Source organism: Bartonella sp. CM86QHHN (assembly GCF_042194695.1).
Taxonomy (GTDB): Bacteria; Pseudomonadota; Alphaproteobacteria; order Rhizobiales; family Rhizobiaceae; genus Bartonella.
Map to the genome: position 1 here is coordinate 1 of NZ_JBHIND010000006.1, position 51,229 is coordinate 51,229.

The 51,229-nt window shown below is 39.4% G+C and carries 52 protein-coding genes and 2 pseudogenes; 28 read left to right on the forward strand and 26 right to left on the reverse strand.

Features of this window, described 5'->3' with window-relative positions:
• Positions 1-524 precede the first annotated feature (524 nt).
• Both ACFIKX_RS00375 and ACFIKX_RS00380 read left to right on the forward strand, forming a co-directional pair.
• Positions 525-713: an antitoxin gene (locus ACFIKX_RS00375; RefSeq protein WP_375627982.1), complete on the forward strand. Its 189-nt coding sequence runs from the start codon at positions 525-527 to the stop codon at positions 711-713.
• A complete protein-coding gene (locus ACFIKX_RS00380; protein ID WP_375627984.1) occupies positions 691-999 on the forward strand; it encodes a type II toxin-antitoxin system RelE/ParE family toxin in 309 nt (102 codons plus the stop codon). The genes ACFIKX_RS00375 and ACFIKX_RS00380 overlap by 23 nt, the downstream gene beginning before the upstream one ends.
• A 282-nt stretch (positions 1,000-1,281) precedes the next feature.
• Here the strand turns inward: ACFIKX_RS00380 and ACFIKX_RS00385 are convergent, their stop codons facing one another.
• Both ACFIKX_RS00385 and ACFIKX_RS00390 read right to left on the reverse strand, forming a co-directional pair.
• The gene (locus tag ACFIKX_RS00385) at positions 1,282-2,022 is read right to left on the reverse strand and encodes a TIR domain-containing protein (RefSeq protein WP_375627986.1); all 741 of its coding nucleotides are present in this window, start codon (positions 2,020-2,022) and stop codon (positions 1,282-1,284) included.
• Between the two features lie 308 nt (positions 2,023-2,330).
• Positions 2,331-2,993: a thiamine phosphate synthase gene (locus ACFIKX_RS00390; RefSeq protein ID WP_375627988.1), complete on the reverse strand. Its 663-nt coding sequence runs from the start codon at positions 2,991-2,993 to the stop codon at positions 2,331-2,333.
• 365 nt (positions 2,994-3,358) lie between these two features.
• Here ACFIKX_RS00390 and ACFIKX_RS00395 point away from each other — a divergent pair, with 365 nt between their 5' ends.
• The 11 genes from ACFIKX_RS00395 to tolB all read left to right on the forward strand — a co-directional run bounded on the left by ACFIKX_RS00395 (position 3,359) and on the right by tolB (position 15,490).
• Positions 3,359-4,501 (forward strand): OpgC family protein, encoded by a 1,143-nt coding sequence (locus tag ACFIKX_RS00395; protein ID WP_375627990.1) that lies wholly within the window; start codon positions 3,359-3,361, stop codon positions 4,499-4,501.
• A 180-nt stretch (positions 4,502-4,681) separates the two neighbouring features.
• Positions 4,682-5,200 (forward strand): DUF1465 family protein, encoded by a 519-nt coding sequence (locus tag ACFIKX_RS00400; protein ID WP_375627992.1) that lies wholly within the window; start codon positions 4,682-4,684, stop codon positions 5,198-5,200.
• A 475-nt stretch (positions 5,201-5,675) separates the two neighbouring features.
• Complete coding sequence (locus tag ACFIKX_RS00405; protein WP_375627994.1) at positions 5,676-5,798, forward strand: hypothetical protein; 123 nt, start codon at positions 5,676-5,678, stop codon at positions 5,796-5,798.
• Between the two features lie 991 nt (positions 5,799-6,789).
• Positions 6,790-7,305, forward strand: a complete 516-nt coding sequence (gene ruvC / locus ACFIKX_RS00410) for a crossover junction endodeoxyribonuclease RuvC (RefSeq protein ID WP_375627995.1) — start codon at positions 6,790-6,792, stop codon at positions 7,303-7,305.
• A gap of 13 nt (positions 7,306-7,318) precedes the next feature.
• Positions 7,319-7,933 (forward strand): Holliday junction branch migration protein RuvA, encoded by a 615-nt coding sequence (ruvA, locus tag ACFIKX_RS00415; RefSeq protein WP_375611757.1) that lies wholly within the window; start codon positions 7,319-7,321, stop codon positions 7,931-7,933.
• Between the two features lie 13 nt (positions 7,934-7,946).
• Positions 7,947-9,041: a Holliday junction branch migration DNA helicase RuvB gene (gene ruvB, locus ACFIKX_RS00420; RefSeq protein WP_375613207.1), complete on the forward strand. Its 1,095-nt coding sequence runs from the start codon at positions 7,947-7,949 to the stop codon at positions 9,039-9,041.
• A gap of 217 nt (positions 9,042-9,258) precedes the next feature.
• Positions 9,259-9,699 (forward strand): tol-pal system-associated acyl-CoA thioesterase, encoded by a 441-nt coding sequence (ybgC, locus tag ACFIKX_RS00425; protein WP_375611759.1) that lies wholly within the window; start codon positions 9,259-9,261, stop codon positions 9,697-9,699.
• A gap of 1,710 nt (positions 9,700-11,409) precedes the next feature.
• On the forward strand, positions 11,410-12,123 hold the full coding sequence (tolQ, locus tag ACFIKX_RS00430; protein WP_375606538.1) for a protein TolQ: 714 nt from the start codon (positions 11,410-11,412) through the stop codon (positions 12,121-12,123).
• 15 nt (positions 12,124-12,138) lie between these two features.
• Complete coding sequence (gene tolR / locus ACFIKX_RS00435) at positions 12,139-12,591, forward strand: protein TolR (protein WP_375627998.1); 453 nt, start codon at positions 12,139-12,141, stop codon at positions 12,589-12,591.
• 107 nt (positions 12,592-12,698) lie between these two features.
• Positions 12,699-14,126, forward strand: coding sequence for a cell envelope biogenesis protein TolA (locus ACFIKX_RS00440; RefSeq protein ID WP_375628000.1), 1,428 nt, complete (start codon positions 12,699-12,701; stop codon positions 14,124-14,126).
• A gap of 38 nt (positions 14,127-14,164) precedes the next feature.
• Positions 14,165-15,490: a Tol-Pal system beta propeller repeat protein TolB gene (gene tolB, locus ACFIKX_RS00445; protein WP_375628002.1), complete on the forward strand. Its 1,326-nt coding sequence runs from the start codon at positions 14,165-14,167 to the stop codon at positions 15,488-15,490.
• A 1,054-nt stretch (positions 15,491-16,544) separates the two neighbouring features.
• Here tolB and ACFIKX_RS00450 read toward each other — a convergent pair.
• Entirely contained in the window at positions 16,545-17,291 is a 747-nt protein-coding gene (locus ACFIKX_RS00450; protein WP_254492472.1) for a YebC/PmpR family DNA-binding transcriptional regulator, read from the reverse strand.
• Positions 17,292-17,659: 368 nt separating this feature from the next.
• On the opposite strand from ACFIKX_RS00450, the gene ACFIKX_RS00455 reads away from it, so the two are divergent.
• The 11 genes and pseudogenes from ACFIKX_RS00455 to ACFIKX_RS00505 all read left to right on the forward strand — a co-directional run bounded on the left by ACFIKX_RS00455 (position 17,660) and on the right by ACFIKX_RS00505 (position 31,132).
• Positions 17,660-18,355 carry a DUF1013 domain-containing protein gene (locus ACFIKX_RS00455; RefSeq protein ID WP_375617877.1) on the forward strand — a complete coding sequence of 232 codons (696 nt, stop codon included), beginning with the start codon at positions 17,660-17,662 and terminating at the stop codon, positions 18,353-18,355.
• 202 nt (positions 18,356-18,557) lie between these two features.
• Entirely contained in the window at positions 18,558-19,079 is a 522-nt protein-coding gene (pal, locus tag ACFIKX_RS00460) for a peptidoglycan-associated lipoprotein Pal (RefSeq protein WP_375628006.1), read from the forward strand.
• A 52-nt stretch (positions 19,080-19,131) separates the two neighbouring features.
• On the forward strand, positions 19,132-21,363 hold the full coding sequence (locus ACFIKX_RS00465; protein WP_375661185.1) for a tol-pal system protein: 2,232 nt from the start codon (positions 19,132-19,134) through the stop codon (positions 21,361-21,363).
• A gap of 18 nt (positions 21,364-21,381) precedes the next feature.
• Positions 21,382-22,869 carry a tRNA lysidine(34) synthetase TilS gene (gene tilS, locus ACFIKX_RS00470; protein WP_375628010.1) on the forward strand — a complete coding sequence of 496 codons (1,488 nt, stop codon included), beginning with the start codon at positions 21,382-21,384 and terminating at the stop codon, positions 22,867-22,869.
• 114 nt (positions 22,870-22,983) lie between these two features.
• A complete protein-coding gene (gene ftsH / locus ACFIKX_RS00475) occupies positions 22,984-25,146 on the forward strand; it encodes an ATP-dependent zinc metalloprotease FtsH (RefSeq protein ID WP_375628012.1) in 2,163 nt (720 codons plus the stop codon).
• Positions 25,147-25,699: 553 nt separating this feature from the next.
• Positions 25,700-27,073 carry a phosphoglucosamine mutase gene (gene glmM / locus ACFIKX_RS00480; RefSeq protein WP_375628014.1) on the forward strand — a complete coding sequence of 458 codons (1,374 nt, stop codon included), beginning with the start codon at positions 25,700-25,702 and terminating at the stop codon, positions 27,071-27,073.
• Positions 27,074-27,984: 911 nt separating this feature from the next.
• Positions 27,985-28,230 (forward strand): annotated as a pseudogene (locus ACFIKX_RS00485) (HigA family addiction module antitoxin).
• A gap of 200 nt (positions 28,231-28,430) precedes the next feature.
• The gene (locus tag ACFIKX_RS00490; protein WP_375628016.1) at positions 28,431-28,616 is read left to right on the forward strand and encodes an antitoxin VbhA family protein; all 186 of its coding nucleotides are present in this window, start codon (positions 28,431-28,433) and stop codon (positions 28,614-28,616) included.
• Positions 28,603-30,120 (forward strand): type II toxin-antitoxin system protein adenylyltransferase VbhT, encoded by a 1,518-nt coding sequence (gene vbhT / locus ACFIKX_RS00495; protein ID WP_375628017.1) that lies wholly within the window; start codon positions 28,603-28,605, stop codon positions 30,118-30,120. The genes ACFIKX_RS00490 and vbhT overlap by 14 nt, the downstream gene beginning before the upstream one ends.
• Before the next feature lie 168 nt (positions 30,121-30,288).
• Complete coding sequence (locus tag ACFIKX_RS00500) at positions 30,289-30,408, forward strand: type II toxin-antitoxin system RelB/DinJ family antitoxin (RefSeq protein WP_375628019.1); 120 nt, start codon at positions 30,289-30,291, stop codon at positions 30,406-30,408.
• Positions 30,409-30,988: 580 nt separating this feature from the next.
• Positions 30,989-31,132 (forward strand): hypothetical protein, encoded by a 144-nt coding sequence (locus tag ACFIKX_RS00505; protein WP_375628021.1) that lies wholly within the window; start codon positions 30,989-30,991, stop codon positions 31,130-31,132.
• A 176-nt stretch (positions 31,133-31,308) separates the two neighbouring features.
• Here ACFIKX_RS00505 and virB11 read toward each other — a convergent pair whose 3' ends face one another.
• The 20 genes and pseudogenes from virB11 to ACFIKX_RS00605 form a co-directional block, all read right to left on the reverse strand.
• Entirely contained in the window at positions 31,309-32,361 is a 1,053-nt protein-coding gene (gene virB11, locus ACFIKX_RS00510; RefSeq protein ID WP_375622633.1) for a P-type DNA transfer ATPase VirB11, read from the reverse strand.
• A gap of 17 nt (positions 32,362-32,378) precedes the next feature.
• A complete protein-coding gene (gene virB10 / locus ACFIKX_RS00515; protein ID WP_375628024.1) occupies positions 32,379-33,551 on the reverse strand; it encodes a type IV secretion system protein VirB10 in 1,173 nt (390 codons plus the stop codon).
• 27 nt (positions 33,552-33,578) lie between these two features.
• A complete protein-coding gene (gene virB9, locus ACFIKX_RS00520; RefSeq protein WP_375628026.1) occupies positions 33,579-34,430 on the reverse strand; it encodes a P-type conjugative transfer protein VirB9 in 852 nt (283 codons plus the stop codon).
• A 2-nt stretch (positions 34,431-34,432) separates the two neighbouring features.
• A complete protein-coding gene (locus ACFIKX_RS00525) occupies positions 34,433-35,104 on the reverse strand; it encodes a virB8 family protein (protein ID WP_375628027.1) in 672 nt (223 codons plus the stop codon).
• Positions 35,101-35,385 carry a type IV secretion protein VblB7 gene (locus ACFIKX_RS00530; RefSeq protein WP_375628062.1) on the reverse strand — a complete coding sequence of 95 codons (285 nt, stop codon included), beginning with the start codon at positions 35,383-35,385 and terminating at the stop codon, positions 35,101-35,103. Before ACFIKX_RS00530 ends, ACFIKX_RS00525 begins: the two co-directional genes overlap by 4 nt.
• Positions 35,386-35,392: 7 nt before the next feature.
• Positions 35,393-36,316: a type IV secretion system protein gene (locus ACFIKX_RS00535; RefSeq protein ID WP_375628029.1), complete on the reverse strand. Its 924-nt coding sequence runs from the start codon at positions 36,314-36,316 to the stop codon at positions 35,393-35,395.
• Positions 36,317-36,342: 26 nt separating this feature from the next.
• The gene (locus ACFIKX_RS00540) at positions 36,343-36,744 is read right to left on the reverse strand and encodes an EexN family lipoprotein (protein WP_375628031.1); all 402 of its coding nucleotides are present in this window, start codon (positions 36,742-36,744) and stop codon (positions 36,343-36,345) included.
• Between the two features lie 305 nt (positions 36,745-37,049).
• Positions 37,050-37,436 carry an EexN family lipoprotein gene (locus ACFIKX_RS00545; RefSeq protein ID WP_375628033.1) on the reverse strand — a complete coding sequence of 129 codons (387 nt, stop codon included), beginning with the start codon at positions 37,434-37,436 and terminating at the stop codon, positions 37,050-37,052.
• 285 nt (positions 37,437-37,721) lie between these two features.
• Positions 37,722-38,123 carry an EexN family lipoprotein gene (locus tag ACFIKX_RS00550; protein WP_375628034.1) on the reverse strand — a complete coding sequence of 134 codons (402 nt, stop codon included), beginning with the start codon at positions 38,121-38,123 and terminating at the stop codon, positions 37,722-37,724.
• A gap of 27 nt (positions 38,124-38,150) precedes the next feature.
• Entirely contained in the window at positions 38,151-38,393 is a 243-nt protein-coding gene (locus ACFIKX_RS00555; RefSeq protein ID WP_375628036.1) for a hypothetical protein, read from the reverse strand.
• Positions 38,394-38,428: 35 nt separating this feature from the next.
• On the reverse strand, positions 38,429-38,845 hold the full coding sequence (locus ACFIKX_RS00560; protein WP_375628038.1) for an EexN family lipoprotein: 417 nt from the start codon (positions 38,843-38,845) through the stop codon (positions 38,429-38,431).
• Between the two features lie 48 nt (positions 38,846-38,893).
• On the reverse strand, positions 38,894-39,112 hold the full coding sequence (locus ACFIKX_RS00565; protein ID WP_375628039.1) for a hypothetical protein: 219 nt from the start codon (positions 39,110-39,112) through the stop codon (positions 38,894-38,896).
• Positions 39,113-39,148: 36 nt separating this feature from the next.
• Positions 39,149-39,511 (reverse strand): EexN family lipoprotein, encoded by a 363-nt coding sequence (locus tag ACFIKX_RS00570; RefSeq protein WP_375628040.1) that lies wholly within the window; start codon positions 39,509-39,511, stop codon positions 39,149-39,151.
• Positions 39,512-39,513: 2 nt separating this feature from the next.
• Positions 39,514-39,888 (reverse strand): EexN family lipoprotein, encoded by a 375-nt coding sequence (locus ACFIKX_RS00575; RefSeq protein ID WP_375628042.1) that lies wholly within the window; start codon positions 39,886-39,888, stop codon positions 39,514-39,516.
• A gap of 137 nt (positions 39,889-40,025) precedes the next feature.
• Positions 40,026-40,337 (reverse strand): annotated as a pseudogene (locus ACFIKX_RS00580) (EexN family lipoprotein); the annotation flags it as partial.
• A complete protein-coding gene (locus tag ACFIKX_RS00585; protein WP_375628044.1) occupies positions 40,337-40,609 on the reverse strand; it encodes an EexN family lipoprotein in 273 nt (90 codons plus the stop codon). The pseudogene ACFIKX_RS00580 and the gene ACFIKX_RS00585, both read right to left, overlap by 1 nt.
• A gap of 24 nt (positions 40,610-40,633) precedes the next feature.
• A complete protein-coding gene (locus ACFIKX_RS00590; protein WP_375628046.1) occupies positions 40,634-41,410 on the reverse strand; it encodes a type IV secretion system protein in 777 nt (258 codons plus the stop codon).
• On the reverse strand, positions 41,407-43,767 hold the full coding sequence (locus tag ACFIKX_RS00595) for a VirB4 family type IV secretion/conjugal transfer ATPase (protein WP_375628048.1): 2,361 nt from the start codon (positions 43,765-43,767) through the stop codon (positions 41,407-41,409). Before ACFIKX_RS00595 ends, ACFIKX_RS00590 begins: the two co-directional genes overlap by 4 nt.
• Positions 43,767-44,090, reverse strand: a complete 324-nt coding sequence (locus ACFIKX_RS00600) for a type IV secretion system protein VirB3 (RefSeq protein ID WP_375628050.1) — start codon at positions 44,088-44,090, stop codon at positions 43,767-43,769. The genes ACFIKX_RS00595 and ACFIKX_RS00600 overlap by 1 nt, the downstream gene beginning before the upstream one ends.
• Positions 44,091-44,117: 27 nt before the next feature.
• A complete protein-coding gene (locus ACFIKX_RS00605; RefSeq protein WP_375612518.1) occupies positions 44,118-44,468 on the reverse strand; it encodes a TrbC/VirB2 family protein in 351 nt (116 codons plus the stop codon).
• Between the two features lie 159 nt (positions 44,469-44,627).
• Between ACFIKX_RS00605 and ACFIKX_RS00610 the strand changes: the two genes are divergently transcribed.
• Positions 44,628-45,371, forward strand: a complete 744-nt coding sequence (locus tag ACFIKX_RS00610) for a nuclease (protein WP_375628052.1) — start codon at positions 44,628-44,630, stop codon at positions 45,369-45,371.
• 733 nt (positions 45,372-46,104) lie between these two features.
• On the opposite strand, the gene ACFIKX_RS00615 is transcribed toward ACFIKX_RS00610, so the two are convergent.
• On the reverse strand, positions 46,105-46,269 hold the full coding sequence (locus tag ACFIKX_RS00615; RefSeq protein WP_375628054.1) for a hypothetical protein: 165 nt from the start codon (positions 46,267-46,269) through the stop codon (positions 46,105-46,107).
• A gap of 1,024 nt (positions 46,270-47,293) precedes the next feature.
• Between ACFIKX_RS00615 and ACFIKX_RS00620 the strand changes: the two genes are divergently transcribed.
• The gene (locus ACFIKX_RS00620) at positions 47,294-47,488 is read left to right on the forward strand and encodes a hypothetical protein (protein ID WP_375612520.1); all 195 of its coding nucleotides are present in this window, start codon (positions 47,294-47,296) and stop codon (positions 47,486-47,488) included.
• Positions 47,489-47,608: 120 nt separating this feature from the next.
• Here the strand turns inward: ACFIKX_RS00620 and ACFIKX_RS00625 are convergent, their stop codons facing one another.
• On the reverse strand, positions 47,609-48,052 hold the full coding sequence (locus ACFIKX_RS00625; protein ID WP_375628056.1) for a hypothetical protein: 444 nt from the start codon (positions 48,050-48,052) through the stop codon (positions 47,609-47,611).
• 3 nt (positions 48,053-48,055) lie between these two features.
• A complete protein-coding gene (locus tag ACFIKX_RS00630; protein WP_375628058.1) occupies positions 48,056-48,394 on the reverse strand; it encodes a YqjD family protein in 339 nt (112 codons plus the stop codon).
• A gap of 1,004 nt (positions 48,395-49,398) precedes the next feature.
• Between ACFIKX_RS00630 and ACFIKX_RS00635 the strand changes: the two genes are divergently transcribed.
• Both ACFIKX_RS00635 and ACFIKX_RS00640 read left to right on the forward strand, forming a co-directional pair.
• Positions 49,399-50,301, forward strand: coding sequence for a MotA/TolQ/ExbB proton channel family protein (locus tag ACFIKX_RS00635; protein WP_375628059.1), 903 nt, complete (start codon positions 49,399-49,401; stop codon positions 50,299-50,301).
• Positions 50,298-50,879, forward strand: a complete 582-nt coding sequence (locus tag ACFIKX_RS00640) for a biopolymer transporter ExbD (RefSeq protein ID WP_375628060.1) — start codon at positions 50,298-50,300, stop codon at positions 50,877-50,879. Before ACFIKX_RS00635 ends, ACFIKX_RS00640 begins: the two co-directional genes overlap by 4 nt.
• Positions 50,880-51,229: the final 350 nt, after the last annotated feature.

Genomic DNA, 51,229 nt, shown 5'->3' on the forward strand with positions numbered 1-51,229 from the left:
GATCAATATTAAGATTTTGAGATTGCATTTTTCCCCGCCGGTTGCGAGCGCCCTCGCATGAGTATTCCGGGAGCTTGAAAACACTGAATCCGAGTCAGCCTTTTTGCTTTTAGTGCTTAAAGCACCTGGACATAGCAAAAACTCCCGGAATTCCGGGATACCCACAAAGTGGGTTCATTTTTACGCTCGGATCTAGGGTTTTCAAGGCCCCTTTTGGTCGTTGCGTATGCGACCAAAACATCCTTTAATTCATAAAGTAATTTTAGGAAATTTACAATAAAAATAGTTTTTTACTTACAAAATTTGTTTTTTAATGAGAGGCTATCTGCCTCTTAAACCTCTCTGGAACGATTACCAAAATCATGATATCAGATCCGTGTTTTTTGAGAGGGTTAAAAAGCCTTAAGTTTTAAGATCAAAAGAACTTTGGACGCTTAAAAGTTAAACATTTTCAATTCGCTAATATTGACAACATAACCAATAGTAATTATCTTCAATATTCAGGAATAGAAAGGACATATATTATGAAGACCACCCTTTCTCCGCTAATTTCAGAGTTCGAAACCGTTGAACAGGAAAGCAGCTACACTGCATGGCTGCGCGATAAGGTAGCGAGAAGTTTTGCAAATCCATATCCTCCTATTCCGCATGATGAGGTTATGGCTGAAATGGAAGTTATAATCAGTCAGCTTGAAGCTGAACAGGACAAGTGATGCTTCCGGTTGTTTGGTTGTCTTCGGCGCGCGACAATTTGCGTCAGATGTTACCTATATTGCTCGCGAAAATCCATCTGCTGCGCGCCGAATGAAAAGGTTTTTGGAAGCATCCGTACTGCCATTGGCTGAACATCCATATTTATACAGACAGAGTGAGAAGGTATTAGGATTACGAGAAATTGTAGCGCATCCAAATTACCTTATATTGTATCGAGTAGCTGCAAATCAAATCGAAATTGTAGCTGTAGTACATGCCCGACGTGAATTTCCTATTTTTCTTTAATCTAATCAGAGGCTATCTGCCTCTTAAACCTTTCTGGAACGATTACCAAAATCATGACAACATCCCCGTGTTTATTAAAGGGACTAAAATGATTTCTTTCACGGTAATGAATACACACGCGGTCTCTTCACTAAAATTTGCACAATCGCTTGCTGTTTGAAGAAGGGTGGGGGGGTGATTGTTTCTTTGAGCCTATAGGATGTGTGTGTCTGTGGAATGTGGTGGGGTGCCTTGTGGTTTTGGGCGTGCGCTTTAAAAAATAAACATAAGCATTATTCAAATTTAACGTGTTGCTGTAGCAAATTTTTTTGCATCTAAATTGTAGCCAACTTCACATAGTCGATCAAAAAGATCCGGAAGTGTTTCTTTTACGTGTTCATTAAAAGGAATGTATTTAAGCCCACCAAAATCTGAAGGGAGTTCAAGGTCTTGTTTTTTTAGAATAGCGACATTTTTGCGAGAAAGTGCAGCGGTTAACATGCCCATTTCGAAAATAACGTTTTGTCGTGCACGAAATTGTTCTTTTTTTTCTCTGTCAGATCTAGCATAGCCTATATCATCGGGAGTAAATAGTACAATACCAAATCCTATAGAATCTTTACAAGCTTCTTTTTCCAAAATTTCAATGAGGGTTAAACCATTACCACCAGTATTTTTTAAGATGTATGGTTCGAGACCAAGCCTGCGAAGAATAAGTTCAAGTTGCTCTAGAGCAATATGGTCATGGCCATGAACGATAAAGATTTTTTTATTTGAAGGATTGGAAGCAGTTTTTGAGGAAGGAATCGTTGATGTTTCTTCTAGATGCTTTGCTAAATCTTCTGTTAGCTTTTGTTTTATGTTTGCGCTGCCTTGAACTTGAAGTTTTCCTGTGCTTTTAAACCAATTAGTAGTGCCTCCTTCGGAGGTTTTGATCTGATATCCTTCAGGGGATGGATGTGATAGAGGTTTAGTTTCTTTGATTTGATATCCAGCTTTGCGAATTATGTTTTTAAGATCTTCAAGTGTTCCGCTATATTGCATTTTTATGTCCCCTGCATATTTGTATCGTCAGCTATTGGTATTCAGTACCAATATTGAAAATGACCATTTTCCCCAATCACAATGCTTTGTCTTTATAAGACATTGAACGAGAAAGTTTCTATGATCCTTTTTTCTATATATTATATGAAAAAAGACGCTAGTTTTTTATCAATTTGATTGAATTATTAAGCAATTTTATTGAGTTTCGAGGTATTCTCTTTATCTGTTATTGTGTGTTCTATATAAGTAATATAGTGGTGAGTATTTGGATTTTTATTAACACTTTATTTATAAATTCTCCTCCTATATTACAAGGGGGTTTTCTCACATTTTTCTTGCATTGTTTTAAGCAGTATTAAGGGGTTGTCGTTCCCAAAAATCACTTCTTCTACAGCAATGAATTCACATCCAGTCTTTAAGACTTCATCAAAGGTTGAAAAATCGCTTCCTGCTTGGATAATGGCGGGGGTTTGCATAATTTCTGCCCACCATGTTGCTAACTGGAGATTGCGGGGGTGCGCTTGGGGTTTTTTATCAGCCCCGAGTTTTCCAAAGAACAGGTAATCAACACCTGTTTCCGCTGCAAGCATAGCACTATGGCGATTGCGTAAATTGCCAAATCCTATAATTTTTTGTTCCTTTTGCTGATTTTTGAAGCTTTCAAGAGCGTTAAGATCATCTTCTATGTGCAATCCATCAGCCTTTATGCGCCCAGCAATGCGGCTGTCATCAGCGATGAGAAGGGTTGCGTCATGATGTTGAATATCTTCTGCGTAGGTTTGCGCTTGTTGTTGTAAAAAAGAGCTATCATCTTTCAACTTTTCAGAATCATAGAGGATGACGCATGCAAAAGACTTTGTTTGCAAAATTTGCTGCAAAAATGTGTGTGGGGTGTTGCGCCGAACATCAAGTGTTAAAATCAACTGAGGGAAAAGAGGTGGATCAATTGGTTTATTTTTTTGTTCTGTCATGTCAAATCCCTGTTTCTTAGAAAAAATAACGCTTAAAAATTAAAGTTTCATTCTATTATGCTTATTTGCGATGAAAGTGACTACCATTTTCACCTAATTTAAAGGATTTGTGGGTGTGTGGAAGCCTGTTTATGAGAAATGAAAGTGTTTTTAAGCATAATATGTCGCCTTTTTGTTGTGATACACGTATGGACGCTTTTCGTTCTTTTGCCTTTAAAAAACTTTTGCTTTTAAAAAAATAAACGCTTAAAATGAAACTTGACACTTAAAAATTAAAATTTCATCCTGTTCATGCTTGTTGGCAATAAGGGTAAGCACCATTTTTATGGGACTTCAAGGGGGGTGTGACGTGTGGGAGTCCACTGATGAAATACCAAGGTATTCGTGAGCATAATACTCAATCTTTTCGCCGTGATACACGTATTGATGTTTTTCGTTCTTTAGCCTTATTGACGATTTTCATCAACCATATTCCCAGAACGATCTATGAGTCTTTTACTCATAGAAATTTCGGTTTTTCTGATTGTGCAGAAGTGTTTGTTTTGCTTTCAGGGATTGCTCTTGGGTTAAGCTTTCATGGACGGTTACAGCAAAAATCCTTTGCTTTTATTATCCGAAAACTTTGGTACAGAGCTCTGCAGCTCTATGGGGCATATCTTTTTACGACTTTTGTCACGTTAAGTCTTTTTTTTGCTGCCTTTTTATTATGGCGAACAGAAAAACTTTTATCGATGAACAATGTGGGACTCTTTTTTAAAGAGCCTGGTATCGCATTTTTGAGTACCTTAAGCTTTGGGCATCAATTGGGATATAATAATATTCTTCCTCTTTATATCGTTTTGATGTTTTTTGCGCCTTTTATCCTTTATTTGAGTTGTAAGCAGACAAAATGGCTGCTTTTGGGCTCCTTTACACTGTATCTTATCTGCGGATTTTATAAAATTGCTCCTCCTTCTTATCCTTTAAAGGGAAAGTGGTTTTTAAATCCTTTGTCTTGGCAATTCTTATTCGTCATAGGATTGACCAGTACTTTAGCGCTTAAACAAGAAAAAAAAATCGCTTTTCAGTCTTTTTGGATTGTTTGTGCGGCAGCGTATCTCTTGTTGGCGCTGTTATGGGTTCGCTTAAACTGGTGGGGCATTTTGGGGTGGCTTGGCTGGTCTTCCCCATTGTTGAACTTTAATAAAACCTTTTTAAGCTTGCCACGTTTACTCCATGTTCTTGCATTAGCCTTTCTCATTCTTTCTTTGCCGCGCATCAATAAATGGTTTTATGTCTCTCAGAAACATCCTTTAGCAATTTTAGGAAAACATAGTTTACCGGTCTTTGTAACGGGAACCATTTTTGCGATGTTTGGACAAATTATAAAAACAGTGATGACAGAAACGTTTTTTTCCGATACCTTCTTAATAATAACGGGTATTGCTTTGCAATTTGGAGTCGCTTATTATTGTGAAAAACGGCAATCTTGGCAGTGGTCGTTTTCAAGGAAAATGATCCGTTTATAAAAAACATTCCTATAGTGTTTGTTGGGTACGTTAACCTTAGTATAAAAAGTGCGTTGCGCAAAAAAAATAAAAGAGGTAGCAGTTTTAAAAAAAAGCGTTCTATACAGCAACAAAAGAAACTTTTTAATACTCTATTCGTTAAGGGGTATGATTTTGTGCTGATACTTGGAGTATAAAAGCGTGAGTGTACATAAACGTCCATATGATGAACCTATTATCATGATTGAGCATAATGCTTTTGAAAATGCTTTTAATCGTCTCTATGAAGAAACAATGGCGCTGATTGAAAAAACCGCAGCGTATATTGACTCAGAAGGGAAATTAGTGGCACGCTCTCTTTCGGCAGAGGTTTCTGCAGTCTATGCGAAAGAGGCTATGTATTTAAGTACACGACTTATGCAAATCGCTTCTCAACTCCTTCTTCTTCGCGCAGAGCGTGAAGGGGAAATGTCATCAGAACAAATAAAAAAAGAAATTGTAAAAGTGTCACTTCATACACCGACATTGGAACTTGAAACCCCGCATTGGCATGAATTGCCAGAAGTTTTTCGCCAATTTGTTTCTCATTCATTGCGTTTAGAAGCGCGCATAACCTATATGCGTGCTGGGTGGGAAACTGCGGCCTCCTGTGCTCTAGAAGATGATAATCCAGTGGGAAAACAAATCGAATTGCTCAAAACAGCCTTTGGGCGTTCTTAGAGGTACTCCCTTGCTTTGTGCGAAGGGGAAATGTCATCGTAACAAATAAAAAGAAATTGTAAAAGTGTCACTTCATACACCAATATTGGAAAATTTCCCTTTTATTGGCATGAATTGCCAGAAAATTTCCGTCAATTTGTTCTCATTCATTACGTTTAGAAGCGTGCATTTTGTTTCATTTAGAGATGCGGCTGTAGTTTAAGCGCTTTGGTCAATAAGCGGCGGCTGTACGTTTAAGCGATGATAATCCAGTGGGAAAATAAATTGAATTACTGAAAACAGCTTTTGGGCGTTCTGAGAATAATAGCTCCTGCTTCTTTCTTACGATATTTAGAGCAGTATACCCATTTTTTTTTACAACCGAAATTTCACAACTAAAACTAATCTAGAGTGCTTTTTTCTGCCTAATTTCTATTTGGCGTAGGAAATATCTTGAGTTTATAGCTGAGAGAGGGATAGGTATTGATTTCGAATTATGGCATGGAATAGGGTATGGTTGGTCTTTGTGGGAAATCGACTTTGGTTGATTGCAGCTGGAACACTTTCTGTTGATCTATCGTGTGATTTTGTTTTGGCTCTGATAATGATCTGGCTCTAAGATAGAGTGGGGGCTTGTACATCAATTTATTTATGCTCTATAATTTATGCCTATAAAGCTGCTGTAAAGTGTGTGTTAATGAGGATGATACACATTGTTGCAGTTTTGGGGCTTCTTTTGTTTTGAATGGAAGTTATTTTCCCTCGCGTAAAATAAAATATCCAAAATAAAGTGCCATATAATGAATGTCCTATAGGCTCTCTGTGCCCCTATGCAATGTCCCCCTCTATGCAATGTTATTGTGGTGTGATGAGTATATTCAAAAATATCTCTCAGTTCTTATTCACATCCGTTGAGCCTCTCTCATTTTTACGCTTGCAACAGAGCAAGCCGGCACTATCATCATCTTTGCTAGTTCTCAATGTTGCAACAGCCTTTGGAACTTGAGACAATTCATTAGAGGCATTTTTAGTCCTTTCTTGTACAGTTTCACTCTATACGGCAATCCCACGTTTCATATGTAAGCGAATGGTTTTGATTGATTCAAGATAAACAGATTTGTAATGAGAAAATCTTAGGATATTCGAGATTCTTATGCAACATACAAAATAATTAATTATCTTTGTAAATCAATGTGTTGAGTTATTGTGGTAGCGTCATGCTATAATGTAAAAAGTTTCCGTAAAGTGTATACTATCCATTGCATAGCCTCTTTATACTTATGAATGTGCAATCCAGCACTGATCTATTTTCTCGTTTGCGATGTTTAACCGTTATGGCATTGGAAATGATACAGAAAGGGAATTTTTATGCTTTAGAGGGTGCTTGATAAGGTGCTTGCTTGTGATGTGTGAATGGTTTTGATTGATTTCAGTTATGCTTCATAAAGTGTGTTCCATAAAGATGCTGTTCGTTGTGTGTTATAATTGTATAAATTTGGGGGATATGATTATCTTTTTACTGGTTTTGTCTTGTACTGCTGTTTTCTTTGTGGTCTTGTCTTTATTCACATCTTTATTCACAGGGGGGAAAAGTGTATAGACTGTAGTTTATGGCAGAGACGATTCGTATTATAGGCATTGATCCCGGATTACGGCGTACAGGGTGGGGCGTTATCGATGTTGCGGGTAATCGTCTTCAGTTTATTGCAGCAGGGACGGTTTCTTCTGATGTACAGTGTGAGCTGGCTTCCAGACTATGTCAGATCCACAAAGGTCTTTCAGAGGTTGTGCATCAATTTATGCCCCATGAAGCTGCTGTAGAACATGTATTTGTCAACAAAGATGCTACAGCAACTTTAAAACTTGGCCAAGCGCGTGCAATTGCACTACTGGTTCCTGCGCAAGCAAATCTTCCTGTTTTTGAATATGCGCCCAACAAAGTGAAAAAATCAGTTATTGGGGTTGGACATGGGGCTAAAGAACAAATCCATATGATGGTCAAAGTTCTCCTCCCACGGGCTGAATTTGATAGCAGTGATGCGGCTGATGCTCTTGCTCTTGCTCTTTGTCATAGTATGCACCGTAACAGTGTTGACCGGTCTTATCAGGCAAGGATGGCGATATGAGTGGGGTGGAAGCATGATTGGCAAATTAAAGGGCACTCTTGAACATATCTTTGATGATCATATCCTTCTTGATGTTCACGGTGTGGGGTATGTTGTTTTTGTGTCAAATCGGCTGCGTCCTTCTTTACCCTCGGTTGGGGAGGCGTTAAGCCTTTTTATTGAAACGCATGTTCGGGAAGACGCAATCCGCCTTTTTGGTTTTGCTACAAGAGCTGAACAGGAGTGGTTTTGTCTTCTACAAAATGTTCCTGGAGTAGGGGCAAAGGTTGCTTTGGCAATCTTGGGTACTTTATCGCCAGATGAACTTGCACAGGCTATTGCTTTAAATGATGTTGCGATGATTAGTCGAGCGCCGGGCGTTGGTAAAAAAGTCAGTGAAAGAATTGTGGGTGAACTGAAAAGTAAAACACTCCCCTTTGAACAAGCGGTCAAGACTGTTTCGGTTTCTCAGCGTGAGATGACCAATCAACCTGCGCATGATGCGCTTTCCGCGTTGATGAAGCTAGGGTTTGAACGGGAGCATGCATCTCGTGCTCTTGCTCTTGCGATGAACGCTCTTGAGGGGGAAACTGTTTCTTCTGCCCTGCTGATCCGCCATAGTCTCAAATTGCTTTCTTCTCCTACTTAAAATCAAGGTAACAATGCATAAAGATGAAGATAAACGCCTTCTGGGTTCCGCCCCCCTTCCTAACGATCCAGATCGTTCCTTGAGGCCACAAGTTCTCGATGACTTTATTGGTCAAGAAGCGGCGCGGGCTAATTTAAAAATATTTATTGAAGCAGCAAAAACGCGGCAAGAAGCGCTGGATCACGTTTTGTTTGTAGGGCCACCGGGGTTGGGAAAAACAACGCTTTCACAGATTATGGCAAAAGAATTAGGCGTTAATTTTCGCTCTACTTCAGGGCCGGTCATCGCTAAAGCAGGAGATTTAGCCGCTCTCTTGACCAATCTTGAAGAACGTGATGTCTTGTTTATTGATGAAATTCATCGCTTAAATCCGGCGATTGAGGAAATTCTTTATCCAGCCATGGAAGATTATCAACTTGATTTGATCATTGGGGAGGGGCCGGCCGCACGCTCGGTGAAAATTGATCTGGCTAAATTTACTTTGGTGGCAGCAACCACACGTTTGGGGCTTTTAACCACACCTCTACGAGACCGTTTTGGCATCCCAATTCGTCTCAATTTTTATACGATAGAAGAATTGGAATATATTGTGCAGCGTAATGCACGACTTTTTGCCGTTAAGATCAGTGATGATGGTGCTCATGAAATTGCACGCCGAGCACGCGGGACGCCTCGTATTGCCGGACGGCTTTTACGGCGCGTTTGTGATTTTGCTCTGGTTAAACAGGCAAAACAAATTGACCAAAAAATCGCCGATGAAGCCCTTTCGCGCCTTGAGGTTGATCATCTTGGGCTTGATCCGCTTGACCGCCGCTACTTGCTCCTGATTGCGGAAACTTTTTTAGGGGGACCGGTGGGGATTGAAACGATTGCTGCTGCTTTATCAGAACCACGCGATGCCATTGAAGATATTGTTGAACCGTATTTGCTCCAACAAGGTTTTATTCAAAGAACCGCTCGTGGACGCATTCTAACTGAAAAGGCTTGGAGCCATTTAGGGCTTTCTGCTCCAGCCTCTACAACGTCTATACAAAGGCGTTCTCAACTTTCTGATGCTCAAGACAATTCATCACTTCAGACATCTTTATGGGATGGGGAAGATGACTAAGGCATTCTCTTTATTAAAAGAAACTATGTGAATATTTTATAGCAAGGTCATAAAATACAAGAGACGTGCCTTCTTTTAGCATATTCTGGCTAAAAAGGTTTGGCACTATTAAAGATTTTTTGCTTTTGCTTTTCACAACTTCAACACAAAAATGTGTTCAATCTTTTGATTGATAGATAATTTGCTATATTAGATGATTTTATGGGATATGAAGTCGATGACAGAAATAACACCTTTTAAGAGCAATCATACAAACGCTTTTCATAATTTTCAGGTCCGCGTTTATGTTGCGGATACAGATTTTTCCGGTGTAGTTTATCATGCGCGTTATCTTGAGTTTTTTGAACGAGGACGTTCAGAGTTTTTACGCGATACCGGTTTTAATAATAAGATGTTAGCAGCAGGGGGTGAGGGGGAAAAACTGTTTTTTGTTGTTCGTCATATGGAAATTAATTTTTCAAGACCCGCTAAAATTGATCATCTTTTAGTCGTTAAAACACGTGTTACTCATATCCAAGGAGCCCGCTTTTTTATGGAGCAATCTATTTTGCATGAGATGACCACGTTGGTAACAGCCAAAGTTGAAATTGCTCTGATTAATGAGGAGGCAAAACCGCGACGTTTACCCAAAGAACTTTTTGCAAAAATGCTTGGTTAAAAGTGTTATTCATTGAATTAGCAGTTTCAGGAGAGATCAGCAGATATAAAGTAATCTATAATCTAAGACTATACATTTATCATAGCCTAGATGTTTTCTAACAAGGTTACACGATACAGCAAAAGAAAGCACCTCTGCTACAATAACTACAATAAATTGAAGATGATATCCCACAAAATTAAACACACCTCATCCATGTTATGATTCAAAAACAATGTCATATCATCCATTTTCTTCTATAAACTCAAGATATTTTTCTTTCTTTTGAAGAAAGGTTTGTTGGCATCGGAAAACAACAGAAAAGTACAAAAAAAATAAAAATGGATTAAGATTTGTTTTTATAAAAATGTATATACCCAGCAACATATTGCAATAAAATGATAATTAAGCCATTAGGTCGAAAATTGTCTCAAAACATCTAAAGGGTGTTTTTAAGCAATTTGATTTGTTTCTTTACTGGATTATCATTTGGCATCATAAGAGCGCGTGTTTCATCCATTTCTATCCATCATGCATGACTTTATGTGCTATAATGCGCGATTTATGTGCGCTTCTAAGCGTAGTAAATGAGTGAGAGATCAATGTATACAAAGCAGAAATGCATTCTTGCATTTAAAGTTTCAAAAGCATATTATTCTATATAATATATTGACTTAGAAAGATAAATTATCACTTCTTACGGGCACAAACCCTAATAGAGGAAGAGAATAAAATACTTTCATTTCAAATCTGTTCATGTTGAAACAATTAAAATCATTGAAAAAATTGTAAAAATGTTCCTTATGGATCATTCTCAATGCAATAATGATCAAATATCGCAAGTGAGCAAAGAGAGCGAAGAAGCCGGTTTTCATGAAGTAAAGATATGAAAAGGCTTTTTTCATGTCACAGAAGCTTGTACGTTATACCATGGTACCAGAGAGATGATAGGCATTGAAAGGGGCTAATTCATAACACAATGAGATTACATGAGACTTACACTAGATTATATAGGACTTATAATAGGGGCGCATGGGTGAGGCGCATTGTTGTGAGGTGTGGTAGGGTGGTTTAGTATCGTTTTTTGTGCCCGATGGTGTACCCCGTATTCAATTCGATGGAAAATGAGAGAAATAATAGCCTGAGGCAAAGCGTCATCTTTTATGATGATAACATATTTATTTACAATGATAATTCATTGCGTTGTCACTTTCAGATAATTCTGAAACTTGTAAAATTTTTTCTTTTCAAGCTCTATTGCCGCGAATTAATCAAAAACTTTTCTTACATGTCACAAGCGGAGTTGGTGAGTGGGTACAAAAACACTTAAGAAAGGAATAAAATACCTCTTATGAATCTTTTCAAGTGCTAAGACTTATCGCTGTATTTTAAGCTAGAAACGCGTATGATGATTTAGCGTTCTTTTCATAAGCGTAAAGATGGTGGTGCATAATAGATTTTATATCATGCATTTTTATATCTTTTATTTTTATAGTATTTATGGAGAAGTCCTTATCGTTATATTTTTCATAAATGCTGTTGTGAAATGAGAGGGGCGTGCATTGAGGGATGTCTCTCGTCATCACTTTTTAAGGAAATTTAAGAAACAAGTCTTGTTTTAGCGCATGGATTTATGTGAAACTAGAGTCTTTACCTAAATTTAGAAAATATAAAATAATCTGTTTTATAAAATTTTAAAAAATGCATCTTTCATTGAGAGGGACAAAAATTATGCCGCATGGTGAACTAACGAATCCAGAAACAATTGGAATGTTGCATTTGTTTATGCAAGCGAGTTGGATCGTGAAAGGTGTTATGATCGGGTTGCTGCTCGCTTCTATCTGGAGTTGGGCAATTATTTTTGATAAAATTTTTACGTATCGGAGAATACGGCGTGAAATAAAGCAGTTTGAACGCACATTTTGGTCTGGCAAAGCGCTAGAAGATCTTTATGCATCATGCAAAAGTCAACGTACCAATAGTATATCCGCAGTTTTTATGGCAGCAATGGTTGAATGGAAAAAATCTCTTGAAAAAGGGACCCATACATCGAAAAGTTTGCAGAGCAGAATTGATAAGGCTATGGATTTGACGCTGGGACGTGAAAGTGAAAAAATAGAATCAAAATTAAGTTTTCTTGCGACACTGGGGTCTGCGGGACCTTTTATCGGACTTTTTGGAACAGTTATTGGTATTATGGAGTCTTTTCTTTCTATTTCAGCTTCTCAAAATACATCACTTGCCATTGTCGCGCCAGGGATTGCAGAAGCGCTTTTGGCAACCGCGATTGGTTTGTTTGCAGCAATTCCAGCTGTTATTGCTTATAACAAGTTGACCCATGAAAGTGCGCGCATCATTGCACAAATAGAAAATTTTGCCGATGAATTTTCAACAATTGTATCGCGGCGTATTGATGAAACACGCACAGCACCTTCCTCTTTATAAAAAGGATTTTATCCCATGGGCGTTTCGGTTGCTTCTTCTTCTCGCAAAAATACACGTAGGCGGCATCATTCACGAAGCCAACTGATGAGTGAGATCAATGTCACTCCTTTTGTGGATGTCATGCTGGTCTTGTTGATTATTTTTATGGTCTCTGCCCCCCTTTTAGTGAACGGTGTTCCTCTAGATTTGCCTCGTAGTCAAGCGGGTCCCGTACGAGCTCAAAAAACACCTCTTACGGTTTCACTTGACGCGCAAGGGCGCTTTGCCATTAATCAAGATTATTATGAAACGTCACAGGCCCTGATTGCACACCTGAAAACTCTTCTGGAAGCAGATGCTACACAAAAAGATCAACGGGTTTTTGTGCGGGTTGCTAAAACTGTTGAATATCAGCAAGTATTAAAACTGCTGGCAGATATTCAAAAAGCGGGGTTTTCTCAAGTTGCGTTAGCAAGTTTAGCACAATAAATAATAAGTAATAAAATTGTGCATAACCGGTTGTTTTTAAGATGTTTTTAAAAGAGCATAGAGTGATTAAAAATGAAAAAATGTAAGGCATAAGTAAGGCATAAAGAATGAACAAAGACTCCTATCATAGTATGAAACGAGGCTTGGCTTTATCCCTTGTGGTCCATGTCATTTTTCTCAGTTGGGGAGCTATTCAGTTTACAAGCTCTGTCTCTTTACCACAACCGTTGGAAGCAATTCCCATCACTCTTGCTCCTTTGGTGGACGAGTTTTCTTCTCAACAAGGAGCCGTGAAGGCTCCTATACGTGCAATCCCTGCCGTCAAACCAACTATGCAACCACAAGAGAAAGAAGATGCACGCCATATTGGAGAGGGACAAATAGATAGTCTTGCACCATTTCAACCAAAGGAAAAGCCGCGTCCCGTTGAAACAGCATCGCCACCATCAAGCGAGAACACATCAGAAACATTTGCACCCGAACTTACAAAACCAGAATTATTAGAAGCAAAAACAGAGGATGCACCCAAGGTTGCGCCTGAGATGCCTTTGGAGGCACCACCGGAGGATGCGCCCAAGGCTGCACCTGAGATGCCTTTGGAGGCACCACCGGAGGATGCGCCCAAGGCTGCACCTGAGATGCCTTTGGAGGCACTACCGGAGGATGCCCCCAAGGTTGCACCTGAGACGCCTTTGGAGGCACCGGAGGATGCGCCCAAGGTTGCGCCTGAGACGCCTTTGGAGGCACCGGAGGATGCACCCAAGGTTGCGCCTGAGATGCCTTTGGAGGCACCGGAGGATGCGCCCAAGGTTGCGCCTGAGATGCCTTTGGAGGCACCGGAGGATGCCTCTAAGGTTGCGCTCAAGCCTGCGCACAAAAATGAAGAAATGATATCGCCAAAAGAATTGGCTCCAACGGTCCCAAAAGTACCAGCAGAGCAGATTGTTCATCAAGCGCCTAAAATTGTACTTCCAGAAAAATCTCTTCTTCCACAGTTTAAACCAAAGTTTGACGGAGAATTTCCAAAGAAGAATGAGGCTGCATTGAATCAAAAGACGCCAAATCTTAACAAGAAAAACCAAGAGAAACAGACCATTGAAGATATTTTAGCTCTGGAGGAAAATAATTTGCTCAATCGTGCGCGGTCACAAGGAGGGGGAGCAAAACGTTCTCATACACCAGAAGCTTTGGGTGCAAGAAAAAATATTAATGATACCACAAAAATGGCACAAACATTGGTCAATATTGCGGGGGGATGTATTCAACAGAAGCTTAAACTTGTGGCGCTTGGCGGCGATTTAAAAAATCGTCCGGTCGTGCGGTTGCGATTTTATTTAGACCGTGAAGGGATGGTTGTGGGCGATCCTATCATTGATCCCATAAGCGGCCTTGAGAGTCAACAAGCTATTATGATAAGGCAGGTGTATGCTGCTGTCTTTTCATGCCAACCTTATGCAGATCTCCCACGTGATCAATATGATCTATGGGGGCAAGGTTTTGACTTTAATGTTGATCCCCTCCAAGAAATAAGATGATAAACGAGAAAAAAGCGCTTAACGAAAGGACACATTCCATGATGACTATAACGAGACATAAAGTTTTTGCTTGGTTTATTGTCACTTGTGGGTTGTGGCTTTCAAGTATTTCATCGGGTTATGCGCAATTGAAAGGGACGATTTCGAGCGCTGATTTTAATCCCATTCCCATTGCAATTACAGACTTTATTTCCAATGATTCGATTGGGTTGAAAATATCTGCTGTGGTGACAGCCGATCTCGAACGGTCGGGGCTGTTTTTACCGCTTGATAAAGCAAATTTTTTGGAAAACATTTCTAATCCTAATAAACAACCACATTTTGCTTCTTGGCAGAAAATAAAAGCGCAAGGTTTAGTTACTGGGCAAGTCATGAGAGAAATCGATGGACGTTTGAGGGTCGATTTTCGTTTATGGGATGTGTTTGGACAAAGACAATTGAAAGGACGGCGTTTTTATACCGCGACAGAACGTTGGCGGCGTGTGGCACATATGATCGCAGATGAGATCTATAGTGAGATGACAGGAGAAAGTGGTTATTTTGATACAAGGATTGTTTTTATCGATGAAACAGGGCCTCAAAATGCACGCATTAAACGTTTAGCAATGATGGATCAAGATGGCGCAAATTTGATTTATATGTCTGATGGAAGTGAATTGGTGCTTACACCGCGGTTTTCACCAAAAAGACAAGAATTGACCTATATGGCTTACGAGGACAATCAAGTACCTCATGTTTATCTCCAACAAATTGAAATGGGGCAAAGAGAGTTGATCGGAACGTTTAATAACATGACAATTGCTCCGCGTTTTTCTTCTGATGGACAAAAAGTTATCATGAGTTTGTTACAAAATGATGGGAGTGCCAATCTTTACACTATGGATTTACGAACCCGTACGATGACGCGACTTACAACAACTTCTGCTATTGATACTTCTGCTTCTTATTCACCGGATGGAAAACAAATTGTCTTTTCTTCAGATCGTAGTGGAAAGCCGCAAATCTATAAAATGAATGCGGATGGGAGTGATATTCAACGTATTTCTTCAAACGATGGGAGTTATTCAACACCTATTTGGTCTCCACGGGGTGACTATATCGCCTTTACAAAACAATTAAGCGGACAATTTTCTATCGGTGTTATGCGCCCTGATGGACAAGGAGAACGAATTTTAACCACAGGGTTTCACAATGAAGGACCAACGTGGGCCCCCAATGGTCGTGTACTGATGTTCTTTCGCAAAAATCCCGGTATGGGACCAAAAATTTATACGATTGATATTACGGGTCGCAATGAACGACAACTCCCTACCCCCAATGATGCTTCAGATCCAGCATGGTCGCCTTTGCTCAATGTACAGTAAAACAAAATGCTTAAAAACAGAGTATAGAAGGAATACAGTCTCAAGTTTAAACAATCTCAATTGTCTTTAATTATTTAAAAGAAGGAATTGATTATAGTGGGTATGGGGAGTTATGTAGATTTCATCTATCATCTACGGTTGTTGATCGATAATGGAATTTCCTTGGGGGAAAATGCTTAAAAAAATTCAAAACAAGACCTTGAAAAAATAGAGTCGAAAATTCTGAGGTCTTTAGATTTCAACTTTTTATTCAAAGTGTCGCTATATATATTTTTTTAACTTCCTCTTCGATTTTGTTTGTGAAGAGTTTGGTCTTGTCAGGGGGGCTGTTGCTCTTTGATGTGTTTTATTCAAGTACGCGGTTGTTTTAGATCTGAATCTTGATTGATTAGTAAGAGCAAAAGGACAGATTTTTAAGATAAATGACGTTATTTTAGAAATATACGATGCCATAAAGTCAAAAATTTATCCGCAACGGATTAGAGAGATGTACCGGCTTTTTGTACAATACTTTGCTAAACAATCAGCTCTGGCTTTCCATTTGCTTATTTTTATTCTGTGATGTTGTAAAAACACTGCCCTTTGAGGTGTGGGGATATAGGGCGTATAAACCTCCTTGATATATTCTAAGTGTTTTTTAAGTGCGTAGCGAATATTTAGGGGAGTGTATGTTTGTTGAGCCTTAAGTTTCAAGTGAATTTTATGAGTGATTCGTCATAGGAATACGTCAAGAAACCCCTAATTGTTTAGAGGCTAGATCATTTCATTACTTGAGAGCGGAGAGAGGAGGTTAATCTTAAAGAACAAAAAGATAAAATAGAGAGGGGATATAGGGATAATCTTTGGGGCATGTAAGAAAGGCGTAAGGCTACAGAGTTTTGTATGCTTTCTTTTTGGGATTATGTTTTCTGCGATTGATTGTGGTTTCTTGTTGTACAGACAGATTTTCCCCGCTATTGACGCGGGGCTTTTATATGTGCGGATAAAGAGGAGGGGTGACAGATGCTTTTGAAGCCCTCATGCATGAAGAGAGGGCTTATGCAAATGATGGGAATTATACAGACAATTTTGCCAAAATCTCATCACTGACATCAAAATTTGCATAAACATTTTGCACATCATCATCTTCTTCTAATGTTGAAATTAGTCGTAAAACGGACAAAGCTTTTTCTTCATCTATTGGTGCAAGGGTGGTGGCTTTCCAAATCGTTTTAATCGATTCTGCTTCACCAAGTTTTGCTTCAAGTGTTTTGGAAACTTCACCAATATCTTCAAATGCGCAGGTAATATGATGTCCGGTTTCTTCTGATTGCACATCTTCGGCACCGGCTTCAATTGCTGCATCCATGATGTTATCGGCTGTTCCTGCTTCTGGCTTATAGATTATTTCACCAATCCGATTAAACATGAAACTGACCGATCCTGTTTCCCCTAAGGCTCCTCCTGATTTTGTGAAGGCGGCGCGCACATTTGAAGCGGTGCGGTTGCGGTTATCAGTTAAAGCTTCAACAATGACGGCAACGCCGCCTGGTCCATAGCCCTCATAGCGTACTTCATCATAATTTTCGACATCGGCGCCTGACGCTTTTTTAATTGCGCGTTCAATATTATCTTTCGGCATCGATTGTGCTTTGGCATTTTGAACAGCCAGCCTTAAACGTGGATTCATGGCTGGATCAGGAGCACCTTGTTTTGCTGCTACGGTAATTTCGCGTGCAAGCTTAGAAAATATTTTCGAGCGCATTGCATCTTGACGCCCTTTACGGTGCATAATATTTTTAAATTGTGAATGGCCTGCCATAGTTTTCCTTCCTATTTGAGGGCTTTTTTGCCAGTTGGATACTCCTTAGAATTTAAGGCGATAAAGCATGCATCCCACCAGAATAAATGTGCCACAGCATGAGGTGAAATAATCGAATAAACCCTTTATAAGAAAATTCATCTTAAAGGTAAAGACACCTTAGTTGAGGATCATTACAAGAGAGATCTCTTGTCGTTGAGCAAAAATAACGCTATAACAGAATGTAATCTCATAGCAAAATGGTTTATTCCATGCCGCGCTTTGTTTTAGGAGTGGTTGGAGAGACCTAAACATATAAAAAAGTTCCAGTGCTCTTGAGTGGGCGGTAACCTGCCTCATAGAAGAGGCGCAGAAGAGGATTTATAAAAATGGCAACGCAACTTTTGATGCCCAAAGCAACAGCTGTTTGGTTGGTTGATAATACAGCTCTTTCTTTTGATCAGATTGCAGAATTTTGTAAATTGCATGTCTTGGAAGTAAAAGCTATTGCCGATGGTGATGCGGCTTATGGTATTAAAGGTTTAGATCCGATTAGTTCTGGGCAATTGACGCGCAGTGAAATTGCACGGGTGGAGGCTGATCAAAACGCACGATTGAAAATTTCTCAATCTAGGGTGCATATTCCTGAAAAAAAACGTAAAGGGGCGCGCTATATCCCTCTTTCTCGACGCCAAGATCGTCCCAATGGTATCCTATGGTTGGTTACAAACCATCCCGAGTTGAAAGATGCACAAATTGCAAGGTTGATTGGGACAACAAAAGCGACAATTGAACAAATCCGCCTTAGAACCCATTGGAATAGTGCAAATTTGGTTCCTCTTGATCCTGTAGGACTTGGTTTGTGTTCGCAAATCGATTTAGATTTTGAGCTCCAGCGTGCGGCGAAAAATCGTCCTGTTGCAGCAGAAGAAGATAGGTCGTTGCTTCCCGCTTCTGTGACGGAAAACGCTGCTCTAGAGGAAAATGAGAGTGAAGACAATCTGCATAAGACTTTTGACGCTGATAAAGTTTTTGCAAAGCTGAACGCGCTGCAAAAAAATCGTCAAGATCAAGATGATGCATAAAAAGCCATGACGCATAAGGGAAACATTTCTTATGGAAATGTTAGAGGAATGGCTGAAGAGAAGAAAAATTGGCAGAGACTTAAAAGTAAAAATGAGGACGAAAAAACAGAAAAAATTTCTTCTTCATTAGGAATTAACGGTTATTCTTAAAAATATTTTTAAGAATTGACCCTTCTTTACGAAATTCAAGGAGAAACGGACTATGCGCTCTACCAAAAAAACCATCTCTCATTCCTTAGCTATCCTCTTTCTTTTCTCACTATGCCTGGGTGGGTGTGGCAAAAAAAATGTTGGTGCACTTAACGGTATGAATGGCGCTTATATGAATGATGCTGGTTTGAATCAGGTGTCACCAGGCTCAGGACAAGAATTTACGGTTAATGTGGGTGATCGCGTGTTTTTTGGTCTCGATTCTTCTTCACTTGATGCTGATGCTGAACGTATTTTAACGCGCCAAGCAGAATGGTTGCTTCATTATCCTTATTATTCTATTATGATCGAAGGTCATGCTGATGAGAGGGGAACACGTGAATATAACTTGGCACTTGGACAGCGCCGTGCTGTTGCTGTGCGAAACTATTTGGTGTCTCTTGGTGTGTCCGCACAACGGATTCAAACAATTTCTTACGGAAAAGAAAGACCTGTAGCAGTATGTGATGATATTTCCTGTTGGAATCAAAATCGACGTGCTGTGACAACGTTGAGTGACATGAATAGTCATTAAAAAGAAGATTGTTTGTTTCAACTATTCAATAAGCTCTTAAGGGGAAAAAAGAATGTATCGTAAAATCAATTGGAAAACACTCTTTTATATGGGGGTTTTCATAGCTTGTTCTACTTCACTTGTTCAAAGTGCGGCACGAAAGGCTTCCGAATATCCTGCACATGATACGGATAAAGTTGATGCAGTTGATAAGGCAACTGATGACGTGAAGAAAGCACCTGATGCAGCCGATAAAGCAGCATCTGATGTGTTGGAAAAAGCCACTGACGCTGTTGATAAGGCAACTGATGACGTGAAGAAAGCACCTGAAGCAGCCGATAAAGCAGCATCTAGCGCGGTGGAAAAAGCCACTGACGCTGTTAATAAGGCTGTTGATGCTGTGAAGGAAGCACCTGAAGCAGCCGATAAAGCAGCATCTAGCGCGGTGGAAAAAGCCACTGACGCTGTTAATAAGGCTGTTGATGCTGTGAAGGAAGCACCTGAAGCAGCTGATAAAGCAGCATCTAGCGCGGTGGAAAAAGCCACTGATGCAGTTGATAAGGCAACTGATGACGTGAAGAAAGCGCCTGAAGCAGCCGATAAAGCAGCATCTGATGCGGCGGAAAAAGCCACTGACGCTGTTGATAAGGCTGTTGATGCTGTTAAAGAAGCGCCTGAAGCAGCCGATAAAGCAGCATCTGATGTGATAGAAAAAGCCACTGACGCTGTTGATAAGGCAACTGATGCAGTGAAGAAAGCACCTGAAGCAGCTGATAAAGCAGCATCTAGCGCGGTGGAAAAAGCCACTGACGCTGTTAATAAGGCTGTTGATGCAGTGAAGAAAGCGCCTGAAGCAGCCGATAAAGCAGCATCTGATGCGGCGGAAAAAGCCACTGATGCTGTTGATAAGGCAACTGATGCTGTTAAAGAAGCGCCTGAAGCAGCCGATAAAGCAGCATCTGATGTGATAGAAAAAGCCACTGACGCTGTTAATAAGGCTGTTGATGCTGTGAAGGAAGCACCTGAAGCAGCTGATAAAGCAGCATCTGATGCAGCGGAAAAAGTCACTGATGCTGTGAAGAAAGCGCCTGAAGCAGCCGATAAAGCAGCATCTGATGCGGCGGAAAAAGCCACTGACGCTGTTAATAAGGCTGTTGATGCTGTTAAAGAAGCGCCTGAAGTAGCCGATAAAGCAGCATCTGATGTGATAGAAAAAGCCACTGACGCTGTTGATAAGGCAACTGATGCAGTGAAGAAAGCACCTGAAGCAGCTGATAAAGCAGCATCTAGCGCGGTGGAAAAAGCCACTGACGCTGTTAATAAGGCTGTTGATGCTGTAAAAGAAGCGCCTGAAGCAGCTGATAAAGCAGCATCTAGCGCGGCGGAAAAAGCCACTGATGCTGTTGATAAGGCTGTTGATGCTGTTAAAGAAGCGCCTGAAGCAGCCGATAAAGCAGCATCTGATGCGGTGGAAAAAGCCACTGACGCCGTTAATAAGGCTGTTGATGCAGTGAAGAAAGCACCTGAAGCAGCTGATAAAGCAGCATCTGATGTGGTGGAAAAAGCTACTAGTGTTGCAGAGCACCAAGGGATTATTTTAGAGAATCAACAGGCTTTATTTAAAGATTATGATTTAGATAAGCTTTTGCATAAGATACGAATGGTGCTTGAGCATAACAGTTTAAAAAATGTTAACAAGCAGTTTCACGAGCTTTTTGATACAGAAGTCTCTTCTGTTTATTCTTGTTCTTTTGAAAAGTCTGCTGTAGATGAAAAATCTCAGACTGTAAAGGAAGAGATGGAGCAGGACCATAGTACAGGTGACCAGACAAAGGTTGCTGCTGTGGAAGCTAAGGTGGAGAGCCATGACCATGAAAACAGTCAACCTTTTAACAAAGCGCATGAAGTAAGTGCTCCAATTGAAGCACATCAGAGTGACAATCTTTCTTCTTCTAAAGCTTTGTATAAGGAAGGGTATGATTTTATTCGTTCTGCTAACTATGTTGATGCTGAAAAAAGCTTTTGCGCTTTTCAAAATCGTTACAAAAAAGATCCTTTGAGTGATGATGCTTTATTTTGGTTGGCCGAATCTTTGTTGGGGCAAAAACGCTATCATGAAGCAGCACAAGTTTATCTTACCGCATGGTATGCAGATAAAAAGAAGCTCTATACCTCCGAGATTTTACTGAAATTAGCAAGAAGTATGGTCGCTCTTGAGCCAAATAAAGACGATTGTGCTCATTTTGTGAAAAAATCAAAACGTCAACAAACATTAGCATCTGTTTTTTGTAAACCTGCAAAATAAACAGCGAGGTCGTTTTCGGTGTGCGTTAGACTGGCAAGAAATCTCTTTAAAACATCGGATTTTATTCAATGTCAGAAGTTGATTCTTGCCGTCTCAGGGGGAAGTGATTCTTTGGCTTTGATGTTTTTGGTCAAAGAGCATTTGGAAACACTCGTATTTCCTCCAGAAATGATTGTTGTCACGGTTGATCATCAATTGCGTAAAGAATCGATGCGTGAGGCAGAAACTGTTGCGAAAATTTGTCGTGTCCATGATATTCAACATATCACTGTGCGATGGGAAGGCGAAAAGCCAAAGACGCATATTGCTTCCAGCGCGCGTGTTGCACGCTATGATCTCTTGGTTAAAGAAGCACAAAAACAAGGCGCATCACTTATTATGACGGGGCATACACTCAATGATCAGGTTGAGACCTATCAAATGCGGTATCAACGTCTCCAAAAGAATAGAGGTGCTTTATATAGTGAAGCTGTTGCCATGCGCGATGAGGTTTATGCCAGTGGTTTTGCTGGTATTTTGCGTGGTGAAGCCGAGGGTATACGTGATGAGGATCATACCAGAAAAACAAGAAAAAATATTGCCGAAAAAAACTATGGTCCCCTCTATGAACGTGGTTTATCCTGTATTCCGCGTGAGGCGCTGTTGCATAGAAAAGTGCGTTTGATTCGGCCACTCCTTGGTGTAAAACGCCAAACATTACGGAATTATTTACGCTTACAAGGACAAACATGGATTGATGATCCAACCAATGAAGATCGCAATTTTGAACGTGTGCGCGTGCGTCAATCTCTTTCTCCACAAAAATTGGCTTATATTGCTCAAAAAATAAATGAAGCTGCATTGCAGCGTCGTCAACAAGCCAAAAATATTGCTGATTTGATCTTAGCGCTGGATATTACTGTCCAACATGGGCGTTGTTTCATAGCAAAGCCTGCGCTGTTTTTACAGAAACATTCCAGTTTTCCTTTTGTGGTGGGGCTCTTTGCTGTGCTGATGGGAGGGGGATTTTATTTGCTCCCCAATCAGAAATTAAGCATGCTTGTTCAAAAACTCTGTCTTGATTCTCCAGAAAAGCGGCGTTTTACTTATGCGGGCTCTGTTATTGAATATAACAAGCAGGGAATTTCTTTGTGGCGTGAAGGGCGAAATATGAAAGAGGCTATTGTTGAGCCAGATAAAACTTTTATATGGGATGGGCGCTATCATATCACAAATCATGGATATGAGGCTATAAAGGTTGGAGCCGCAAATTTAGAACAGCTGAAATTTTTATTAAAAAATAGCGATTTTGAGCTTGAAAAGCCTCATTTTCCCTCTTTACAATCGCTGCTGATGATCTCAAATCATAAAGGGTATGATATTCCAGAGTTGATTTCTCAAGCAGTTGTTCATAAACATGTTATCGTCAAGCGAATTATGGCACCTTTCGATTGGCTTTCCTCACGAGAAGATGCAGCCTTGGTGAATGTTGTGGAACCTTTTTTTAATATTGAGGTGAAAAGATAAAGGAAAATTACTCTAAAAGAAAATAAACAGCTTCTCATCCCTTGGCAAGGGGCTGACAAGGTTATATGTTAAGGGGAACTGTTTGAAATCTATATTTGATTAAGTGGGCTGAATATGAATTCCAATTACCGCTCTCTCCTTATTTGGGGAGTTATTGCATTGATTTTGATTGTGTCGTTTTCTCTCTTTAATGGAGATAGCCAACGTTCTGGTGGTGGAGAAGTCTCCTATTCTGAATTTTTGCAAAAAGTTGAGAATAATGAGTTGAAATCTGTGACCATTCAAGGTCAAAAATTAACAGGAAAAACCATTGAACATAGAGCTATTTCAACCTATGCTCCTCGCGATCCAGGTTTGATACAAAAATTGGAAAGTAAAAACGTCAATGTTAAAGCTATTCCTGAAAGCTCTGGAAATAGCATTTTCCTCAATCTCCTCTTTTCCTTGTTGCCTGTTATTATTATCGTGGGGGCGTGGGTCTTTTTTATGCGGCAAATGCAAAATGGATCACGCGGTGCAATGGGATTTGGGAAATCGAAAGCAAGATTGCTTAATGAAGCGCAAGGACGTATTACCTTTAAAGATGTTGCTGGCGTAGAAGAAGCAAAGCAAGATCTTCAAGAAATTGTTGAATTTTTACGCGAACCACAAAAATTTCAACGCTTAGGGGGGCGTATCCCACGCGGTGTTTTGCTTGTTGGTCCTCCAGGAACCGGTAAAACTTTGCTAGCACGTTCTGTGGCCGGTGAAGCCAATGTGCCATTCTTTACCATTTCAGGGTCTGATTTTGTGGAAATGTTTGTTGGTGTTGGGGCAAGCCGTGTGCGCGATATGTTCGAACAGGCTAAAAAAAATGCACCTTGTATTATCTTTATTGATGAAATCGATGCTGTTGGGCGCCATAGGGGGGCTGGTCTTGGCGGTGGAAACGATGAACGTGAACAGACCTTAAACCAGTTGCTTGTCGAAATGGATGGGTTTGAGCCCAATGAAAGTATTATTCTTATTGCTGCAACAAACCGTCCCGATGTGCTTGATCCCGCTTTGTTAAGACCAGGGCGTTTCGACCGACAAGTTGTTGTGCCAAACCCTGATGTTTCTGGGCGTGAACAAATCTTGAAAGTGCATGTGCGCAACGTGCCTTTAGCGCCTAACGTTGATTTGAAAATTTTGGCAAGGGGAACACCAGGATTTTCCGGTGCGGACCTGATGAATCTGGTCAATGAAGCTGCTCTTATGGCTGCAAGCCGTAATAAAAGAGTTGTCACGATGCAAGAATTCGAAGATGCCAAAGATAAGGTGATGATGGGGGCGGAACGTCGTTCAACCGCTATGACACAAGAGGAAAAAGAACTCACTGCCTATCATGAAGCAGGACATGCTATTGTGGCTCTTAATGTGCCGGTTGCTGATCCTGTCCACAAAGCAACAATCGTTCCAAGGGGAAGAGCATTGGGAATGGTGATGCAATTGCCTGAAGGCGATCGCTATTCCATGAGTTATCGGTGGATGATTTCTCGTCTGGCCATTATGATGGGTGGACGTGTGGCTGAAGAATTAAAGTTTGGAAAGGAAAATATCACCTCCGGTGCTTCTTCTGATATTGAGCAAGCAACGAAATTAGCTCGCGCGATGATCACACGGTGGGGATTTTCTGATCTGCTTGGAAATGTAGCTTATGGCGATAACCAAGATGAAGTCTTTTTGGGTCATTCTGTTGCGCGAACACAAAATGTTTCTGAAGAAACAGCGCGCATGATTGATATGGAAGTGCGTAAGCTTATTGATGATGCCTATAAAAATGCGACAAACATTTTGAAAACAAAAAGAAAAGAATGGTTTGCTTTGGCACAAGGTTTGTTGGAATATGAGACTTTAACGGGAGCTGAAATTAACGAAGTTATTGCAGGAAAGCCTCCTTCACGCACACAGAAAGATGAGGGTGCTGCGCCACGGGGGTCTTCTGTTCCAAAAACTGGAACGGTCAGAACAGAGACAACAGTGGTGGATGAAAAAAACGCTGAAGCAGCCCCTAAAACAGTGCCTCATAAAGAAGAGACCGATAAAGGCAAGGCAGGTAAAGCAGAGGCAGCTGTTGGGAAAAAAACAGCAAAATCGGGTAATGTTGAGCTTAAGGAGGCTCAGTCTAAAGAAGTGCAATCGGATGAGACTGAGAAAAAAGCACAAAGCACAAAAGGTACTACAAAATCAGTCAACCGCTCTAAAAGTAATACTGAAAAAAAGTCCAATACTGCGGGAGATGATAAAGAAAAATAAGAATTATTTAATACCGCTTGAGTGACGATGTTTTAGGAAAACTTCTAAATTCTTTGAGAAAGGCGCAAGTTTTGTTTGCGCCTTTCTTGTAATATTTGCAAAAATATGGAAGCAAAAAATTAAGCAAAGCCGTTGTATGATGGCGGCTTTAGCATGCTACAAGGCGAGGTGGACTGTTGCTTTTCTAATGTGGTAGGGGGTTGTGAGGTTAGGCGATAGATTTCCTTGCTGATTTGGTAGGGTATGAGGTTTGGTGCTGGGTTTCTTTACGGATTTAGCAAGTGTGTGAAATTATCCGTTGGTTGTGTTAAAGGGATGTATAGAGCATTTTGAGGAGATAATATTGCTTTTATGTGTAAGGGTGTAAACATAATTGCTTGAGAGTGGTTTAGATATGTAGATGGTGAATAGGGGGCTTGATTGTCTAAATGCATGAAGGTTTAAGATCAATGATCTGATTTTATACGGGGAGAGGAGGACTATTGTACCAAGGGGGCTTGTTAGGATTTTAAGAAAAAGCCAAGGGAAGAATTATATATTAAAGGAAAGAGGCATGGTGCAAAAATATTTTGGTACAGATGGAATTCGGGGGAAAGCCAATTCATTTCCTATGACACCCGATTTTGCCATGAAGGTGGGGATGGCTGTAGGGGTTTTATTTCGCTCACAACATCAATCTCATCGTGTGGTGATTGGCAAGGATACACGATTATCTGGCTATATGTTGGAAAACGCTTTGGTTTCAGGGTTGACTGCTGCGGGGATGGAAGCTTTTTTATTGGGTCCAGTGCCAACCCCTGCTGTTGCAATGCTTTGCCGCTCTTTGCGAGCGGATCTTGGGGTGATGATTTCTGCTTCTCATAATCCGTTCTATGATAATGGAATTAAACTTTTTGGTCCTGATGGTTTTAAACTTTCAGATGATATGGAAGCCAAAATTGAACAATTGATCGATACAGATCTTTCAAAATCTTTAGCAAGTTCTGCCGAAATTGGTTATGCAAAACGGGTTGAGGGAGATATTTATCGTTATATTGAATATGCCAAACGAACTTTGCCGCGTGATGTTCGCTTAGATACTGTGCGTATTGTTGTGGATTGTGCCAATGGGGCTGCTTATAAAGCGGCTCCCCGTGCTTTATGGGAATTGGGGGCTGAGGTTTTTGCTATTCATGATGAACCCAATGGGACCAATATTAATCAAAAATGTGGATCAACCGATTTAAGCTCTTTAAAACGAAAAGTGCATGAAGTGCGTGCTGATGTGGGGATTGCTCTTGATGGAGATGGAGATCGTGTTCTCATTGTTGATGAAAAAGCACAAACGGTTGATGGAGATCAGTTGATTGCTGTAATTGCTGAAAATTGGCATAAAATGGGACGATTACGGTGCAATGGTGTTGTCACAACGATTATGTCAAATCTTGGACTAGAGCGTTTCTTGAATAGCAAAGGGTTGCACCTTGTAAGGACAAAAGTTGGAGATCGTTATGTTGTCGATGCCATGCGCCAAAAGGGATATAATGTTGGTGGTGAGGCTTCTGGCCATATCGTGCTTAGTGATTTTGGTACCACGGGTGATGGCTTGGTGGCTGCATTGCAGATTTTAGCCTGTATGAAGGAAAGTCAAAGCCCTATGAGCCAATTGTGTAAACGGTTTGAACCTGTACCGCAAATTTTAAAAAATGTAACGATTAAAAATAAAAATGTCTTGAAAAAAAATCCCGTCAAAGCGGCCATTGATCAAGCAGAGAAGCGGTTGGGAAAAGAGGCAAGGCTGGTGATCCGCGCTTCTGGGACTGAGCCGGTTATCCGTCTTATGGCTGAAGGCGATGCACAAGAAGTGTTGGATGCGGTCGTGACAGAGTTGATGGATGTTATTATTCATCATGATGTACGCATGGGGACTGCACTTGAGGAATCTTGAATTTTTTGAGAAAATTATCAGATCATCTTTGAATAAAGGTCTGATTTTAATGCGGGATTTTGGCAATTACAAAAGGTATGATTATTAACTCTGTTAGTGATGTAATAACGGTAATGGATACTCTATCTACGAACAAATTAAATAAAAAAGGGAAAAGTCCAATTCTAATAACTACAATGCGTATAGAGTTCTCTATAGTTCGTAAGATATGAAAAATATGCCTTTTTTTGATTTTCCTTTTTCTTTTACTTATTCGTAAACCGGTTATTAGTTTAACAGAGTTTGTAGGGGGTTATTAGTGTTATTCATTCTTTTTACTCGATATACAGCGGGTGCAGCGCCTCATGAACATCAAACAGCAATGGTCATTGTGGTTATATCATCTTGATGTTTCTAAGTGCCGCTGCCAATTGGAGATATGATACGCTCCTATTACGTTTAGCTCCTCCTAATTATGAACTTATACTTTTCCAATAATTAGTAGAATAATGAGAAAGAGATGAGAATGAGCAATTTTTTCACGACAGTTCTAATGTTTATAAAGTAAAAAAAGCCGTGTGATGTAAAAATAATGAACATTTTTTGTATCTTGGAAGGGTACACTCTATATTCATTTACAATTTTAAGATTTAAACATAAAAGGATTGAAGCCTTCTATAATACTGGTACGACTGAAGGGATTAGAACCGCCCATGCTCAAAAATTAAAGCGTATTCTAAGTGCTCTTGAAGGAGATGTATCGCCAAAAGATTTGAGTTATCCATCCTTTTAATTACATCTGCTAAAGGGTGATTTCAAGGATTATTAGTCAATTACTGTAAATGGAAATTGTTGCGTAATATTTCGCTTTGATAGCATAGATGTGGAAATGGTTGATTATCTAGATTGTCATCAAAAAGCAGGTCTAAACAATGATGAAGAATCCTTCACATCTCGGTGAATTATTGCGAGAAGATGTGATCAAAGAGCTTGGTTTATCCGTTAATGAAGCAGCAGAGTAGCTTGGTATATCTCGTGTAGCACTTTCTAGAGTTTTAAATGGAAAAGCCGCTATGAGTGCTAATCTTGCTATTAGGCTTGAAATGTCTGGTGTAAGCACAGCACGTGCTTGGCTTGCTATGCAAACAAATTATGATCTATCAAAAAAAAATCCTTAACAACAGTCCCATGATCAAGATTGCATAAAAGAGTTTCAAATGGCAGTTAAGTTTTTGCAACAGAAACGTATACAAGAGCTAAATCATGCGTATGAGCGTACAAGGTCAAAAGATGTAACGCGGGTAAGACAAGGAATAAAATCTTGTTTCTATAGTCTGTTTGGCTATAATAAATATAAGCAAAGGAGGGTTTTAATATATTGAGTGAAGAGGAAATTAAGCTGCGTCGCCTCTATGCTGAAAATGCATTGGCAAGCCAACGTTTAGAGGGATTAGAGCCAGATCCAAAAGTCGTTGAGCAAATGGAACGTGTTATTATTGGAGAGTTTGAAACAAGTGATATCCTCAAAGATTATATGGAGAGGGTAAAACGTGGAGAAGTATAAGGGGAGCGGTGATCCTCATACTGATCCTGAAACTGGTGTGATGTATAATCGGTTTGGTATTAAAGACAAAGCCACGCTACAACGTGTAGAATCTACGATTTCTTATGTGAAATCTTTCGAATTTGTACATACTCCTATTGGTGGTAAGTTTGATCTGGATTACATGAAAGAGATTCATAGAAGACTGTTTGGCGACATATATGAATGGGCGGGACAAGTTCGTTTAGTGGATATTGCCAAAGGCAATAGTATGTTTGCTAGTTATAATCAGATTGAAAGTTATGCACCGAAGATTACAAAAAAGCTTGCAAAAGAACAGTATCTGCGTGGTCTTGGCGCTTATGACTTTAGCCAAAGGGCTGGGTATTACATGGGCGAATTGAATGCGTTGCATCCGTTTCGAGAGGGGAATGGGCGTACTCAGCGTGAATTTATGGTGCAACTGGCTCGTGAAGCTGGTTATCATATCAACTGGAAGGGTATTGAGCGACAAGAAATGACACGTGCGTCAATTGAAGCACATTTTGGTAATTCAGAATATCTATCTGCACTCATCTATAAGAACCTTATCAAGTTTACAGAAAATAAAAGGGATGATGTTTCTCAAGGTATTGGCAAAAATATTGCTTTTGGCGTTTATCTTAATAAAGAGTGCTTGGAACAACAAAAAGAGAAGATTGAAACTCCTTGGGATAGAGAAAAGACAAGTTTTGCTAAACGTCAAAAAGAAGAACTTGAACAATTACAAAATGATTTGAATGTTGTTGCAAAAGCAACAGAACGAGAGCCATACCTTGCTGCTTATATAGATAATTCTAATCTAGAACAGAAGGTGCTAAGCGCTCTTAGAAATAAAAAATCTTACATTGATGTGTTTAAGGAGTTAAACAGTCATTTAGCATCTATTTATAGAGATCCACAAGAGGCTGCGTTTAGGATTGAGCAAACGATTTTAGCAGGTAAAGGCGATAAACTTCCTGATATTTTGGAAAGGGAACATGATAGAGCAGGCGAACTGCGTGGGTCAGATCGTTTTATCGATAAATTGAAGGCTACAGGAAAAGAACGAAAAGAAGCGCTTTATCATGTTCCTCTTGCTGTTTCTACTATGAGAGAGCTTCAATCCTTTTATAAGAATTCTTATGAGACACATATGGATAGTGTTATACGGGAGCGTGAGCGATTGAAAGTTGAGGTTCCGTCACTTTCACAAGAAGCAGTGACTTTTATGAAAAACGTTGAAGCTGGTTGTGATAGTTATTCAAAGATACCAGAGCAGGTTAATCAAGAGTTTTTAAAGCTACAAAGTGTTTTAGATAAACGTTTTGGACATGATGCCATTCATAAATATGGTTTTGATTTATCAAAAGCAATCCCCAAAGAACAGTCTTATAATAAAGAACGCATAAAAGAGTTTCAAATGGCAGTTAAGTTTTTGCAACAGAGACAACAGGAGAAAATCAACGCAATAGCGCGTGCAAGATCAATAGATATGATACGGTAAGGGCAAGGATAAAGCCTTATGCTGTATAAGCCCTATTAAGCCATACGGTAAAAGAGAGGTAATCAAAGGAGGTGTTTAATATGGGTGTGACAAAAGATGTTGTATGTGCCTGCATAGATAGGGCGTTAAAAAAAATCCGGTGAAATATTAGCAAGTTTAGGACTTACGGTGTCTGATTTCATCCGTATTGCTTTGACAAAAGTTGTTGATGAAAGAGGATTGCCGTTTGATATGTCTATTCTTCATGAGAAAACGCTTAAAACTTTCGAGAGAAGTAACAAGGGTTAAGAGAAGTAACAAGGGTTAAGAGAAGTAACAAGGGTTAAGAGAAGTGACAAGGGTAAAGAGATATAGCTGAAGATAGGTAAGATTTGTTTTGTCATTTGGATATTTGATATTTCTGATCATTCACTTCAAATTAGCTTTTCATTTACATCATTATCGTTATGGGTGTTTCCGTATATTGAATGATGTATGCAAACCGTGATTGAAATGGCAGCTTATTGAATTTCTGTGAAAGAAGAAGGCATATCGCCTGAATAATTATTTGATATTGTTTCTTTTATTGCTACTCATTCAGATGCTGGTGGTCTTATGCAAGGGTTGAGAGAAAGCCAAGGAAAGTTAGGTTTAAAAGCATAAGAGTAAAAGTGGGGGATATAAGGTTATACCCTTTTTTGGTGGTTAAAATATTCCGGTGTTGATCGAAGATATTTACAGTCAATCATCTTGAGGTAATTTGACAAAATCAGAGAGGAATGCGTTGAAGAAAATTTTTATATTGCGCCTTGATGAATATCGAAAAGAATAATAATGGATAAGGCACATAAAGCAGGACCTCGTATATTAAAAGGTGTTTGTGAAGCTTTTGTCTGAAGCTAAAGGTGAAGCGGATACTAAATTTGGTATTTATATTCCTGCAAATGTTGATGTCAAAAAAAATCAGAAAAAATATAGGGTTATAGATATCATTTTCGGCACGTTTTGGTTTTCCTGTGGGGCGCATTCGTGATTGGGAATGGGGATGATATTTTTACTTCTTTTTGCTTTCAATTCATTGAAAATGAACTTGAAGCTATGGTGGTAATTTAGCACGCGATGATATCCGCGGCTTATAATCGTGTTTTTAAGAAAGCTCTATTGGTATAGTTTTTGCTTATAAAAAAGGGTGTGAGGGGTAGCGTTTTTTTAAAAAGCATCACGGCGTTTGAAAGGGTCGTAATAGATTTCTGTTACACGAAATTTTCCTTCAAGGCGTTTACATTGGATGATGACATCAATCATCGAGATTAATAAGCCGCGGATATCATCGCGTGCTAAATTACCACCACCGTCACTTTCTTTGACTAAAAGGGTCATTTGTTCAAAGGCTGCAAGGGCTGTTGAGGCGTGGACGGTGGTAATGGAGCCGGGATGACCAGAATTGACATTACGGATATAGTAAAAGGCTGTACCATCACGCAGCTCTTGTAGAAGGATTCTGTCGGGGCGCATGCGTAAGCCTGATTCAAGCAGTTCTTTTGCGCCTGCTTTTGCTAAGCCTTGGTTATCTTTTGAATAAAAAAGTTGGACTTTGTTGGCGTGCGGAACGACAAGTTCTGGTGTGTCTTCAATGGTGAGAATTCGTTCATAGTCAGGGATTTTTGCAATCAAAGCTTTGGAGAGGGTTGTTTTACCAGAACCGGTTTTGCCCGATATTAAGATATTTTGTTGTGTAATAACGGCTCTTTCTAAAAAGGTGCAAAAATCTTTGGCGATAAAGAGATCTGTTAGCTCTTTGTCTGTATCAGAGAGTTCGGATAACCGTTCTGTCATTTGTTGCGTGGGTGTGAAACTGGTGTTTTGGGCAACAGAAAACAGATTGTTTTCATGTAAACTTTCAAGAGAAAAAGTGCGTGATGAAGGTTTACGAATGGTCATGCTAATGGTATTGGCTGCAACTGCTGGAGGCATAACAATTTGTATGCGTTCGTTGTTGGGCAGTGTTGCGGAGAGAACGGGGTTTTCTACACTGATTTTTTGTGTTGTGTAGGCAGCAACAACTTTTGCAATCCCTTCTAGTTCGCTGTAGGTTAGCTCTTTTAAGATGTGGGTTTGCCAACCATTGGGACCCTCAACGATTACTTCACCAGGGCGATTGATAACAATTTCAAATAAATTGTCGTCATTGAGGAAATCATCTAAGATCTTTAATTTTGTTAAGACGATGGAGGCGCGTTCTGCATTTTTTGCTGATGGCATAATGTGACTTTATTGGCTTAATGAAAAAAGGAATAGCTGGGAGTAGAGCGGTTTCTTTTGCTCTTTACGACTAGTTTATAGACAGAGGAAAAATCGAGATCTTTTGCTACAAAGATGTTGACGAGTTCGCCTTGAAATTTTTCTAAGGTAGGAGGGATGTTGATTTGATTTTCAAGAGCAATACTGGCGGCCTCTTTTCCAGTGTTGTTTGCGCCTTCAAAACCGCCACCTCCAGAGTTGTTTGAACCTTCTTTATTGGAATTGCCTACTATTTTATTTGTTAAAACTGTTGTGGCACCATCAATAACGGTGAGTAAAAGGGAAGAGCCAAAGCGTTCCCACCAATGGGTGTTGATGTTGCCATCAAAACCGGCTCTGCCTAAACTGTCTGTTGCTGGTGAGGCAAGGTCGATGATGACACCGGTTGGGGTTTTTGCTCTTGTCCAGAGTACAAAGAGGCGAGATTGACCTTGTTTTATCCCTCCGCGGTATTCGCCAATCACTTGGGTTCCTTTATCAAGCAAAACAACGCGCCCATTGTCAGAGAGGATATCACGGTTGATGATGCAGCTTGCAAAGCCTGGTTGCTCACTGTTTAATGCGGTTTCTAAGATACAGGGAATAGAGGTTCCCATGGCGATGATAAAGTTTCTATTGCCGATGAGTTTTGCTTTTGTTTCTTCTGTTTTGGTAGGCTTTAATAGGGTTGCAAAATTTTGTGTGTCTTGAAGGGCAGGAGAATTTTGCGCATTCGCGAGATTTTCGAGGGCATGGAATTTTTCAAGGGGGTTGAGAGTCGTGTTGACAATGTCTTTTAATTGAGATTTAGAACCTTTGGCAAAAGCTAAAACAGGGGCGCGTCTTGCGGCATCAAGTAGTGGGTCATCTTTTTTGGGTTCTTGTGCGAGTGGTTGTGGGGGTGGTAAGGTTATTGGTGCTATGTTGGCACGCGGGTCAGAGGGCGCAAGCTCTAAAGGGGCGAGGGAATTGTGAAAGTTTTGTGCTTGTTTTTTATGAGCTTTTGCGGTGTCTTTTTGTTCTGTGGGGGTGGATAAGATGTTCCAGAGCACATAGCCGCAGATTCCTATACAGGCGATTGCGACAACTATTTTTTTGCCGGCGGTTTTGGCGCTATTGTTTTTGCCATCCCCAATAGATCCTCGATCTTCGATGATTGGTTTATCACTCATGTGTTGTCCCCTTCAATTCCCGCTTATTTAAAGATCTGATGCAATTTTACGTTCAACAGATGGTGAGGTTGTTCCGGTATTTGGATTTGTGCCTTTTGGTTGATAGGCTTCGTTAAAGACGCATAGGACGTTTTTTCCCTGTCTTAGGGTGAAGCGTGCGCTAATGGCATGGACAATCACCATGTTGCCTCTTGTGGTTTTGGGAACCAGCGATTCTGTACCGTCATTGCTGACAATGTAAATGGCGGGGATTTCTTGGTTGTCTGGAAATGTAAATGTTGTTGTTTTGCCATTGTCATAAACAGAGGAGGGTTCAAGAGTGATAGAGCCTTGAGCGGTGTAAGCCCAATTGCGTGGTCCGTAGGTTTCAGAAGCGTTGAAGACATTATCGATACGCTGGGCTTGTTGTTTTTCTTGTCGCATAAGGGCTGCGAGTCTTCTTTGTTCTGCTTCCTCTTGTGGGTAGCGAAATTTCACAAGGAAATATGTTTCTTGTCCAGAGGAAATTTCTCCATCTTTAATGATGAGTTCAAATTGATAAGAGCGCTTTGAGCCATCAAGCTTTGTGGTGACGACTTGGAGATTGGTAATGGGTTGGACTTCCCGCGCTTTGAGGAAAAGAATATTGCCAGCGGGGGCGACTTCCCATGCAACGCTGTTGCCAATTGCTACATGGGCAATTTCTTCATTGGGAGAAAATTCTATTTGTACCGATGAGCGTATGGAGCCAATAATTTTTGTGACATTATAGGCATCATAGTTGATAAAGCGAATGCGGCTATCGCTTGGCGCACGAGTGGGAAAAATACTGGCATGGCTAGGCGTTAAAGAAAGGGTAATAGCGATGTTAAGAATGAGAAAAAGAATTTTTTTTGTCATGATCAGTTGACCACTTCCGGATCGGTTCTATATTCACTAACAATAAACCCTAGAGGATTTATCAAACGGTTTTGGACAGAGATAGGGGCATTGATGTATTCAAAGGTAAGTGTTGCAACCCAGTGGGTGATGAATTCTTTGTTGTTGTCGTTGTCATGAATGGTTCTGTAGTAACGCACTTGGGCGACATCGTCATTGATAAAGGAGATTGATTTTATTGTTATTGTAACGGCGGCGTGTTTATAGAGAATTTGAGGACTTTGGGGATTTCTTGCTCCATACCAGCTGGCAAATCTTTCCTGTTCTTCTGAAGAAGAGAGGAGGGAGACGGTTTGGAAGTTGTGTTGTGTTTCTTCTGTGGTGAAGCCTTCACGGGAGCGGACATATTTTGCAGCAAAGTAGCGTGTGATTGCTTCATCGACATTGGTGGGACCTTCTTTTAGGGCTTCCACAACTTCGGTGATGCCAGTTGAATTGTCGACGCGAATGACAAAAGGTTCCACGGTTTTAAGGGGCGTGAGGGTGATGACCGCGAGAGAAGACATTATTGCAACCGCAACCGCGATGCCGGCAATGGCAAGGGAGACGCGGGTGGTGCGGCGTGAAGCGAGCATGCGGTCTTGATCAAACGAGCGCGCTTCGGCAATATATTGTTCTACGTCTTTTTCTTTCATGCTTTTTTTCCGCAATCTTTGTAGGATTTTATTTCTTCATCCGTTAATTTTTGTGCCAGAAGCGTTTCCAGCTTACCTTCTACGGGTGAAGGGGTGTTGTTACTGATGATAATGGGCGTGGGCGTGGGTTTTTTCCCTTCCCAATTCCACATTGATCTGTTGAGTGGACGTTTAGAATATCCATCACATTTTGGGAGTGACTTCAGTGTGTTTGGTGAAGACATACAGCCACTGAGAAAGAGAAATGGTAAGATAATCCCAATTTTTTTAAATTCCCGCATTTTCATTTTAGACCTTTTTTAATAGTGATGCTAATTTTTTAATGCCCCTTGTTGCTGCATTAGCAGCTCGTCCACTTAGTTGAGCTGTTGCTTTAGCGACTGGTCCTGAGCCTGTAAGAGAAGCCCCCCCAGAGGCTAAAGCTGATGCGATATCAGGGAGTCTGAGGAAAAGGTAAATACCACCAAGACCAACAACCAAGAACTGAATTAAAGTAGTGAAGATATTTTTAATATCTCCTGAAAAAACTTTCATTGAAATGTTAACATATAAACCACCAAGCAGCACGACTAACACATATAAAATGATGAAGTTTGCGACTTGCCCTAACCATGCTTCTGTGAATTTTCTGGTTGAGGAAAACATATAGAGGCTTATGAAGAGTGGTCCTATTGATAGGACAAGAAACAAACCCAATTTAGCAAATAATGAAACAACAAAACCGACTAGACAAAAAAAGGCAGCAGCAACTAGGCAGATAAAACCAGCAATCCATGTCGCAATAAACATCCCCATTTGAGTCAGACCTGTGTACTGGTTTGCTGCGTCCAAAACCTGTGCTCCAGCTTGGTTCATCATATTATCCCATACATTTCGATCCACATGTGCTCCTTGTGTGACATTTGCAATGGCATTCGGCAGATCATGGAAAAATATATCCCTGACCCACTCATTATAAAGAGCAGCGTTTGTAGCAAGTGTAACAATGATGCCCAGTTTGAAAGTTGTCGCTATAAACTCCCACAGTGGCATGGAAGAACGCCCATAGATGATATTGTAGCCCATAAATATAATATAGATTGTACAAGACAGCTTAAGCGGAGCACCTAAGCTTGATGAAAGATTGGAAATGGCGTTATTCATTGTATCTGTAATGGGATCCATCAACATATTGTCTATCTTAGTAAAGACGCCTTTGCTTTCTACTGCCATTGAGATGCTCCGCTCTTCATCGTGTTTTAATGGTTATTTTGTTTTTTTTCAGCGCGCTCTTTTGCTTCTTGTTCTTCCTCAGCACGTCGTTTTGCTTCTTGTTCAGCTAGTATTTTCTTAGTATTAGCTCTCATTTTTTCAAGTCTGGCTTTTTGTTCAGCTTCAAATTCTTCATATCTTTTGCGATTTTCTTCTGCAATTTTACGACTTCTTTCTGCTTCTTTTGCTTCATATTCTTTCTGAAGTTCTAAAAATGCTAACCGCATGTTTTCACAATTCTTTGAAGTTCCTGCAAATCCACATTTCGCATCCCACTCGAAGCGTAAATTTTTATCTTTTTTAAATTCTGCAACGCTATAGGTTTTTTCACATCCAGCAGCGATAATTCCAGTGCCAAGTAGCAATGTTGTTATGAGAACTTTATTCATCAATATTTCCCCTTTTTCCTTTCAGTTTTACAAGGTTTGAGCACAATCTTTAAATTCTGCTTGTGTTATCGGTTTTTATAACCAGTGATGATAAATCTAGGGCAGCGACATAATGTTGCCATAAATCTATTGTATAGTCTGTAAGGTTCTTTAAGTTGAGCAGCTAAAGCGCAATAGCGATGTGTAATGGTGCTATCCATTGTCTTTGTAAGGGAATGCATTACAGTATCATCTATGTCAGTAAATACACCGTTGGTTTCTATTGCCATTTAGATGCTCCGCTATTCATTATGTGTTTTTATAATTTAATCGTTATTTTGTTTTTTCGCTCTTCGTTCTTCTTCAGCACGTTCTTTCGCTTCTTGTTCGGCTTGCAATTTTTTAGTCTCAGCCTCCATTTTTTCAAGATCGGCTTCCATTTGAGCTCTAGCCTTTTCCATAGCTTTATCAAATTTTTCTTGATCTTTACGCGCTCTTTCTTCAGCCTTTGCTTCATATTCCTTTTCAAGTTCAAGTTGTGCTAATCTTAGAGTTTCACAATTTTTTGAAGTTCCTGCTAATCCACATTTAGCAATCCACTCTTCCATCAACGTTGGATTTTTTTTAAATTCTGCGACGCTGTAAGTTTTTTCACAGCCAGCGGTGATGAGCCCTGTGCAAAGTAGCAATGTTGTTATGAGAACTTTATTCATCAATATTTCCCCTTTTTCCTTTCAGTTTTACAAGGTTTGAGCACAATCTTTAAATTCTGCTTGTGTTATCGGTTGTTTTACAACCAGTGATGATAAATCTAGGGCACAGACATATTGTTGCCATAAATCTATTGTATAGTCTGTAAGGTTCTTTAAGTTGAGCAGCTAAAGCGCAATAGATGTTATCCATTGTTTTTGTAATGGGATCCATTAACATATTGTCTATCTTAGTGAATATGCCTTTGCTTTCTACTGCCATTGAGATGCTCCGCTCTTCATTATGTCTTAATGGTTATTTTGTTTTTTTTCAGCGCGCTCTTTTGCTTCTTGTTCTTCCTCAGCACGCTCTTTCGCTTCTTGTTCAGCTAATTTTTTTTTAGTATTAGCTTCCATTTTTTGAAGTCTGGCTCTCATTTCGGCTTCGGAATCTCTAATCATTTTTTGAAACTTTTCATCATCTTCACGCTCTCTTTCTGCTGCTTTTGCTTCATATTCTTTTTCAAGTTCTAAAAATGCTAACCGCATGTTTTCACAATTCTTTGAAGTTCCTGCAAATCCACATTTCGCATCCCACTCTAGGCGTAATTTTTCATCTTTTTTAAATTCAGCGACGCTATAGGTTTTTTCACAGCCAGCAGCGATAATTCCAGTGCCAAGTAGCAATGTTGTTATGAGAACTTTATTCATCAATATTTCCCCTTTTTCCTTTCAGTTTTACAAGGTTTGAGCACAATCTTTAAATTCTGCTTGTGTTATCGGTTTTTTTAAACCAGTGATGATAAATCTAGGGCACAGACATAATGTTGCCATAAATCTATTGTATAGTCTGTAAGGTTCTTTAAGTTGAGCAGCTAAAGCGCAATAGCGATGTGTAATGGCGCTATCCATTATTTTTGTAAGGGAATGCATTACAGTATTATCTATCCAAGTAAATACACCTTTGGTTTCTATTGCCATTTAGATGCTCCGCTATTTGTTGTGTATTTTATAATTTAATTGTTATTTTGTTGTTGTTCAGCGCGCTCTTTTGCTTCTCTTTCGGCTTGTTCTTTTGCTTTTTCTTCAGCTTTTCTTTTTTCCATTTCAGCTTTTCTTTTTTCAAAATCAATTTTCCATTTTTCATGTCTAGCTTCTATTTCGGCTTCATATCTTTCCATCGCTTTACGATCTTCTTCTTCGCGTTCACGCGCTCTTTCTTCAGCTTTTGCTTCATATTCCTTTTCAAGTTCAAGTTGTGCTAATCTTAAGTTTTCACAATTTTTTGAAGTTCCTGCGAATCCACATTTAGCATTCCACTCTTCCATCAATTTTTTATCTTTTTTAAATTCTGCAACGCTATAGGTTTTTTCACAACCAGCGGTGATGAGCCCTGTGCAAAGTAGCAATGTTGTTATGAGAACTTTATTCATAGATATTTCCCCTTCTTTCTTTCAGTTTTTGAGGTTTGAGCACAATCTTTAAATTCTGCTATGTTCTGGTTTTTTATAACCAGTGATGATAAATCTAGGGCACAGACATAATGTTGTCATAAATATATTATAAAGTGCACAAAGCTCTTTAAGTTGAGCAGCTAAAGCGCAATAGCGATGTGTAATGGCTTTATCCATTGTCTCTGTAATTGGCTTCATTAACATATCATCTATATCAGTAAATACGCCTTTCGTTATTATTGCCATTTAGATGCTCCACTCTTCATTGTATATTTTTATAATTTAATGGTTATTTTGTTGTTGTTCAGCTTCTCTTTTAGCGCGTTCTCTTGCTTCTCGTTTAGCTCTCATTTTTTCAATCCAAGCGTCTTGTTCAGCTTTCAATTTTTCCATTGATTTGCGATTTTCTTCGTCAATTTTACGACTTCTTTCTGCTGCTTTTGCTTCATACTCTTTCTGAAGTTCTAAAAATGCTAACCGCATGTTTTCACAATTTTTTGAAGTTCCTGCAAATCCACATTTCGCATCCCACTCGAAGCGTAAATTTTTATCTTTTTTAAATTCTGCGACGCTATAGGTTTTTTCACATCCAGCAGCGATAATTCCAGTGCAAAGCAGCAATGTTGTTATGAGAACTTTATTCATGATTAATGACTGTCCTGTTGTTGTTTAGCGCGCTCTTCTGCTTCTCGTTCGGCTTGTTCTTTTGCTTTTTCTTTAGCTTTCCATTTTTCATGTTCAGCTTTTTGTTTAGCCATAAGTTCATCCATCGCTTTGTTGAAGCTCTCTGCCGCTTTCCGGCTTCTTTCTTCAGCTTTGGCGTCATATTCTTTTTGAAGTTCTAAAAATGCTAACCGCATGTTTTCACAATTTTTTGAAGTCCCTGCGAATCCACATTTAGCATCCCACTCTAGGCGTAAATTTTTATCTTTTTTAAATTCTGCGACGCTATAGGTTTTTTCACATCCAGCCGTGATGAGCCCTGTGCAAAGCAGCAGTGTGGTGATGACGATTTTCTTCATGGCGTGCTCCAGATCTTATCTATTCTTTTCTGATCCTCTTTAATTCTAGCTCGCCATTCAGCGTCTTCTTTAATTCTCCGTTTTTCAGCTTCAGCTTCCCATTTTTCAATTCGTTCTTCTTCAGCGCGTCGCTTTGCTTCTTGTTCTGCTTTCCATTTTTCATGTTCAGCTTTTCTTTTAGCTTCTTCTTCTTTTTGCTTTTTTTCCCATTCTTCTCTACGTTTACGGTTTTCTTCTTCAGCCTTTTTCCTGCGTTCTGTCGCAAGTTCGTGATCGGCTACTCTTACATTTTCACAATTTTTTGAAGTTCCTGACCATCCACATCTCACAGCCCATTCTTCAAATAATTTTTTATCTTTTTTAAATTCTGCGACGCTATAAGTTTTTTCACAACCAGCTGTGATGAGCCCTGTGCAAAGTAGCAATGTTGTTATGAGAACTTTATTCATTATTTATTGTCCTGTTTCTTTTCAGATTCTTGTTTATCGTCATTTGTCGAGCCAGTTCTCCCCCATCCCCATGTTGGAAGACTCTCACGATAAGCTTGCTCTGCATTTTTACAATTTTGCGAATCGAGATCCCCTGATGTCATACATTTCATTTTCCATTTTTCGTATAATTTGTGATCTTTCTTAAATTCTTCTACGCTATGGGTTTTTTCGCAACCAGCAGCGAGAAGCCCTGTGCAAAGTAGCAATGTTGTTATGATGATCTTGTTCATATTCAAGCCCCTCTTTTTTACTCTTTATTGACCACGCATTTTTTGGGCCAAAGCTTTGGTTCGTGCTTTAAATTCTTCTATTTCACGTCTTTCTGCCGCTTTTTCTTCTGCTTGTTGAATCATCGCGGCGGCTTGCATTTGGAGAACTTGTGTTTGGAGTTTTGCTTGTATTGCTTCTAATTGTGCTTGAATGCCTTGAATTTTACCCGCATCTTCAGTACTTCCAAGTTCGTCAAGGAGCTTGGTAATGTTTTTTTGTGTTTCACTGGCTTCTTCGTAGACGTCTTGTCCTTTGGCTGCTTGTCCTACTACGCGCTGTTCGGCTTTTTTCACTTCTTGTGCGTAAAAAGCATCTACTGCCTCTTTTGAGTCTGCACCCCCTGAGGGCTCTTTGTATTTAAGTTCTTCTTGCCATTTTTGCGTGTTTTTGCTGCCGCCACCGCCACCGCCGCCACCGCCGCCGCCACTGCCCATCGATTGTTGAAAGTGGTTGAAATCTGAAGGGAGGGCGCCACTGCTCCCTTGCTTGTTAAACATCTCTTTCAATCCCGAAATGTCAGGCTTGACATTTAAGGAGTTATATAATTGTTTCGCTTGATCGAGTTGGCTCTTTAATTGCTCAAGCTGTTGTTTGCCTTGTTGAATTTGTTCTTGCAATTTGCCAAGCTGTTGTGTGCCTTGCTGGACTTGTTTCATTATTTGTCCAACAGCTGTGGGATCAAATACCACGATGGCAAAGGCATTTGTTTGAAAGCCAAATGAAGCTGCATAGACGGCTGTTGCCAATAAAAGTTTTTTCATTGCTTTGACCTTTCTTGAAAAATAGGAAGCCATTTTTCTGGAGATTGTCCAACTTCATCCATAATGGTCTCTAGGAGTTCAATATTCTTGGTGGTGCCACTTAAAATGGCTATTTCATCATCAAAGCCGCGTAAATTTAGTTCTGCTACAACTGAACTTTGTCCTTGTTTGATGAGAAAACGCCGTGACTCACGGCTTAATTCTGATTGTATCAGGTTAAATTCTCTGTCCGATAATTTAAACCCTTCTACATAATCCCCATGATTGCCCTTTTGATTGGGAAAATAAATCTGTGTGGGGCATTGCTCTATAATGGTGTGAGCAATGGTCGAATTGATCGCATCTTTGGGAGATTGCGTTGCAAACAACATCAAACCATTTTGTTTACGGATAGTTTTCAGCCTGTCTTGCGCAAAGGCTTTAAAGGAATCATCCTCTAAGGCTTTCCAGAACTCATCAATGACAATGATAATACGACGTCCATCAATCAGAGATAAAATCCTATGAAAAAGATACATCATTAATGGGGGACGAATTTCATTATTGTCTAAAAAATCCGTCATGTCATAACCAATAAATTTTGCATCAATGCCAATGTCGTCATCAGGATTGTCAAAAACCCACCCTAAGGCATTGCCTTTACACCATCTTTCTAAACGACCCGCTATCCCCTCCCTGTGCGTGGTGTCAAAAAACATTTGTAAGGCCGATATTGTCCGTTGTTCTTTTGGCAACAAGGCAAGTTGGTCAACAGCAGCAGAAATATCTTGTCTTTCTGATTCACTGATCTTTTGATCTTCAGAAGAAACAAGCTTTATAATCCATTGGCGTAAAAAAACTCTATCTGCTGGATTGTTATAGTCTAAGCCTTTTAGCGGTGCTATGCCTGTCGGTCTACCATTCTTCAAGGGCATATAAGTGCCGCCACCCGCTCTGACAAAAAGTTCTGCGCCCCGATCTTTGTCAAAAAAGACCATATTGGGATCATGCTTTTGAAGTTGCGCTAAAAGAAAATTGACAATAACCGTTTTCCCAGAACCAGAGGGACCACAAACAAACGTATTGCCTAAATCACCAAAGTGAAAGTTAAAATAAAACGGTGAACCAGCAGAGGTTTTCATCAAGGCGACCGCCGGTCCCCACACATTGCCATCTATTTTTCCAACCGGAAAAGAATGAAAAGGAGAAAGCGCTGCATAATTGCGGCTTGTTATTGCACCAGAGCGGGTGCGATAAGCATAATTGCCAGGCAATTGTGCCCACCAAGCTGCTGCTAACCCTAAGTCTTCCCGCGCAATGACAGCCCCACCATCTGTAAGACGAGAACGCGCTTTGGCAAGATTATCCGCTAACTCTTGCGGCGTATCAGCAAAAACTGCCAATGATAAATGATGCTCCCCTAAAACAAAACGATTGGATTCAAGATCATCAAGCGCATCATCCAGTTCCATAATTTGTGAACCTGCTCGATCTCCTGCATTGACCATTTGATTCTGTTTGCGCCCCATAATCTGTTTGGCAGCATTTTTGCTCTTGAAAATAAAAGATTGGGTGAAAATAAACTCAAAGGGAAGGGTGAGCAAACCATCCGCCATGCCTACCCTAGTTTTTGCTGGATATTCTTTCCAACCAAACATGCCCGCAAACCGCTGTCCCGCCTCGGTGCGTATTTCTATGATCTCTTTTCCAAAAATGAGACGGTCTGAATAAACAGTCGAAGCTATCGTCCCCCATGTGAGAGGGATACGTTCACGACGACCTCCCACCAATTGGTGGATAAACTCACTTTGCTGCGAATAAATATTACCTTCATGTTCATAAAGACTCAGTCTTTTTGCACCATAACGCTCTAAATTTTGAATAAGATCTGTGGTAATATCTTCAAGCTTGCGAATGGACTCTGCATCAACTTCTGTCTTTTCTTGCTTGGCTTTGCCTAAACGTTTGAAAAACTCCACTAATTTATCCGTTTGATCAACGTGTGGATTCCACAAAATAGAAAGATAAAGCTCATTGCGATAAAGCTCCTGTGAAATCATCCGGTCGCGATATTTATCATCTAATTGCTTGGCAAATGCCGATCTGAAAGTCCCATCCGGATAAATCGTTTCACGCTTTCTGATAATATGGCTATAAAGCGCTATCCGTTCATCCGCTATGTTTTTAAACAGATTATTGAGCTGTTCGTGAAGCACATTCAGATCAATAATATCCGCTGTCTCAAAGTTAATGCCTTCAAGTTTAATAACGCTCATGAGAGCGCGTGAATCCAGCGCAATGATGTGTTTATTGACATGGCGCACATAAGGAATGATCGCCTCTGGCTGCTTTTCACGTTTGCGCTCTGTTCTATTCATTATAATTCCTCATAATTACGAATTAATCGTAATGGAGAAATACTTCCCCCACCCCATAGACTCGAATTTCTGGCAAAAATACTTGTTTTTTGCCATGTCAGAAGAATACGAAATTTGTTATGGTCATGCTTTAGGATTTCCTTGAATATGAAATGCAGCATCACACCAAAGGTTAGAAAAAAAATATTGCCTGCCATAATGAACAATATCATCGTTCCTATCCCATTTAATCCCATAGCTTCCACCGTCACGCCTGCAATCATTGCAGGGCGCGTGCAAGCAAGAAATAACGTATCTTCTGTTAGCTTGTCGTGCTCTTTCATGGCTTTGAAAGGCTAAAGTTAAGCGAATTAAGACATAAACATTGATGCGATTTGCGATGCACCAAAAACAATGCCGATGCCAACACAAACAAAGAAAGCTTTACGCATTTCAACATAACCAGCAATCCATGCAAGCCCAACACCAGCAATCGCAATGGTTGCGATTGATTTTGCAATTGGTCCTTTTAAAGCATCAACTATTTTTTGAAGAGCAGTTTCAATTTTTCCGAAGCCGCCATCAGCAAATGCTGGTTCACTCAGTGCCATGAAGGCAATAAACAGCATCAATGCTGCTGTTAACCATTTCTTTTGGGTGTTGGATAGAATAGTTTTTTGTAAGGTATGTTCATTAATGAACGAATTATTCATGTTTTTCATGAAAATTCCCCCGCTTTATGTTTAAGTTAATCACAAAATTAATATTCAAAATATTAATCGGGAATCATATAAATGAAAAAAATAAATTTTTCTATCGATAAATTAATAATATTTAATCTTTTATTATTTAATGAACAATAAAATACAGCAATATTCAAAATGATACTTTTAAAATATCTTCGAGCAGCGCCTAAATATATTGTCTTAATTTGTATTATTATTTTAGGATACTTTTATTTCAGTCAACATACTGAAAATATTATGCAATTTTCTCTTTTTGAAGGATCAGAAAAGACAATTGGAAACCCCGTTCAAAATCCGAAGTCACAATTGGTTGATTATGCAAACCAACAAGACGCAATCCAACAAAATGTGGTGTTGCATTCAGAACCAATCGCATCACAATTTTATGAAGAAAATGTGCCGGTCTATTCCGGTGCTATACAGGTCACAAGTGGTGTGACCTTTAAAATGATTACGCTTGTAGATGATGGATGGAGAAAAAAGATTATCCGTGATATCCGATTATATGGTGTGGAAAGCTGTGAAATGAGGCAATTTGCCTCACGCAACGGAGTTAAGTGGCCTTGCGGTGCTTTTGTTACGGCTTGGCTTGTTTCAAAAACAATTGATAAAAAGGTTACTTGTCGGCAAGCACGTGTCGTTCAACAGGTTCATTATGCACAATGTTTTGTAGATGGGGTTGATCTGGCGCGGTTGGGGCTGGCAGAAGGGTTGATGGTGTTGACAAAAGATCAGCATCATTTTCCATCCCCCGCAGACTATAAAACCCTACAATCTGCTGCTCAAAAAGCACAAAACGGTTTATGGTCGAGCCAATTTCAACAACCAGAAGATTGGCGAAGAGATCATGGGAGCTATAATCCCATTGACCATAATTAATATTGACCATTATTGATAAAGCGTCTTTTCAAGCGCTATTTAAAAATCAAGACAATATTCTACTGCAAATCTTATCAGAAAAAAGTTAATGATAATCCACACAGTCCTTGGTGGACAACGCTCGTTATGAAAATTTGTTGTGTTTAAAATATCCTTATAGGTTGTTTACTACAGTGCTATGGGAGAGCGCGTTTCCTTGGCTATACGTCATTTCGTTTTGCTTTTTAAATGAAAAGCTCTTCGCTTCTCAAACTCTTAATAATCGCACCCCAAAATCATGACATCAAACCTGCATTTAAATGAGAAGGCTAAAAGCCTTAAGTTTTAAAGGCTGGGAAATTCTGTAAAAGCGTATCGTTAGGCGCACGTGTGCCCCTTATCAATAACCAAAAGGCCTATCTTGTTCTTTTCTCACGCGGCTTTGAGATCATGATTAAAGAGAAAGCTTATAGGGGGATAAGTCAAAAGAAAGTGATGAAAATAATAAGGTATTTTAAGTGATATATATTTGAAAATATTATAAAAAAGACAAGAAAAGATAATAAATGGGTATTTTGTTATATAAATACTTAGCGTTAAGCGGATAGGTTATGAAAAGCCTTTCCAAAGTTTTTAAAACTGATTGTCTTCATACGTGTTAAAGTGTACAATGACGTTGTCAGGTGTGAGTTACACAAAATACTCTTTTAGTTAGAGATTGATAACTCACATTTTATTGTCGTGGGGTATTTATTTAATATGCATGTCCACGATCTGTATCTGGCGATTTTGTTTCAAAAAACTTTTTAGCTTGTTCTTCTTGTTGGGCTCTACGTTTTTCCTCTTCACTTTTACCACAACCTGTAATATTCAATCCTAGAGTCAATAGAGCCAAGCATATTAAAATAAATTTTTTCATTTTTCCCCTCTTTAAAAATTATATGTATTAATCTCATCAATTATATCGGAATACAGATTTAATTATCGTGATCTTTTGTTTTTTATTAGTATTGTTAATGGAAAAATATGTGAACAGTTTATTGTAAATATCTTATAAGTTTATCATAATAAAAAATTAGAAGGAAAGAGCCAAAACCTAATATAAAGGAACAAATTGTAATGTTTATTAGTGCTTTTGACCAACCTATTGATAATATCATAATAGGAATTGTAAACAATCCCACAAACCCCATTATCATTATAAGGCTTAGTATCAATCTTAAAGGACCACGAAGCCATAAAAGCAAAAGGACGAGCGCCTCTTTGCTTATTTGTGATTTTGACATTATTTTCCCCTCACGCGCTTAAATCAAGATGCTCCACAATATACACAGTACGATAAATGATACAAGTTATTTTGTTATAAAATCTTCAAGATCTGTTTGATGTTCAACGGATGAAATATCCGGTTTGGTAGAAGATGATTCTATTTGATATTCTTTCATAAAAGCAACTTTTTCTTCTTTGAAGAACAGAATAGGATTCACTCAGTATTGATTAGGCAATTTTGGTTTTAAAATTCCTTTTTGTATGAGCTCTCTTAAACCATTGTGAAAAGTTCTGTCGACCATATCGCGCTTTTTTCCATTTATACCCCCATCAAACCAGATTAAGGTAACGCTGCTGGGGTCTTCGTTTGTTGATTTATTAGATCGATATTCTTCTAAAACTATTATCAAAGCACGATGTCCTGTACGAGATAAATTACAAATTGCTTGAATGCCATCAGCAAATATTTCTATAAAATTTTCTTTCTTTATTTTTTCTGTGACGTGAATTGTAGGTATGACCTCTGTTCTATTCGTATCAGAGTTGATAAATTTTTGTTGTGTAATGGACGTTTTTACAATTTTCTTATCGGTAAAAATTTCAGATTTTTTGAAAAAAGAATTTTCATACGGGGAATATTTTTGCTTTATAAATTCAAATCGATGACGTGACCTTTGGTTCTGAAAAAAGCTTATGAAAATATAGAGAAAGGCAGAAACGGAACATCATTTCCTTCAAAAAACAATAAATGGCTTCGAATTAAACTAGGACTTCTAATGCAAGCATTGCCTTATGTTGTTATGTTTATGAAAAATGGGTTGCAATCTGAAAGAGAGTGTAGCGGTTCTATGGAATTTTTAGCAAAATGAAGGGGATTTTTTTCAGGTATTTGAAGAAGCTAAAGAGACTATGAGGAAAAAAATGTGCTTTCTTTTATAACAAAAGAAAGCACATTGAGAGGGGGATTTAGAGTGACAGCTTTACATATTTTACTCTGAAAAGCGGTCTTTTTTATCTTTTTTCCACAAAAAATAAGTTGCAAGTCCGAGAATGGGAACACCCAATTTGGCAAAAGGGAGATGTTGACTGAGAGCTGCAAGACTGGAAACAGTCGCATCTGTCATGAGTTTATGGCGTTGTTCTTCTGTCTTTTTTTGTTGGTCATAGCGTTGATAAGTTTTGAGAATGCGACTGATAATAAGACCTAATCCCGCAAGAGAAAGACAAATTAAAAACATGATACTAGCGGCGGCAAGAGGCTTCATAACAGAACATAACGCAATAAAACCGATGGTACATAAAAAAAGCAAAGACATGAAGAATGAAATGCCAATAAACCCATAGAAAATTGCTTGAAGGCGTACTTGCTTGACTGTGCTTTTAAGCCCTCCACCGACAAGATGGTTTAAAAGAGGAGCGATAAACTTATGCATTGCTTAACGACGTAGTAATTGAGAAAGAATAAAACCAACCCCTGCGGCAAACAAAACGCTTTTGCCAGGATTTTTGCGAACGCATTGATTCATGGTTTGTTCAAGATCACTGATTTTATCTTTTGCTTGAGACATCATGTCTTCACCACTTTCTTTCGCTGAGTGATATAGTTTTTCTGCTTTGTCTTTGGCGGCGTTGAATTTGTTTGCACCAAGATCTGTTAGGGTTGAGGTAATCCCTGAAATTTCAGTGCGTAACTTTTCTAATTGTCCTTGTAGGTCTTTTTGTTGGTCTTTTTCTACGGCTGATTTATCGTGCTGTGTTGTTTTATTATGGGCCATGGTATTTTTCCCTCTTGATTCATTATATTTGTATTGGTGTGTTCATAGTGATCATTTGCATTGGAGTGAAAATTTTCACTGCTTGAGTAACGCCAAAAGCTTTTTTTTGTTCCTTTCATTTTGTCGAATTTAAAATTGTTTTTGATAAAATAAATCTTTCCTATACGATATGCTTTGTCTGTAAAGGGTCGCATCTGTTGAGAATTGCCTTATGCTTTTGCAGCAATTTAGCACCATTCTTCAGTTTCTCATGGCACAGTTTTTATAAAAGTTTTTAAAAAGCGTGTTGAGGTTTATTTTTTAGGCTTGTGACAGGTAAAAAACATGGTTATTGTGAGTTTGCGGCAGAAGTACTGTCATTTTTATGTTTTTGAAGCAAAGAAAAAGAAATGATATTGCGGCTCTTTGTTCTCTATGTATTTGGGGGCAACACGCGCTCTCCCATTATACTTTTGGTCAGTTTAAGATATTGCGATAGTTCTTTTTTTTAAACGTAAGGTATATTTTTATTTTAGGATAGGAGAGGTACTTTAGTGCACTGGTTGTTAGAGAAGTGCATATCCTTTTCTCCGAGGATTTTATGATATTTTTGCTGCTTGTTTCATGTAAGAAAATATTTTGTTGGCTTCAAAAGAGCCGCAGAAATGAGAAAAGCTTTGCGATATGAGAGATTTATTTAACAGGAACGATGATAAATTATTCTTATAAATTAAAATATTATATGCGATACTTCTTGTAAGTTTATCATTTTGCCTAATTTATGCAATAAATTGATTGGGTAAGATAAACTTGTTGAATTGTTAGAGAAAAATTTCTTGAGTAATTTCTTTAGAATTAAGAGAGAGCTTGTGAAATAAAACTATACTTGATTTATCAAGTTTTCTTTCTTAAGAGGAATACACAAGTGATGTTAAAAGGGTAGTGGCATTTTGGAACAGTGATGCTATGCGGGGTGACGATCCAGCTCATAAATAAAGATAAGAGCACAAGAATGTGAGATAAAAATGGAATCTGAAACAGTCCCTTTAGATAAAACAGTCCCTTTAGATAATATGTCTGCTGTATTGACAGTGCATGATTTTTCTCCTTTTTCTATGTTTATGGCTGCTGATTGGGTGGTAAAAGCGGTTATCATTATTTTGTTACTTGCTTCACTTGTGTCTTGGACAATTGCTTTTGTGAAAATTGTCGAGATCACTTTGGTAAAACGAAGAGTACGTCATGAACTTCAATTGGTTCTAAATGCTCAGACTCTTACGCGTTTGGCAGCTAGTTTGAAAGAAAGCAAAGGGGCTGGTGTGTTTTTTCTCAAAGAAGTCCTTAAAGAGGTGTATCTTTCTGCACAACAGGTTCATTTTTCTGCTCCTGAAGGGATAAACGAAAGCTCTGGTGAAAAAACCAGTACAGGGGAAAATGCACAAACGATTGAAGATATTCTCTTTTATGAGGAGAGCAATCAATATGAAGATGTTTCCCGCGATGTTCGCGATGCTAAGGCTCGTGATGTTCATGAAGGTTTAAAAGAAAGGGTTCATTCACTTTTGTCACGCTGCTTGCTGGCTGCTACACGCCGTGTTGCATGTGGAAGCGCTGTTCTTGCAACTATTGGCGCAATTGCTCCTTTTGTTGGTCTTTTTGCAACTGTTTGGGGAATTATGAATTCTTTTATTGGGATTGCTCAATCTCAAACAACGCGACTTGATGTGGTGGCGCCTGGAATTGCTGAAGCCTTATTCGCAACGGCTGTTGGGCTTTTTGTGGCTATTCCCGCCGTTGTTATGTATAATAGCCTTATGCGTGCTTTGAGTGGTTATCGCAATGATTTAGGTGATATCGCTGCTGCTCTTGAAAGGCTCTTGAGCCGTGAACTTGATAGACAAAGACAACAGAAAAGTCATAAAAAATGAAAGCAAGCCTTAATAATGATTGGGATATAGACGAGAGTGGGTTGCAAAGCGAAATCAATGTGACCCCTTTTATTGATGTTGTATTGGTGTTGCTTATTGTTTTTATGGTTGCAGCGCCTTTGGCAACATCTGCCATTTCCGTTCAGCTTCCTTCTATAACTCAAGCACCTTCAGTGATTCAGTCTGATGAACCTCTTTATGTTACGTTGCAAAAAGATCGTTCTCTTTACATTGGTGATCATCTTGTAGAACAAGCAGCTTTGAGAGAAGCTTTGTTGAGGGAAACTACGCAAAATTTAGAGGCAAAAATTTTAATCAAAGCGGATAGCGAAATTGATTATGGTACTGTCATCGATTTATTAAATCAAATACGCATGGCTGGATATCATAAAATCGGTCTTGTAGGATTGCAAAACTCTACCAATCTTGTCTCGAGAGGTGAGATCAATAATAAAACAACAGGGGTAGCGAACGCTGCTGTCGATGGAGCGGGCGGTAACGTTGTGGGGCGTGTGGATGTCGTAACAACGAGCCCTGCGGGAAACGCTAATATTCCAGCCGATGTCTCTGACCAGTGATAAAAAAATAGCCTTTGTTGCAGGAAGCAAAGCATATTACTCAAAGTCGTAGAGTGAAATTGATGAGGGTTCCGTGGATTTATTAAACCAAATACGCATGGGTTTGATATTACGTAGGGGTTTGATATTACGCAGGGGGTTCATATATTGAATCGTTTTTTTTAGGATTAAGCACTACTCATCTTGCCGCAAGAGGTGCGATCAAGAAAACAGCAGAGGCGATTGTTGTGTGTCTTAATACATCTTAAAGCCTTTTTTGCGGCGGTGTTCATAAATGGTATATAAAAAGCAAGTAAAATAAAATAGTTATGTCTAATATGGGGGAATAGGTGAATCTTGATTCTATTGAG

Coding starts and splice junctions, on each gene's coding strand:
- ACFIKX_RS00375 (WP_375627982.1), top strand. CDS start 525: ATGAAGACCACCCTTTCTCCGCTAATTTCAGAGTTCGAAACCGTTGAA.
- ACFIKX_RS00385 (WP_375627986.1), bottom strand. CDS start 2,022: ATGCAATATAGCGGAACACTTGAAGATCTTAAAAACATAATTCGCAAA.
- ACFIKX_RS00390 (WP_375627988.1), bottom strand. CDS start 2,993: ATGACAGAACAAAAAAATAAACCAATTGATCCACCTCTTTTCCCTCAG.
- ACFIKX_RS00395 (WP_375627990.1), top strand. CDS start 3,359: ATGAAATACCAAGGTATTCGTGAGCATAATACTCAATCTTTTCGCCGT.
- ACFIKX_RS00405 (WP_375627994.1), top strand. CDS start 5,676: ATGGCATGGAATAGGGTATGGTTGGTCTTTGTGGGAAATCGACTTTGG.
- ruvC (WP_375627995.1), top strand. CDS start 6,790: ATGGCAGAGACGATTCGTATTATAGGCATTGATCCCGGATTACGGCGT.
- ruvA (WP_375611757.1), top strand. CDS start 7,319: ATGATTGGCAAATTAAAGGGCACTCTTGAACATATCTTTGATGATCAT.
- ruvB (WP_375613207.1), top strand. CDS start 7,947: ATGCATAAAGATGAAGATAAACGCCTTCTGGGTTCCGCCCCCCTTCCT.
- ybgC (WP_375611759.1), top strand. CDS start 9,259: ATGACAGAAATAACACCTTTTAAGAGCAATCATACAAACGCTTTTCAT.
- tolQ (WP_375606538.1), top strand. CDS start 11,410: ATGCCGCATGGTGAACTAACGAATCCAGAAACAATTGGAATGTTGCAT.
- tolR (WP_375627998.1), top strand. CDS start 12,139: ATGGGCGTTTCGGTTGCTTCTTCTTCTCGCAAAAATACACGTAGGCGG.
- ACFIKX_RS00440 (WP_375628000.1), top strand. CDS start 12,699: ATGAACAAAGACTCCTATCATAGTATGAAACGAGGCTTGGCTTTATCC.
- tolB (WP_375628002.1), top strand. CDS start 14,165: ATGATGACTATAACGAGACATAAAGTTTTTGCTTGGTTTATTGTCACT.
- ACFIKX_RS00450 (WP_254492472.1), bottom strand. CDS start 17,291: ATGGCAGGCCATTCACAATTTAAAAATATTATGCACCGTAAAGGGCGT.
- ACFIKX_RS00455 (WP_375617877.1), top strand. CDS start 17,660: ATGGCAACGCAACTTTTGATGCCCAAAGCAACAGCTGTTTGGTTGGTT.
- pal (WP_375628006.1), top strand. CDS start 18,558: ATGCGCTCTACCAAAAAAACCATCTCTCATTCCTTAGCTATCCTCTTT.
- ACFIKX_RS00465 (WP_375661185.1), top strand. CDS start 19,132: ATGTATCGTAAAATCAATTGGAAAACACTCTTTTATATGGGGGTTTTC.
- ftsH (WP_375628012.1), top strand. CDS start 22,984: ATGAATTCCAATTACCGCTCTCTCCTTATTTGGGGAGTTATTGCATTG.
- glmM (WP_375628014.1), top strand. CDS start 25,700: ATGGTGCAAAAATATTTTGGTACAGATGGAATTCGGGGGAAAGCCAAT.
- virB11 (WP_375622633.1), bottom strand. CDS start 32,361: ATGCCATCAGCAAAAAATGCAGAACGCGCCTCCATCGTCTTAACAAAA.
- virB10 (WP_375628024.1), bottom strand. CDS start 33,551: ATGAGTGATAAACCAATCATCGAAGATCGAGGATCTATTGGGGATGGC.
- virB9 (WP_375628026.1), bottom strand. CDS start 34,430: ATGACAAAAAAAATTCTTTTTCTCATTCTTAACATCGCTATTACCCTT.
- ACFIKX_RS00525 (WP_375628027.1), bottom strand. CDS start 35,104: ATGAAAGAAAAAGACGTAGAACAATATATTGCCGAAGCGCGCTCGTTT.
- ACFIKX_RS00530 (WP_375628062.1), bottom strand. CDS start 35,385: ATGCGGGAATTTAAAAAAATTGGGATTATCTTACCATTTCTCTTTCTC.
- ACFIKX_RS00535 (WP_375628029.1), bottom strand. CDS start 36,316: ATGGCAGTAGAAAGCAAAGGCGTCTTTACTAAGATAGACAATATGTTG.
- ACFIKX_RS00540 (WP_375628031.1), bottom strand. CDS start 36,744: ATGAATAAAGTTCTCATAACAACATTGCTACTTGGCACTGGAATTATC.
- ACFIKX_RS00545 (WP_375628033.1), bottom strand. CDS start 37,436: ATGAATAAAGTTCTCATAACAACATTGCTACTTTGCACAGGGCTCATC.
- ACFIKX_RS00550 (WP_375628034.1), bottom strand. CDS start 38,123: ATGAATAAAGTTCTCATAACAACATTGCTACTTGGCACTGGAATTATC.
- ACFIKX_RS00555 (WP_375628036.1), bottom strand. CDS start 38,393: ATGGCAATAGAAACCAAAGGTGTATTTACTTGGATAGATAATACTGTA.
- ACFIKX_RS00560 (WP_375628038.1), bottom strand. CDS start 38,845: ATGAATAAAGTTCTCATAACAACATTGCTACTTTGCACAGGGCTCATC.
- ACFIKX_RS00565 (WP_375628039.1), bottom strand. CDS start 39,112: ATGGCAATAATAACGAAAGGCGTATTTACTGATATAGATGATATGTTA.
- ACFIKX_RS00570 (WP_375628040.1), bottom strand. CDS start 39,511: ATGAATAAAGTTCTCATAACAACATTGCTGCTTTGCACTGGAATTATC.
- ACFIKX_RS00575 (WP_375628042.1), bottom strand. CDS start 39,888: ATGAAGAAAATCGTCATCACCACACTGCTGCTTTGCACAGGGCTCATC.
- ACFIKX_RS00585 (WP_375628044.1), bottom strand. CDS start 40,609: ATGAACAAGATCATCATAACAACATTGCTACTTTGCACAGGGCTTCTC.
- ACFIKX_RS00590 (WP_375628046.1), bottom strand. CDS start 41,410: ATGAAAAAACTTTTATTGGCAACAGCCGTCTATGCAGCTTCATTTGGC.
- ACFIKX_RS00595 (WP_375628048.1), bottom strand. CDS start 43,767: ATGAATAGAACAGAGCGCAAACGTGAAAAGCAGCCAGAGGCGATCATT.
- ACFIKX_RS00600 (WP_375628050.1), bottom strand. CDS start 44,090: ATGAAAGAGCACGACAAGCTAACAGAAGATACGTTATTTCTTGCTTGC.
- ACFIKX_RS00605 (WP_375612518.1), bottom strand. CDS start 44,468: ATGAAAAACATGAATAATTCGTTCATTAATGAACATACCTTACAAAAA.
- ACFIKX_RS00610 (WP_375628052.1), top strand. CDS start 44,628: ATGATACTTTTAAAATATCTTCGAGCAGCGCCTAAATATATTGTCTTA.
- ACFIKX_RS00615 (WP_375628054.1), bottom strand. CDS start 46,269: ATGAAAAAATTTATTTTAATATGCTTGGCTCTATTGACTCTAGGATTG.
- ACFIKX_RS00625 (WP_375628056.1), bottom strand. CDS start 48,052: ATGCATAAGTTTATCGCTCCTCTTTTAAACCATCTTGTCGGTGGAGGG.
- ACFIKX_RS00630 (WP_375628058.1), bottom strand. CDS start 48,394: ATGGCCCATAATAAAACAACACAGCACGATAAATCAGCCGTAGAAAAA.
- ACFIKX_RS00635 (WP_375628059.1), top strand. CDS start 49,399: ATGGAATCTGAAACAGTCCCTTTAGATAAAACAGTCCCTTTAGATAAT.
- ACFIKX_RS00640 (WP_375628060.1), top strand. CDS start 50,298: ATGAAAGCAAGCCTTAATAATGATTGGGATATAGACGAGAGTGGGTTG.